The following is a 55,995-nucleotide window of genomic DNA, read 5'->3' as shown; positions in this document are numbered from 1 at the left end:
GGACGGCCGCCCCTCCTGGGAGGCCGACGGCAGCTGCCGGGTGCAGACCCTGCGCCGGATAGGCCTGGAGGTGCCCGAAGGCCCGTACGAGACCGTCGCGGGCCTCGTCGCCGACCTGCTCGGCCGGATCCCCGCCCCCGGGGACCGCGCCGACCTCCCCGGCTGGAAGCTGTCCGTCCGCCAGGTCGGCCGCAACCGCGCCGAGCGCGTGCGCCTGGTCCGGCTGACGGCGGTACCCGCGGCCGGAACGTACCGGCCCGCCTCCGCCGCCGACGGCGCCGCCCCGCTCGGCTCCGGCCGCCGCGGCGAGGGCGTCCCGCAACGGGCCGAGCTGGAAGGCGCCTCCCGATGAACGTGCTCCAGCTCCTCTTCGCCCTGCTGCTGGTCCTCGCCAACGGCTTCTTCGTCGGTGCCGAGTTCGCCCTCGTCTCCGTACGGCGCAGCCAGATCGAGCCCCTCGCGGCCGAGTCCAAGCGGGCCCGCCAGGTGCTCCACGGCCTGGAGAACCTGCCCCGCATGATGGCCGCCGCGCAGTTCGGCATCACCATCTGCTCCCTCACCCTCGGCGCGGTCGCCGAACCCACCGTGGCCCGGCTGCTGGAGCCCGTCTTCCATGCCGTCCACGTACCGCAGGGCCTGATCCACCCGCTCGGCTACGCCCTCGCGCTCGCCGCCGTGGTCTTCCTGCACCTGGTCATCGGCGAGATGGTCCCCAAGAACCTCGCCATGGCCGCCCCCGAGAAGACCGCCCTGTGGTTCAGCCCCGGCCTGGTCGCCTTCGCCCGTCTGTGCGGGCCGGTCACGACCGCGCTCGGAGCCTGCGCCAAGCTCGTCCTGAAGCTCTTCAAGGTCGAACCCAAGGACGAGGTGGAGGCCGTCTACACCTCCGCCCAGCTGGGCCGGCTCCTCAAGGACTCCCGGCAGGCCGGGCTCCTGGAGCCGGTCGAGCAGGAGCGGCTGGAGGACGCCCTGGAACTGGGCAGCCGCCCCGTCACCGACGTCCTGCTCGACCGGGACCGCCTGGTCACGGTCGGCCCCGACGTGACCCCGCGCCAGATCGAGCAGCTGACCGTGCGCACCGGCTACTCCCGTTTCCCCGTCCGCGCCGCCAGCGGCGCCTTCATGGGCTACCTGCACGTCAAGGACGTACTGGACCTGGAGGACCGGGAACGGGCCGTGCCCCAGCGGGTCTGGCGCCGGATGACCACGCTGTGCGCCACCGTCCCGCTCGACGACGCCCTCGGCGTCATGCGCCGCGACGCCACCCACCTGGCGCAGGTGGCCGACCCGGGCGGCCGGGTCCTCGGCCTGGTCGCCCTGGAGGACGTCCTGGAAATGCTGGTCGGCGAGGTCCGCGACCCGTCACACCGCGTCCTGCCGGGCCGTCCGGGTCCCCGCCAGGAGGGGGCACTGACCGGGTGACCCGTCGCCGAACCCGCCGTACCCGCCGTCCCTGCGGCGGGTTCGGCCGGTTGGGCGGCCCGGTGCCGGGGCAGTACTGACCGTACGCGGGAGGGGGCGGTCGGATGTCCGGGGAACACGGCGAGACGGCGGCCAGGATGGTGGCCCTGCTGAGCGAGGACCCGGACGTGGCCTCCCCGGTGGCGCGCCGGCTCCGCGCGCTGCTGCGCGACCGGCTGACGGAACAGGGCCTGGCCTTCCTGAACGCCTTCGAACGCGACCCCTCCGCACCCGACGCGGCCGACCGGCTCACGGCGGCGCTCCTGAACCTCGCCGAGGCGGACCCGGAGTTCGAGGCGGAGGCCGGCGCTCTCCTGCGGAACGGCCTCGCCACCGAGGCGGACGAGGTGTGGGCCACCGGCAGCAGCAAGGGCCCGGTGTACATCTTCTGGTTCGTCATCCCCCTGGCCATCCTCTGGCTGGTGATCAACGCCATAGCGGCGTTCTCCGGCGCACCGGTGGACCTGCCGTAGCGGCAGCCGCGCCCGGCGGACGGCATCAGCCGGATCCGGCCCCACCGGCGCGCGAGGCGCGCGGCCCGGGGCAGCGCCCCTGGAGCCCGCGCGGCGGCACCCGGCCCGCCCCCCTATAGCGGCGGCTCCGGCCGCTCCTGCGGCCCGCGGCCCGACAGGACCTCCCCGTACGCCTGCATCAGGTCCGGCAGCCGGAGCGTGGCGAGGTCGTCCCGCGACGGCTCGCCCGCGAAGCCCGCCAGCCGCAGATCCCGGTACGCGCAGCTCTTCTCGTACAGCGTGCGCAGGAACCGCCCGTTGCCGAGCTCGTCGATCCAGCCCTGCTCCACCACGTGCCCGCTGATGCTGCGCAGCTCCTCCAGCGCCTCCTCGTCCCAGTGGTCCCCGTTCGCGTCCGCCAGCACCCCGCCGATCGCGGTCAGCTCCAACGGCCGGTAGCTGGGGAAGTCCACCCGGGTCGTGAACCGCGAGGACAGCCCCGGATTGGCCGCCAGCAGCCGGTCCATCCCGGCCGGATAACCCGCCAGGATCACCACCAGGTGGTCCCGGTTGTCCTCGGCCCGCTTGAGCAGCACCTGCAGGGCCTCGTCGCCGTACGCGTCGCCCTTGCTGTAGCCCGAGTTGGACAGCGAGTACGCCTCGTCCACGAACAGCACCCCGCCGATCGCCGAATCGATCAGCTCGTTCGCCTTGACCGCGGTCTGGCCGAGGAACTCGCCCACCAGATCCGCCCGCTGGGCCTCCACCAGATGGTCGCCGCCCAGCAACCCCAGGGCGTAGAAGACCCGCCCCAGGATCCGCGCCACCGTCGTCTTGCCCGTTCCCGAGGGCCCCGAGAAGACGAAGTGACGCTTCGGCGGCTGCACCGGCAGCCCCTGCCCCGCCCTCAGCCGCGCCATGTGCAGCTGCGCCGACAGCGCCTTCACCTGCCGTTTGACGGGTTCCAGGCCGACCATCCGCTCCAGCTCCGCGAGCGCCTCGGCGAGCGCCACCGGGTCGGAGGGCCCGGCCGGCAGCCCCTCGGGCGCGCCCTGCGGCGGGACGGGCACCTTGCGCCGCGTGCCCTCCACCCGGCCCGCCGGGGGCGTCGGGGGGGCCGGCGGGTCGGGCTCGGCCTGGTTGTCGGCCGCGAGGTCCTGGACGGGCCCGCCGCCCAGCGCGACCGCCGCGAAGTCCCCGCCGACGGGGGAGGGGCCGTGCCCGGCGTAGGCCCCGTACCCGGCGTACCCCGCCAGGCCCGCCAGATCGGCCATGCCGTCGGTGTCGTCGCCGTCCTCGATGGCCGTCAGCCGGGCCGCGGTGTCCATGAACGAGGGGTCCACCCGGTGCACCGCCCGGTACAGCGGCAGCGCCGCCGCGCTGCGCCCCGTGCCCTCGTGCGCCCGCGCCAGCCAGTACCGCAGCTCCTTGCGCTGCGGCTGCTCGCTGCGACAGCGCATCAGCGCCGCCGACAGCATCGGCTCCGCCTGCCCGTACATCTCCAGCCGGACCCGGGCCATCCCGCCGAACAGGCCCGCCTCGATCCCCAGCAGCGGATCGTTCACCAGCGGCTCGGTGTGCCGCACCAACTGGTCCCAGTCCTTGACCAGGTAGGCCCGGCAGGCGTGCAGGAACCGCACCTGTGCGTCGGTGTCCACCGGCGGCAGCGCCGCGAGCGCCTGGTCCAGCTCGGGCACGTGGCGGCCGTCCAGCCAGTGCGAGGCGTGGGCGAGCAGCAGGTCGCGCCGGCTCTCCAGCACCGGCTGGACCCACCAGCCCAGCCAGTACCAGGAGTTCAGCGTTCTGCGGTGCCGGGCCCGCTGTTCGCCGAAGCGGTCCCGGTGCGCGTACATCCGGAGTAACGCGTTGCCGGTGTCGACCCGCAGCGCGTGCAGCCCCAGCCAGGCGTCGGCCATCGAGGGATCGAGTCGTACGGCCGCCCGGAACTCCTCCTCGGCCTGCGGATACGCCCCCATGGTGCAGGCGTCGACTCCGCGCAGCCAGGCGAGTTCGGCCGGGGCGTGCATGCTGCCCGGCGTGCCGAAATCCATCACGTCCCCCACAAGCCTGCCCCCGTGGTGCGCGGCAACCCCCGCTTCGAGCGCGCGAGTTCGCCATTGCGCCGATGAAATCAGGGCTGCATCGTACCTGCGGTTTCGCACCTTACGTAGGGCGCGACGGGCCGGGTTCGCGCGTGCGCCCCAGGAGCAGCCGGTGACGCAGGGTGAAGGACCGGGGCGGATTGGCCGGGCGTGACGCCTGCGGGGAGGGGGTGTGCGGGCAGAACGAAGCCCCCGATCACGGGGGAACAATCGGGGGCTTCGTGTCCGCGGCAGCCGGTAAAGGCGCGCATTGAGAACGTAAGGCCGGTGCGGGCCCCAGGTCAAGCAGGTCGGTGGAGGCCCAGCGGAGAGGATTTCCAGGCCCGCTCAGGCCCGGGGGAGTTCGTCACCCTCGGTCACGGAAGCGGCGGTTCCCACCGTCGCTCCGGCCCCGGAAGACCACTCGTATCCCGTACCACTCTGGCGTACCAGGGTGTCGGCGTAGGGGCGCGAAGGATCACTGGAGAAGTGCGCGCGCTCCGCGCGCTCCCATCCGTCCCAGAAGTCGGAAAGTTCACGCCCGTCCCGGTTTCGCCCCCGCATCCACGACTGGGCACGCGGCGTCTCCATCCACAGCAGCCGCGCCAGGTGCGGACGCAGTGCCCGCCGCCCGGCCCCGACCCCCTCGATCAGCAGCACCGGCGCCGGCTCCAGTACCCGCTCCGGCCCGAAGCGGCGCTCCACCCAGTCGTACGGAGCCCAGTGGGCGGGCCGCCCCGCGGCGAGCGGCTCCAGCACCTGCGCACGCAGCCGCGCGTCCCAGCCGAACAGCTCCTCGTGGCTGGCCACGTCGTCCAGGTGCAGCACGGGCGCGGCCTGCGGGGGGCACCCCAGCGCTTCGGCGAGCCGCGCCGCGAAGGTGCTCTTGCCCGATCCGGCGTGCCCGTCGATCCCGATCAGGCGCACCGGGCCGAGGGAGGGGGGCAACGCGGCGAGCTCCCGTGCGAGTGACTCGAGTGACTGCTGTGGCTCCACCCGACCAGCCTAGTGCTGTGGCCGGGAAGGTTTGCCGGGTTGCGGCGTCCGGTGCGGTGGATCGCAAGGCGGAGGGCCGCGGCTCGTACTGGACGTACTTGCGCGGTCCGACAACGCGGCGAGGTGCCGTGCCTGGGGGCACCTCCCAGCGGTAGCTGGGGGAGCGTCGCAACCCGGTGAACCTTTCCGGTCACAGCACTAGACAAGCCCGACACGGCTCCCGGCTTCGGCGTCCGGCCGCCGGGAACTGGAAGGGTGAAGCCACCGAAGCGCCGACCCAGCGCCGACCCACCCCCTGGGGGAACCTCGCGATGACAGCATCCACGCCACGCAGGGCCGTACTCGTCGCCGCACTCGCGGTCGCCACCGCGGCCACCGCCGCCGGCATCCCCGGCGGCAGCGCCTCGGCGGCCTCCCTGACGACCCCGCGGGCGACGGGCCGCACCGTCGACAACCGCTTCTGGTACTCGCTCGCCCACTGGCGGGCCGGCACCCATCGGGGCACCATCGCCGTCGGCGGCGTCCGACCCGGCCTGGAGATCGACACCGCCGCCGGCCGCACCGAGTACGCCGACCCGCACACGGGGCGGAAGAGCGTCTGGGAGTACGCCACCTGGACCTCCCCGGTGCACCGCTCCACCGTGCCCGCCACCGAGGCGATCGCCTCCTGGAACGCCCGTACCCCGGCCGGCACCTGGATCCAGATCGAACTGCGCGGCACCTACACCGACGGCACCGCCACCCCCTGGTACGTGATGGGGCGCTGGGCCTCCGGGGACCGGGACATCCGCCGCACCTCCGTGGACGGCCAGACCGACGCGAAGTCCACCGTCTGGACGGACACCCTCGCCGTCGACGCCCCGGCCGCGGCCGCCGGGCTGCGGATCAGGGACTGGCAGCTGCGGCTGACCCTGTACCGCAAGCCGGGCGCGGACCGCGGCCCCACCGTGTGGCTGGCCGGCGCCATGGCCTCCGACGTCCCGGACCGGTTCACCGTCCCCGCCTCCATCCCCTCCGGCCGCGCCCACGAGCTGAAGGTCCCGCGCTACTCGCAGGAGACCCACGCCGGGCAGTACCCCGAGTACGACAACGGGGGCGAGGCCTGGTGCAGCCCCACCTCCTCGCAGATGATCATCGAGTACTGGGGCGGCAAGGCCAGCGCCACCGCCCTGGCCTGGGTGAACCCGCGGTACTCCGACCCGCAGATCTGCCACGCGGCGCGCTCCACTTATGACGCCGCCTACAAGGGCTGCGGCAACTGGTCCTTCAACGCCGCCTACGCGGCCACCTACCGCGGGCTCGGCGGCGTCGTCACCCGGCTCACCTCCCTGACCGGCCTGGAGACCCTGGTCGCGGCCGGCATCCCGGCCATCACCTCGCAGTCGTTCCGCCCGGAGGAACTGACCGGGGCGGGCTACGGCACCGCGGGCCACCTCATGACCGCCATCGGCTTCACGGCCGCCGGGGACGTGATCGCCAACGACCCCAACTCGCCCGACAACCCGTCCGTCCGCCGCGTCTACAAGCGGGCCGAATGGGAGACGATCTGGCTCCGGACCAAGCGCCACGGCGCCTCCGGCAAGGTCGCCTCGGGCAGCGGAGGCATCTGCTACCTCTACGTGCCGGCGGCCCCCAGCGCGGCCCAGACGGCGGCGCTGACGGCGGTCGGGGTCCTCTGAACACGTTCTGGGTGAGTTCCGGCCGAGCTCCGGGCAGGTCTGGGCGACCTCCGGGCAGGTCTGGGCGAGCTCCGGCCAGATTTTGGACGAACTCGGCTGGTCCGGATGGCTTAACGGGCGGAATATGGGCATAAAAGGCACATAAAGCTTCTCGTAGGAGGCAGCCCGCCATGACCACTCATCCCAGCAGCATCGAGCACCACCCGGACCTCGTCGAGATGCGCACTCGGTTCGAGCGGGTGACCAGCACCCCTGCCGCGCAGGCCGTAGAGGCACTGGCCTTGATCACGGGCCTGTACCTGGCGGCCTCGCCGTGGATTGCCGGGTTCAGCGTCCTGACCCCGCTGGCCGTCAACAACCTGATCACCGGCCTGGCGTTCTGCCTGTGCATGGGTGGTCTGGGATCCGCTTACGAACGCACGCACGCGATGGCCTGGACGGCCGTCGCGCTCGGCGCGTGGACGATCATCGCCCCGTGGGTCATCGCCGGAGAGATGGACACGACCCGTACGGTGGTCAACAACGTGATCACCGGACTCGTCGCCCTCTGCCTGGGCCTCGCGATGGCGGCCATGGCGGGCCGCAAGCGCGACACCCGCATCTGACGACCCCGACCAGGCCGCCGGGCCCCCACCGCTCCCGCCTCCGGGGCGCGGTGGGGGCCCGGCGGTGTGACGGGCGCCACCGCGTGACCATCGTCATCTACCGCGAAGGCCGCGAACGCTGGCACATTGGACATCATGACTGCCGACAGCGCCACCCCGACCGCCCCCGCCCTGAACCTCGTCCGCACCGGAGGTCCCAGGGACGACTCCTCCTGGCTGGAGCACGTCCTCGGCTGGACCCTCGTGGTCGTCGTCGCCATGTTCGTCACCCAGGTCGGCTGGCTGTAACCGGTTCCGGTTCCGGTTTAGGTTCCGGTTTCCGGGGTCGGGCTGCGACTGCCTCCGCGTCCGTGCCGGGGAACGATGCCGAGGGCCATCCCGATCAGGAGCCCGCCCAGGTTGGTCGCCGCGAAGGACAGCACCGACAGCAGCAGGGCGTGCAGGGACACGTAGGCGCGGGCCTGCGACAGGAACCACAGGAACAGCCCCGCCGGGACCAGCACGACGCCGATTCCGATGGCCGCGATCCCGCCGATGCCCAGGCTGACCGGAACGGTCAGCGGGGAGAGCGGGACCAGCAGCGGTTCGGCCCCGCCCGGCATCTGGAGGCCGAACTTCCCCGGTTCCCCGGCCACCCGTCCACCTGGTCCAGGGGCGAGGCGTCCCGGCCGATCTGCGTCGTGCCGAAGATGGCGTCGCCGTCGAGGTCCTCGCCGGGCCCGGGGGTGCTCTTGCCGGTAGCCATGGTTCCGTTCCTCCCGTACGTCGTCCGGTGCGCAGGGAAGTGCTGCCATACTGCGGGCACGTTGGGGCAGTTCGAGGCTAGGGCTGGATTTGAATAGTGGGCAACAGCGCGGAATGACCGAGCGTTCGCAGGTTCGTCGGGCCGAACTCATGGCAACCGGACGCAAGTTGTTCGCCGACACCTCCTACGACGCACTCTCCATGGACGACATCGCCAAGCACGCGGGCGTCGCCAAGGGCTTGATCTACTACTACTTCAAGAGCAAGCGCGGCTACTACCTCGCCATCGTCGAGGAGTCGGTCGCCGAGCTCGTCGCCCGTGCCGGCGGTGAGACGGACCTGCCGAACGCGGAGCGCGTCCGCCGCACCGTCGACGGATACCTGCACTACGCCGAGCACCACCGCGCCGCCTACCGCACGATTGTCACCGGGGGCGTCGGCTCCGACGCCGAGGTGCTCGCCATCCGCGACGCCGTCCGGGAGGAGCTGGTCGCCACCATCGCCGAAGGCGCGTACGGGCACCGCTCACTCCCGCCGGTCGCCCGGCTCGCCCTCGTCGGCTGGCTCTCCGCCGTCGAGGGGATCACCTTGGAGTGGATCGGGGGGCTTGGGGGGTCCGGTGGGCCCGGTGGGTCCGGCGGGTCCGCTGCCGCGGAGCGGCCCGGTCGGGCCGAGCTCGGGGCCCTGCTGGTGCGCCAGCTGCGCGCGACGCTGACGGTGATCGAGGAGTTCGTCCCGGAGTGTCCGGCACCTCCCCTTACCGAAGGACCGTTCGGTCAGCGTGACGATCTTGCCCCGGTGACGGGAAGCTCCTGATCGGGCATACTCAAGCCGCCGCAGCCGCTGAACAGCCCATTCCGTGATCCGGGAGGGCACCATCGGCTGTGAGAGCACCGAGACCCGGCGTCGCGTCCCACACCTCACGCGTCGCCGCCGTGCCCGATCAGGGAGGAGAGCGCCGCCATGACAGACCGCGCCCCGCAGCCGGTGGACCGTCAGCTGCCCACCGAGGAGTCCCGCGACCTCCTCGCCCTCGTACGCGAGATCGCCCAGCGGGAGATCCGCCCCAGGGCCGCTGAGGAAGAGGACTCGGGGAGGTTCCCCCGTGAGGTCTTCACCCTGCTGTCCGAGGCGGGCCTGCTCGGCCTCCCGTACCCCGGCGAGTACGGCGGCGGCGAGCAGCCGTACGAGGTGTACCTCCAGGTCCTGGAGGAGCTGGCCGCGGCCCGCCTGACCGTGGGCCTCGGCGTCAGCGTGCACTCCCTGGCCTGCCACGGCCTCGCCGGCTACGGCACCAAGGAGCAGCAGGGCGCGCACCTGCCCGCGATGCTCGGCGGCGGCCTGCTGGGCGCCTACTGCCTCTCCGAGCCGGCCGCCGGCTCCGATGCCGCCTCGCTCACCACCAAGGCGGTGCGCGACGGCGATGAGTGGGTCATCACCGGTACCAAGGCCTGGATCACCCACGGTGGGGTCGCCGACTTCTACACCGTCCTGGCACGGACGGGCGCCGAGGGCCCCAAGGGCATCACCGCGTTCCTGGTCCCCGGGGACGCGGAGGGCCTCACGGCGGCCGTGCCCGAGAAGAAGATGGGCATGAAGGGCTCGCCCACCGCCCAGCTGCACTTCGACGGCGTACGGGTGCCGGACGCGCGCCGCATCGGCGAGGAGGGGCAGGGCTTCTCCATCGCCCTGGCCGCGCTCGACGCGGGACGGCTGGGCATCGCCGCCTGCGCCATCGGCGTCGCCCAGGCGGCGCTCGACGAGGCGGTCACGTACGCGCTGGACCGCAAGCAGTTCGGGCACCCGATCGCGGACTTCCAGGGGCTGCGCTTCATGCTGGCCGACATGGCCACCAAGATCGAGGCGGGCCGGGCGCTCTACCTCGCGGCGGCGCGGCTGCGGGACGCGGGCAAGCCGTTCTCGCGCCAGGCGGCGATGGCCAAGCTGTTCTGCACGGACGCGGCGATGGCCGTCACCACGGACGCGGTGCAGATCCTCGGTGGCTACGGGTACACCGCGGACTTCCCCGTGGAGCGCCTGATGCGCGAGGCGAAGGTGCTCCAGATCGTGGAGGGCACCAACCAGATCCAGCGCATGGTCATCGCCCGCCACCTGGCGGGGCCGGAGACCCGCTGACGGGAGCCCCGGGGGCCGTGGGCCGGGGTCGTGGGCCCGGGGCCGGGGGCCCGGACGGGGCAGGGTCTGGGCGCGGTGGGCTAGTACAGTCCGCTGCTGGTCGTGGGCCAGACCGGGGATGACGTGAGCCGGGACCACTCCGGGTCGCGCCGTCCGGGCAGCGTGCGGCCGGCATCGGCCCACCGGGCCAGCAGGTCGCGGTAGATCGGCGGGTCCGGCGTCTGCTGTGGTGGCTCGCGGTGGTCCCGCTGCTGCTGAACCGATTCTTCGAAACCCGGCGGCGTCGGCCGACGCCTTCGGCCGGTTGAGGCCTGAAGCATGGTCATGCACGGCCAACGCGGGAGCGGAGGGCCGGGTAATCGCCCCCGGGGTGCGGGTATCCGTTCGAGCCGTCCCCGGGGGCGGCGGGGCGGGGCGGGCGTCGGGGAAGCGGGCGGGGAGGCGGGCGGGGTTTCCCGTCGGTCTCATCGTCCTTCCGTGGCGGGTCGGTCCCTCAAGGGCGCTCCTCCGTCGCGTCGCTTCGCGATGGCCTGCGGCCACCCTTGACCGACCGACCCGCCACGGAAACACGAAGACAGCCGAGAAACCCCCAGAAGAACGGGCCGGGCGTCCGGAGCAGGGGCGGCCGTGTCGGCACCTCCGGGCGAGGGTCCCGGTGCGCAACCGATCGCTACGCGCTCCCGACGGCTCGGCGTCCGCCGGCCGTCCTGGGCTGGGCATAAGCCGCCAGTGATCGCTACGCGCTTCGCAGGGCTCAGCGTCTGGCATGGGCCGTCGCAAAATCCAGCCTCGCCGGCGTTTGAGGCGCGGGGGTCCGGGGGCGGCGCCCCCGGCAGCGGAGCCGCAGGTGTCCACCGTTCGGGCTGGGCTCGGGGCGCGGGCCCCCGCGGCGGGCGACGCTCGCGGCATGGTGTGTCGGTGTGTCAACGCGTGCCAGAAGGGTGGTCCCCGGCGGGGTTTCTGACGTACCGTCATATTCGCCTGCGCCGCCCCCCGAAGCCCGCCGTCCAGGAGGTCCGCCATGTCCGTCGACCGGCCCGTCGCGCTCGACGAGTACCCCATCCACCAGGCCCCCTTGTCGATGAAGCACCTCGTCAGCGGCGACCGCAACGCCTACGACCGCTGCATCTTCCACGTCTTCGACCACGCGGGCCGCGCCGTCCTCATCCTCGGGCTCGGCGTGTACCCCAACGCCGGGGTCATCGACGCCTACGCCACCCTCCGCATCGGCGACGAGCTCCTCGCCGTACGGGCCTCCGACGCCCTCACCGACGATCGGATGAACCTGTCCGTGGGGCCCCTGTCCATCACCGTCGACGTCCCGCTCAAGCGGCTCACGCTCCGCTGCGCGGCGGACCCGGAAGATCCGGACGGGCTCTCGTACGACGTCACCTGGACCGCGGAGTTCCCCGCCGTCTGGGAACCCCACCACATCCAGCGGCGCGGCGACCGCCTCATGCTGGAGGGGCGTCGCTTCGTCCAGGCCGGTGGTGTGAGCGGGGTCATCCGGGCGAAGGGGGAGGAGTTCGTCCTCACACCGGGGGAGTGGACCGGGACCCGGGACCGGAGTTGGGGGGTGCGGCCGATCCCCGGGGAGGACGGGGGGCGGGCGGCCGAGGAGTACCGGCCCGAGGGGTTCCACTGGCTCTGGATACCGGTCCGTTTCGAGGACCGGTTCGTGATGGTCATCGTCCAGGAGGACGCCGACGGGCACCGCACCCTCAACGAAGCCGTGCAGGTCTTCCCCGAGGGCAGCGGCCGGCATGACGTCCAGCTCGGCTGGCCGCACACCGAGATCGCGTACCGGCCGGGCACTCGGCATCCCGAGAGGGCGGTCGTGCACCTCGGCGATCCGTCCCGCAAGCCCCTCGAACTCGGTGTGGAGATCCTGTGCAGCTCGCCGCTGGCCGTCGGCGCCGGCTACCCGCCCGCCGACGACTGGCAGCACGGCACCTGGCAGGGCCGCGGCTGGACCGACCGTCGTACCTACGACCTTTCCGACCCCGCGGCCCACCCCATGGCCCCCTTCGGGGTCACGGACCACTCGGCCCGTTTCACCCTCGACGGGCAGACCGGGCACGGCATCTTCGAGCACGGCAGCTTCGGGCGCCACGACCCGAGCGGCTTCACCGACTACTCCTCCGTCGCCCAGTAGGAAGGGGACCGACCATGGCCACCGCACCGCGTCCGCGTACCTCCACCCGGCAGCCCGAGGAGCTGGGGCGGCGCCTCGCCGCCTGGCTGGACGCCAGGCTCCCCGGCGCGAAGGTCACCGGCGTCCGCGTCCCCGGGTCCAACGGGATGTCCAGCGAGACCCTGCTCTTCGACATAGAGCACCCCGACACCCCCCTCCGCGCCTGCGCGTTGAGGCTCGCCGCCGACCCGGACGCCTACACCGTCTTCCCGACGTACGACATGGCGCGCCAGCATCGGGTGATGCGTCTGGTCGCCGAGCACACCGACCTGCCCGTCCCACGGGTGCAGTGGCTGGAGGAGGACCCGGGGCCGCTGGGGGCGCCGTTCTTCGTGATGGCCCGCGCCGAGGGCCGGGTGCCGCCCGATGTGATGCCCTACACCTACGAGGGCAACTGGCTGCACGCCGCCACCGGTGCCGAGCGCGCCGTCCTGCAGGAGGCGAGCATCTCCCTGCTGGCCCGCTTGCACGACCAGTTCCCCGCCGAGCAGGCCGAGTTCCTTCTGCCGGATGGTGTGGGCACACCGCTGCGCCGGCACGTGGACGCCCAACGGGACTACTACGCCTGGGTGGTGGGCGGACTCGCGCCCTCCCCGCTCATCGAGCGGGCCTTCGCCCGCCTGGAGGAGCTGTGGCCGGCGGACGAGGGCCCCGCGGTCCTCAACTGGGGCGACGCCCGCATCGGCAACGTCATCTACGACGGCTTCACGCCGGTGGCCGTACTGGACTGGGAGATGGCCGCCTACGCCCCCCGCGAGGTGGACCTGGGCTGGAGCGTCTACCTCCACCGCTTCTTCCAGGACCTGACGGTGAGCTTCGGCCAGCCCGGCCTGCCGGACTTCCTGCGCCGCGAGGACCTGGAGCGCCGGTACGCCGAACTCACCGGGCACACCCCGCGGGACATGGAGTTCCACACCCTCTACGCCGCCCTGCGGCACGCCATCGTGATGCTGCGCATCGCCTACCGGCAGGCGCACTTCGGGGAGGTCGAGATCCCGGCGGATCCGGACAGCCTGATCCTGCACCACGCCAGCCTGGCCGCCATGGTGCAGGGAACGTACTGGTAGGGGCGCCGGGACGCCCGGGCGGTCGTCAGGCCGCCTGGGCGTGCTGCTGCCGCGTCTGCGCCTGCGGGCGGGGGAGCACCGGGCTCACCACGCGGACCGGACGCGAGCCCGGGCCGCCCACGTGCGAGAAGGGCTGCGTCCGCCAGTCCAGGCCCTGGGGCAGGGTCGTCGACAGGACGACGGCATCGGGGGCCTCCACCGGCTGGATCATGCCGACGGTGGGCAGCGCGTCCGTGGCCGGCCGCCCGGTGCCCGCGCACACCGTGAGTCCGAAGGGGTTCCACGGGGTCAGGCAGAGCGCGTGCTGCGGCAGGTACTCCTCGTCCGCGACGAGGGCGATCGACTGGCCGCAGTCGGGGCAGATCGCGTGGTGGATCTCGAATGCGTCGAGGTCGTCGGGGTATTCGCCGTACTCGGTGTCCACCGAGTAGGTGCCGTCCCCGGAATCGAGCGGTTCGAGGGGCTCCGGTTCGGTGCGACCGGCGCGCTTGGTGTTCAGCATGGATGTACTCCCCCTTGGGTGGGCCGGGCGGGCAGGTTCTGCGGCCTCGGCCACAGCAAGCACTTCCCGTCGAGCGTCACGAGTAACCACAACAGACCGGCCCGCGCCTGCATACCCCTGTGGCCTTGGTCACATGCCCGACGCAGATGCCTCCAGTGGGCGGACACCACTGGGCCTGGAGTGCCCTTGGGCCTTAAGTTGAGCGGCTATGAGCGCAATGGAGGAGCTGGACCGCCAGATCGTGGATCTGCTCGTGCGGGACGGGCGGATGAGCTACACGGATCTGGGCAAGGCCACGGGACTGTCCACGTCGGCAGTCCATCAGCGAGTACGCCGTCTGGAACAGCGAGGGGTCATCCGCGGGTACGCGGCGGTCGTCGACCCGGAGGCCGTCGGCCTGCCGCTGACCGCGTTCATCTCGGTCAAGCCCTTCGACCCGAGCGCCCCGGACGACATCGCGGACCGGCTGGCCGGTGTCCCCGAGATCGAGGCCTGCCACAGCGTCGCCGGCGACGAGAACTACATCCTGAAGGTGCGCGTCGCCACCCCTCTGGAGCTCGAGGACCTCCTGGGCCGCCTGCGCGCCCTCGCGCACGTCTCGACGCGTACGACGGTCGTCCTCTCCACCCCCTACGAGGCCCGCCCGCCCCGGGTGTAGCCCCTGCGGGGGACCCGGCGTTCGGACGGGGCGGGGCGACGCGGGACACTGGTCGGCATGACTGACCGCACCGCCCTCTCCGCCGACGCCGCCGGAGCACCGACCAGGACCGTCCTCCTCCGCGGGGGCGAGGTCCACAGCCCCGCCGACCCCTTCGCCACCGCGATGGTCGTCGAGCGCGGCCACATCGCCTGGGTCGGGTCCGAGGGGGCGGCCGACGCCTTCGCGCAGGGCGTGGACGAGGTCGTCGACCTCGGCGGCGCGCTCGTCACGCCCGCCTTCACCGACGCCCACGTCCACACCACCTCCGCGGGTCTGGCCCTCACCGGGCTGGACCTCAGCGGAGCGCGCTCGCTGACGGCCGCGCTGGACCTCGTACGCGCGTACGCCGCGAGCCGTCCGGCCGACCGGGTGCTCCTCGGCCACGGCTGGGACGCCGCCCGCTGGCCCGAGCGCCGGGCGCCGCGCCGGGCCGAGCTCGACGAGGCCGCGGGCGGCCGCCCGCTCTACCTGAGCCGCATCGACGTGCACTCGGCCGTGGTCACCACGGCCCTGCTCGACCTCGTCCCCGGTGTGCGGCCCGACGGTGACCAGCCGCTGACCGCCGACGACCACCACGCCGTACGGCGGGCGGCCCTGGCCGCCGTCACCCCCGCCCAGCGCGCCGAGGCCCAGCGGGCCGCCCTCGACAGGGCCGCGTCCCTCGGCATCGGCTCCCTGCACGAGTGCGGCGGGCCCGACATCTCCTCCGCCGAGGACTTCACCGGCCTGCTCGCCCTGGCCGCCGAGCGGCCCGGGCCGCGCGTCTTCGGGTACTGGGCCGACCGGGACCTGGAGGCGGCCAGGGCGCTCGGGGCCGTCGGGGCCGCCGGCGACCTCTTCGTCGACGGGGCCCTCGGCTCGCACACCGCCTGCCTGCACGCCCCGTACGCCGACGCCGCGCACACCGGTACGGAGTACCTGGACGCGGTCGCGGTCGCCGAACACGTGACGGCCTGCACCGAGGAGGGCCTCCAGGCCGGTTTCCACGCCATCGGGGACGCCGCGATCACCGCCGTGGTCGAGGGCGTCCGGGCGGCCGCCGAGAAGGTCGGCCTGGCCCGGGTGCGCGCCGCCCGGCACCGGGTGGAGCACGCCGAGATGATGACCCCCGCCGCCATCGCCGCCTTCGCGGAGCTGGGGCTCACCGCCTCCGTGCAGCCGGCCTTCGACGCGGCCTGGGGCGGTGAGGACGGCATGTACGCCGACCGGCTCGGAGCCGAGCGCGCCCGCACCCTCAACCCGTACGCGGCTATGCTCAAGGCAGGTGTCCCGCTGGCCTTCGGCTCGGACGCGCCGGTCACCCCGCTCGACCCGTGGGGCACGGTCCGTGCGGCCGCCTTCCACCGGACCCCCGGGCACCGCGTCTCCGTACGGGCCGCCTTCACCGCCCACACCAGGGGCGGCTGGCGGGCGCTGGGCCGCGACGACGCAGGCATCCTCGTCCCCGGCGCCCCGGCCGACTACGCGGTCTGGCAGACCGGCGACCTGGTGGTCCAGGCCCCCGACGACCGCGTCGCCCGCTGGTCCACCGACCCCCGATCCGGCACCCCCGGACTGCCCGATCTGACCCCCGGATCCGAACTGCCGGTATGCCTCGCCACCGTCGTCGGCGGGCGGGAGGTATTCGTACGCCCACAGGGGTGATCCGGTGAGCCTCGGTTCGGTACCGGCGGTCGGACCCGGATAGGTTCGGCCGGGTCCACCACAGGACGTCCGTGCCGGACGGATCCGTCTGCTCAGCGCGCCCGCGCCTCGGGGGCGAGGGAAGGTTTCGCCGGTGGGGGCACCCCCAGGGGAGCTGGGGGAGGGTGGCCCCGGGTCGGGGCCCGGCGGTCCAGTAGACAACGGTCACGGCGGCCCGCAGCCAGCGGGCGTCTGACCGGCCCGAAGGACCGCGGGCCCCGATCACTGTTCTAAAGTCATCCTCTGCGACCAGACGTACAGGACGTGCAAGAGCACAAAAGGGGACTCAGTGAGCGACGGCGGACAGCGGACCTACGGGCCGCTCGGTACGGCCTTGGTGATCATTCCGACCTACAACGAGGCGGAGAACATCGGGCTGATCGTCGGCCGCGTCCGCGCGGCGGTGCCCGAGGCCCACGTCCTGGTCGCCGACGACAACAGCCCCGACGGCACCGGCAAGCTCGCCGACGAGCTCGCGATCGGCGACGACCACGTGCACGTGCTGCACCGCAAGGGCAAGGAAGGGCTCGGCGCCGCCTACCTGGCGGGCTTTCTCTGGGCCCTGGACGCCGGCTACGGGGTGATCGTCGAGATGGACGCCGACGGTTCCCACCAGCCGGAGGAGCTGCCCCGCCTGCTCACCGCACTGGCCGGCGCCGACCTGGTCCTCGGCTCCCGCTGGGTACCGGGCGGCCGCGTCGTCAACTGGCCCAAGAGCCGGGAGATCCTCTCGCGCGGCGGTTCGACGTACTCCCGGCTGATGCTGAACGTCCCGATCCGTGACGTGACCGGCGGCTACCGCGCCTTCCGCCGCGAGACCCTGGAGGGCCTGGGCCTGGACGAGGTCGCCTCCGCGGGCTACTGCTTCCAGGTCGACCTGGCCCGCAGGGCGGTGCAGAAGGGCTTCCGCGTGGTGGAGGTGCCCATCACCTTCGTCGAGCGCGAGTTCGGCGACAGCAAGATGAGCAAGGACATCGTGGTCGAGGCCCTGTGGCGGGTCACCCAGTGGGGCCTGAAGGCCCAGGCGGCCAGACTGCTGGGCAAGGACGGCGACAAGCGGTGACCCCCTAAGGGATGTCCGGTACCTCCGGCTGAGGCCGCTTTTACGCGGCCCCAGGCACACTGGATGGCATGACGACCGGCATTTCCACGGCCCCCCGGCGGCGTTCGACCGCCCGAACCTTCCTCCCCCTGGCCGTCGCGGCCTGGCTGATCCTGGAGATCTGGCTGCTCACCGTGGTCGCGGACGTGGCCGGCGGGCTCACCGTGGCCGCGCTGCTGGCGGCCGGCATCGTCCTGGGCGCGGTGGTCATCAAGCGTGCCGGGCGGCGCGCCTTCCGGAACCTCTCGGACACCTTCCAGCAGGCCCAGCAGGGCCGGCAGCCCGCCGCGCAGGAGCCCGGCCGGGGCAACGGCCTCACCATGCTGGCGGGCCTGCTCCTGATGATGCCGGGGCTGCTCTCCGACGTGGCGGGCCTGTTCCTCCTGCTGCCGCCCGTCCGGGCCTGGATCGGCCGCCGCGCGACCCGCTCGCTGGAGCGCAAGATGGCCTCGGCCCCGGCCGGGAGCTTCGGCGACGCCTTCCGGCAGGCCCGCATCCACCACCCCGACGGCAAGGTCGTGCAGGGCGAGGTCGTCCGCGAGGACCGGCCCGCGGGGCCGGCCGGCCCGGACACGGGCCACCGCCCGCCCCTGGCGCCGTAGAGCGCGGAAGAAAGGGCAAGCAGGAGAAAGCCGAGGGGCCCCGCCACACAGTGTGGCGGGGCCCCTCGGCTTGTGTATCCGTCCGGCTGTCAGGCGGACTTGCGGCTGTCCCGCGGATGCACGGCAATGTTCATGGCGCCGGAACGCAGGACTGCAAGCCTTTCGGCCAGCACTTCCTCCAGCTCCTCGCGGGTGCGTCGCTCCATGAGCATGTCCCAGTGCGTTCGCGCAGGCTTGCCCTTCTTCTCTTCGGGCCCGTCCCCGTCCACCAGGAGTGCCATGGCGCCGCACGCCTTGCACTCCCACTCCGGCGGAATTTCTGCCTCAACCGAGAACGGCATCTCAAATCGATGTCCGTTCTGGCATGCGTACTCCACCGCCTGGCGCGGGGCCAGATCGATGCCGCGGTCCGTCTCGTAGCTGGTAACCACGAGGCGCGTACCGCGGAGAGCTCGCTCACTCATGAATCGTGCCTCCCGGGCTTTGTCGCCCACAGGACAGGTGTCGCTGTCGTCGTCATCCGGTCAACGTCCGGTCGGCGGTATAGATTCCCGCTCCGGGTCGTCCGTCGCCCGTCGTGCCGCCCCTTGTTGTACCCACCAATGCCCGTTTTGTCACATCTGGCAGCAGATGTCACCCAACGTCCACGCTTCTTGAGCGCGCAGTAACGGTCCGCCTGGCAGGCCAAAGGCGTACACTACCGGCCCTTTGCTTCAACGTCTAAATTCGTTCGGAATTCGTTCGCGGATCCGGGCCGTGCGCCCTCGCGGACCCGCTCTCAGATCCGCTCCGGTACAGGATTGCCTGCCGCCTCCACCGCGCGCCGCACCGGCACTCTGGCCAGGAGCACGAATCCCAGTGCGAAGAAGACCACCAGCGAGATGATCGCGTCCCGGTAGCTCCCCGTGAGCTGGTAGGTCAGGCCGAAGACGAGCGGTCCCACCCAGCTCAGCCCGCGGTCGCTCATCTCGTACGCCGAGAAGTACTCCGCCTCCTTGCCCGCCGGCACCAGGTGCGAGAAGAGCGAGCGCGACAGCGCCTGGCTGCCGCCCAGCACCAGCCCGATCATCGCGGCGAGCGCGAAGAACCACACGGGGGTCCGGGCCGGCAGGAAGTATCCGACGGCGAGCGTGACGCCCCACGCGGCCAGCGAGCCCAGGATCGTCCGCTTGGCGCCGTAGGTCCGCGCGAGGCGGCCCATCCCCAGCGCCCCGCCCACCGCCAGCACCTGCACCAGCAGCACCGCCCCGATGAGCGTGGACTGGTCCAGCTCCAGCTCCTCCGATCCGTAGATGGAGGCCTGGGAGATCACCGTCTGCACGCCGTCGTTGTAGATCAGGTACGCCAGCAGGAACGACAGCGTCAGCGGGTAGCGCCGCATGTCCTTCAGAGTGGCGACGAGCTGCTTCCAGCCGCTGACCGCCGGCCCGGCCCCCGGCTCCCGGACCACGGCCCGGTCGCGCAGCCGCCGCAGCGGGATCAGGGCGAAGGCGCCCCACCACAGGCCCGAGGAGGCCAGGCAGATCCGTACCGCCATGCCCTCGGTGAGCCCGAAGGAGTCGTGGCCCATGTAGAGCACCAGGTTCAGCACGAGCATCACGGAGCCCGCCGTATAGCCGAAGGCCCAGCCCCGGGAGGAGACGGTGTCGCGCTCGTCCGGCGTGGAGATCTGCGGCAGGTAGGCGTTGTAGAGCACCATCGAGACGGACAGCGAGGCGTTCGCCACGATGAGCAGCAGCCCGCCCAGCAGGTAGCGCTCACCGCCCAGGAAGAACATCCCCGTCGTCGCCGCGGCCCCCGTGTACGCGGCCACCGCCAGCAGCGGCTTCTTGCGCCCGGTCCGGTCCGCCGCGGCGCCCACCAGCGGCATGAGCAGCACGGCCAGGATCACCGAGGCCGACACCGAGTAGGCGAAGAAGGAACCGGCCCGCACCGGGATGCCCAGCGGGTGCACGAAGCCCTCGGCGTCCGCGGCGGCCTTCGCCACCGAGGTCAGGTACGGCCCGAGGAACACGGTGAGCACGCTCGCCGAGTACACCGACACGGCGAAGTCGTAGAAGTACCAGCCGCGCTGCTCGCGCTTGCGCGCGGCCGCCCCGGCCGCGACCGCCGTGGCCGATCTGCCGTCCTCGGCCCCCGGTTCCGCTGGTTCCGCTTTCTCGGTCGTCCTGCTGTCGTCCGCGCTCACCTGGTGTCCCCCTCGCTGGTCCCCGTACCGCAGCGGCCATCGACCGCGCGCGGCCGCCGAAGGGCGTGTCAGGCCCAGGCCCCGCGCCGGTCCAGCACCGTGCGCAAGATGTCGATCCGGTCGGTCATGATGCCATCGACTCCCAGGTCGAGGAGAGCCTCCATGCGTTCCGGTTCGTTCACGGTCCACACGTGGACCTGCAGACCCCGCTGGTGCGCGGTCCGCACGAAGCGCCGGTCGACCACGCGGATGCCCGCCTGGGTCTCCGGCACCTGCGCCGCCACCGCGCCCACGCGCAGCGCCGCCGGGATCGCGTACGAGCGCAGCCGCAGGCCCAGCACCCCGCGTACGCCGTACGAGGTCGCCAGCCGGGGGCCGGCGATCCGCTGGGCGCGGGCCACCCGGCTCTCGGAGAAGGAGCCCACGCAGACCCGGTCCCAGATACCGGTCCGCGCGATCAGGTTGACCAGCGGGTGCAGGGCCGACTCGGCCTTGATGTCGATGTTCCAGCGGGCGTCCGGGAACTCCTCCAGCAGCTCCTCGAAGAGCGGCAGGGGCTCGGTGCCCGCCACGCGCACCTCGCGGACCTGTTTCCAGGGCAGCTCGGCGATCCGGCCGCGGCCGTCGGTGACCCGGTCCAGCGTGGAGTCGTGGAAGGCGACGAGTTTCCCGTCGGCCGTGGCGTGCACATCGGTCTCGAAGTACCGGTAGCCCGCTTCGGCCGCCCGGCGGAAGGCGGCGGCGGTGTTCTCCAGCCCGTCCGCGGCACCTCCCCGGTGCGCGAAGGGGATCGGAGCCGGGTGGTCCAGATACGGATGGCGAAGGCGTACGTGCGTCACGGCGGCAGTATCCCCCGTGACGTGAGGGGACGGTGGTACGCGAGGTGAACGGCGGACACGGCGGAGGCCGCTCCGGCGCCCCTGCCGATGCCCCGGGTGCGGTGCCCCCTGGTGCGAGTGGACTGGCGCGTGACAGTCTGGGCCCGCAGACATCAATCCAATCCCGGCTTCCGACCCGCGGTGTCGAGGCCAATCCGACGAAGGTGGACCGGACGCAATGGCCGAATGGACCTCGGCGGTCGGCGCCGCCCAGCTCGCCCGCCTCATCACCTCGCAGCAGGAGCGCCCCGCGGTCCCCGGCGCCCGCAAACTGCCGGCGTACCGCGCCCTCGCCGACGGGATCCGCCTCCTCGTCCTCGAAGGCCGCGTCCCGGTCGCCGCCCGGCTCCCCGCCGAACGGGAGCTGGCCGTCTCCCTCTCCCTCAGCCGCACCACCGTCGCCGCCGCGTACGAGGCCCTGCGCGGGGAGGGGTTCCTGGAGTCCCGCCGGGGCGCGGGCAGCTGGACCGCCGTACCGGCCGGGAACCCGCTGCCCGCGCGCGGCCTGGAACCGCTGCCGCCCGAGTCGCTCGGCTCGATGATCGACCTGGGCTGCGCCGCCCTCCCGGCCCCCGAGCCCTGGCTCACCAAGGCCGTCCAGGGCGCGCTGGAGGAGCTGCCCCCGTACGCGCACACCCACGGCGACTACCCGGCCGGCCTGCCGGCGCTGCGCCGGATGCTCGCCGACCGCTACACCGAGCAGGGCATCCCCACCATGCCCGAGCAGATCATGGTCACCACCGGCGCGATGGGCGCGATCGACGCCATCTGCAGCCTCTTCGCCGGACGCGGGGAGCGGATCGCCGTCGAGTCGCCGTCCTACGCCAACATCCTCCAGCTGATGCGCGCCGCCGGGGTGCGCCTGGTCCCCGTCGCCATGGCGGACGGGCTGGCCGGCTGGGACATGGACGTCTGGCGGCAGGTGCTGCGCGACTCGGCCCCCCGCCTCGCCTACGTCGTGGCCGACTTCCACAACCCGACCGGAGCCCTCGCCTCCGACGAGCAGCGCCGCGCCATGGTGGCGGCCGCCCGTTCGGCCGGCACCGTCCTCGTCGCCGACGAGACCATGCTGGAACTCCAGCTGGACCCGGAGCTGGAGATGCCCCGCCCGGTCTGCTCCTTCGACCCCGCCGGCAGCACGGTCATCACCGTGGGCTCCGCCAGCAAGGCCTTCTGGGCGGGCATGCGGATCGGCTGGGTCCGCGCCGCCCCCGACGTGATCCGCAGCCTGGTCGCCGCCCGCGCCTACGCCGACCTGGGCACGCCCGTGCTGGAACAGCTCGCGGTGAACTGGCTGATGCGCACCGGGGGCTGGCGGGAGGCCGTCGGGATCCGCCGCGACCAGGCCCGGGAGAACCGCGACGCGCTGGTCGCGGCGGTCCGCCGGGAGCTGCCGGACTGGGAGTTCGAGGTTCCGCGGGGCGGGCTCACGCTGTGGGCCCGCGCCGGCGGCCTGTCCGGATCCCGGCTGGCCGAGGTGGGGGAGCGGGTCGGCGTACGGGTCCCCTCGGGACCGCGGTTCGGCGTGGACGGGGCCTTCGAGGGCTATGTCCGGCTGCCGTTCACCGTGGGCGGCCCGGTGGCCGAGGAGGCCGCCTCCCGCCTCGCGGCCGCGGCCCGGCTGGTCACCACGGGCGCCGGCAGCAGCGGCGCGGAACCGCCGCGCACGTTCGTGGCCTGACCCGCCGGCCCCGTCGGCGACCGGCCTAGGCCGGGATCTCCGGGGCGCCCAGAGCCGAGCCCTGCGCCGGCGGGTGCCCCTGGAGCGGCTTGTCCAGCGTGCCGGGGTCCCGCCCACCGCCCCCGCCAGGCGCGAGCCGACCCGGCAGGAGTTCCAGCACGGCCTGGCGGAACGCCGGGTGGGTGGCCTCGTCGTAGGGGTCCGGGGTGGCGGGCACCTGCAGCCGGTGCACGGGGCCCGTGCCGAGCCGGGCGTACCCGCGGCCGGGCGGCACATGGGCCGTCGGGGTGGTGTGCGGGGGCAGCCCCAGCACGTCGGCGATCTGCTGGATCCCGGCGGGCCCGAGGACGATCCGGGCGCGGGTGTGCTGCCACACGGAGTCGTGGAGCAGTTCCAGGTGGTCGAAGTGCTCGGCGACCACCACCGTGACGTGCGCGGCCCGCCCGTGCCGCAGCGGCACCTGCAGCTGGGCCAGCAGGTCGGGGCCCCCTTCGGCGACCGCGAGGTGGGCCAGCACGCTCGGCTGGTCCAGCAGGATCCACAGCGGGCGCCGGGTGTCCTCGGGCGCCGGCCGGCCGGACTCCCGGGCCCGGTGGGTGGCGATGAGCCGCCGCTCGGTCTCCTGCGCGGCCCACTCCAGGGTGGCCAGCGCCCCGGTCGGCCCGCATTCCACGGCGAGGACGCCGACGCGGCCCGAGAGGCAGGCGTACTCGCCGCTGCCGCCGCCGTCGACGATCAGCACGTCGCCGCCGTGCCGCAGGGCCTGCAGGGCGACGGAGCGGATCAGGGTGGAGGTGCCGCTGCCGGGCTGGCCGACGGCCAGCAGGTGGGGCTCGGTGGAGCGGGGCCCGGTGCGCCAGATCACCGGCGGCACGTCGCGGGGCTCGTCGCCTTCCAGGACGGGCAGGGTGCGCTGCACGCCGCCCGCGTCGGTGAAGCCGAGCACGGTCTCGCCGGGCGAGGTGACGAACGGCTGGGCGGCGATGCCCGTCGGCAGCGCCGCCAGCACGCTCAGGTCGAGCTGGTTGCCCTCCTCGTCCCAGTCGAAGAGATACTCCCGACCGCGCCCGGACTTGGCGTGCAGCAGTGCCTCGATCCGGGCCCGTGAGGCGGCCTCGCCATCGGTGAAGTAGGCCGGGTAGCGGATGTGGAGCCGGGTGACGCGGCCCGCCTCGTCGAACTCGTAGCCGCTGAAGGCCTTGTCCCAGTCCCCGCCGTGGGCGAAGAGGGGGTTCGGGTCCTCCGGGATGGAGAAGTACGGCACGAGGGCTTCGTAGAGGGAACCGAGCCGTTCGGTCTCGGCATCGCTGGGCCCGGTCTTCACCGGGGTGCGGTCGCGTCCCTGCCAGGCCGCGGCCGCCATGAGGGTGATCAGGGCGAGGAGCGGACCGTAGGGGACGAGCGCGACCACGAGGACGCAGGCGGCTCCCAGGAACAGCGCGGGACCACGCTTGTCCTTGGGAGTCTCGGACCATCTGCGCCGCCCGGCCGAGGCCAGGACGCGCAGGCCGCGTCCGATGGTGAGGAGCGGATGGAGGACGTCCGTGGCGGTGTCGGCGGCCGTGCGAGCGAAGTCGCGGCCCCGGGACAGCGACGCGGTGCCGCTGCTGAGGATGCGGGGAAGTGGGCGCCGGGCCACGGGCGTCTCCTGGAGTTGTGGCTGTGTCGGGTGCTTCGGGTGTTGCTGGTGGCGCTGCGCGACGGCCGGGCTAGAGCTTGATCCCGCCGAGCAGGCTCGCGAGGCTCGCCGTACTCGCCGTGATGCTCGGGGCGATGGCGGAGCCGGCGAGGAAGAAGCCGAAGAGCGAACACACGAACGCGTGCGTCAGCTTCATCCCGTCCTTCTTGAAGAAGAGGAAGCAGATGATGCCGAGCAGGACCACGCCTGAGATGGACAGGACCATGAGGAGTTCTCCTGGTTGGTGGGGACAGTCACCATCAGTTGTTCCAGGCTCACAGGAAGTATCAATGCGACAAAAGGTGCATACGGGTGAATCCGCGAGTTTTTCACTTGACCGGCTCAGCCCGGCTGGCGCGCCCGGCGCACCGGGGGTCGAGGGTGATCCTTGCCTCGGTCCGACCCGGACATGTGCAGGCCAGGGCGCTACTCTGGCGATTCACCCGTACGGACGCAGTGCCGTGCACCCCCCTGCCCGCCCGTCCTGGGGACGGGGCTGCGGGGCGGACCATGTCAGCAACGAGTGAAAGGCGGTAACGAACGATGAGCGAGCACGCCGCGGAGGGCGCCGGTTCCCAGGACGTCCCCGACGAGGACGTCATCGAGCTGGCCACCAAGATCTTCGACCTCGCCCGTCAGGGTGAGACCGAGACGCTCACCGCCTACCTCGACGCCGGGGTCCCGGCGAACCTCACCAACGACCGCGGTGACACCCTCGTCATGCTCGCCGCCTACCACGGCCACGCCGACGCCGTGTCGGCCCTGCTGGCCCGCGGCGCCGAGGCCGACCGCGCCAACGACCGCGGCCAGACCCCGCTCGCGGGGGCCGTCTTCAAGGGCGAGGAGGCCGTCATCCGCGCCCTGCTGGCCGGCGGAGCCGATCCGACCGCCGGAACCCCGTCCGCCGTGGACACGGCGCGCATGTTCGCCAAGGCCGACCTGCTGGAACTTTTCGGAGCCCAGTAGTCCGCTTTTGGCTCGGATCTGGCCGGGCCTGGCCGGTTCCCGACCTCACGGAATGGTCACGGCGGCCGTAAATGTGGTCGCGGTGCACAAACCGGCTGGGTCATCATGGCGTCGGATTCGATTCGCGAGCACGGGGGGCGGGCCGGAGCGGGTAGGACACGAAGGGTGTCCCTGCCCGGCCCGGCCACCATGGTCACGAAGAACTGACGAGAGTGAGAAGGCAATGGTCTACATCGAGCGGAACATGACGGCGGACGTCCTCACATGCTGTTACGCGGCCCTGTGAATCCCGATTCCCGGTTGCGTCCCCAGCTTGATTTGAGGCCATTCCCATGTTCGAACCAGTCATAGCACCGAGCGGTACCCTGCTCGGGCTCCTCCAGCGCGGCCGCGGCGACGGCACGCTGCACGCACTCGCGGCACCCAGGGCGGAGGCCCTCGAGGCCCTCAACCAGTGCGTGCTCCGCGACCCGCGCCAGGACTGGCAGGTCGAGAACCGCTCCTTGTACTACGCCCGGCTCTACCTGGACCTCAACGGTCCCCTGGGCGAGATCGAGCACCACCTCTTCAGCGCCGACGACCTCGTCGACGAAGAGGACCACCGGACCGGCCTCGCCCTGTCCGTCCTGGGCCACCTGGCCTCGTACGGCCGCGACGACGCGCTCATGCTGCTGCGCCGGTACGCCGCCTCCGGGGCGAACTGGGCCTGGGCCCTCGACGAACTCGCCCTGCGCGACGACGACGAAGGCCTGCGGTCCCTGGCCGCCCCCGTCCTCGCCCGATTCCCCGCCACGGCCGAGGGCGAGGCGCGGCTGGCCGCCGCCGTCCGCGACGCCTACGAGCCCCGGCCCTGGTTCCTGTGGGAGGAGACCCCGCAGCACGGCGAGCGCCTGCGCGCCGCCCGCCGGCAGGGCTCCTTCGACCGCTGGCAGCGCCAGCTGACCCCCAGCGGCCCCCGGCCCGGCTGGGGCGTCCAGGCCGTCTTCGACTGGGCCGCGGACGGCCTGCGCCGCGGTACGCCGCTGCACGTGCCCGCCGCGCGCTGCCTGGCCGCGGTCGCCGCACCCGAGGACCGCTCCGCGATCCTCGCGGCCGCCGCCGGCGCCTCCGGCGAGGCCGCCCGCGCCACGGCCCTGCACCACCTGGTCCTCGCCGAGCCGGAGAACCCCGCCGTGCTGGACCTCATCGAGGCCGCCGCCGACGAACCCGCCGTGGCGGCCTACGAGCGCATGTGCGGCCCCGAGGCCGTCGAACGGGCCCGGCGCTGGATCCACCGCCCCGACGCCCTGGGCGCGGCCGCCGCGGCCACCCTGGCCGCCCGCGGCGGAGCCGAGGACGCGGAACTGGTCCTCGGCGCGCTGCGCTCCACGGTCCGCGGCTCGGGCCCCGACACCCGGCGCCTCTACCCCCTGGTGGACGGCGCCGGCCGCCTCGCCATCGGCTGCGCCGCCCCCGTGCTGCGCCACATCTACCGCGAGACGGCCTCGTCCCACCTGCGCGGCCGGGCCGCGCGGGCCCTCGCCAGCACCGACCCCTCCTTCGCGGCGGGCTTCGCCGTCGAATGCCTCTGGGACTGCGAGGAGACCACCCGCGAGGTGGCGGCCCACCACGCCGAAACCGCCGACGCCCGGGTCGCACCCCGGCTGCGCCGCCTGGCGAGCGACCCGGCCGAGGAGGAGGACGTCCAGTCGGCCGTCCGCAGCCGCATCGCCCCGGAGTCGGCCGTGTAGCGGGTCGCGGACGCGCGGACGCCCCGGCCTGAGGAAGGCCGGGGCGTCCGGGGTTCACCGCCGGGAGGCCGTCACCCGCGGCGGGGGCCGGTCGCCCCCCTCACCCCGTGCTGGGCCGCAGTCCCCGAAAACGTTTCAGCGGGACCGGAGGAACCGCACCGCGGTCCCCGGCCGGGCCTGCGCCGCCGCGTCCAGGGCCGGGCCCGCCGGCACCACGCCGACCACCGGGTAGCCGCCCGTCACCGGGTGGTCGGCCAGGAACACCACCGGCAGGCCGTCCGGCGGGACCTGGACCGCGCCCAGCACCATGCCCTCGCTCGGCAGCTCCCCGGGCCGGGCGCGGACCAGCGGCGGGCCCGCCTCCGTGCGCAGGCCGATGCGGTTGGACCTCGCCGACACCCGGAACTCCGCCCGCCACAGCCCGGCCAGCGAATCCGGCGCGAACCAGTCCGCGCGCGGCCCCGGGCGCAGCGGCAGCAGCAGTTCCGTGGGCGGCCCGGGCAGGGCGCAGACGTCCGCCCCGGCCACCGGATCCGGCCCGGCCGGACCCACCGGCAGCCGCATCCCGGCCGACAGGACGGCCGGCCCCAGCCCCGACAGCAGGTCCGCCGAGCGACTGCCGAGGACCGGCGGGACGGCCAGGCCTCCCCGGACCGCGACGTAGCTGCGCAGCCCCGCCTCCGCCGGGCCCACCTCCAGCTCCGCCCCGGCCGGCAGCCGGACCGCCGCCCCCCAGGCCGCCGGGCGACCTGAGATCCGTACGGAACAGGGCGCGCCCGTGACCGCCACGACCGTCGGGGCGAGCGCCCGCAGCCCCGTCCCGTCCAGGGTCGTCTCCAGCGCCGCCGCGTCCGGCGGGTTTCCCAGCAGCCGGTTGGCCAGCGCGTACGCCGCCGTGTCGAGGGCGCCCGAGCGGGGCACGCCCAGGTGCGCGTACCCGGGGCGCCCCCGGTCCTGGACCGTGGTCAGCGCGCCCGGCCGCACCACCAGCAGCTCAGTCACGGTCCGCCTCCGTGAACCGCACCCGGACGCCCGGTGCGAACAGCGCCGCGGGTTCCCGCTCCGGGTCCCACAGCACCGCGTCCGTGGAGCCGATCAGCTGCCATCCGCCGGGGGAGGAGCGCGGGTACACCCCCGCGTACTCGCCGGCCAGCGCCAGCGAGCCCGCCGGGACGGCCGTGCGGGGCGTGTCCCGGCGGGGCAGGTGGAAGCGCTCCGGGAGCCCCGTCAGGTAACCGAAGCCGGGCGCGAACCCGCAGAAGGCCACCCGGAAGCCGGTGCCGCCCACGATCCCCGGCACCTCCCGCGCCGACACCCCCCACCGCCTGGCCACCTCCGCCAGGTCCGGGCCGTCGTACCGCACCGGAACGGTGACCAGTGGCCCCTCCGCCTCCGCGAGCGCCGGCACCTCCCACCGGGCGATCCGGGCACCCAGCGCGGCCGGATCCCGCACCCCGTCCAGCAGGACCGTCCGCGCCGCCGGCACGAGGTCCCGTACGGGCCCCAGCTCGCCGGCGTCCCGGCGGCGCAGCAGCTCGGCGTGGAGCGCGGCCACCTCCGCCGCCGAGTCCAGTTCGATCAGCAGCGCCCCGCCGCCCACCACGAGGGGCCTCACGCGAAGGCCTCCACGCGGACCCCGGCCGCGCCCAGCGCCTCCCGGACCCGCCGCGCGAGCACGGCCGCCCCCGGCGTGTCCCCGTGCAGGCACAGCGAACGCGCGGCCACCCGGACCGGCGAGCCGTCGGCGGCCACCACCGTCCGCTCGGCGGCCATCCGCACGGCCCGCGCCACGACCGCGTCCGGGTCGTGCACCACCGCTCCCGGCTCGGTCCGCGGCAGCAGCGTCCCGGCGGGCGTGTAGGCGCGGTCGGCGAAGGCCTCCGGTACGGCGGCCAGCCCGGCCTCCCCGGCGGCGGCGAGCAGGAGCGAGCCGGGCAGTCCCAGGACGGGCAGGCCGCCGGTGGCACCGGACCCGGCGGCCAGCCGGACGCCCGCGACCACGGCCGCGGCCTGGTCCGCGTCGTGCACGGTCCGGTTGTAGAGCGCGCCGTGCGGTTTCACGTACGACACCCGGGAGCCGGCCGCCCGCGCGAACACCTCCAGCGCGCCGATCTGGTAGGCCACCTCGTCCGCCAGCTCGGCGGCCGGGACGTCCATCGCGCGCCGTCCGAAGCCGGCCAGGTCGCGGTAGGAGACCTGCGCGCCGATCCGTACGCCCCGCGCGGCGGCCAGTTCACAGACCCGGCGCATGATGGACGGGTCGCCGGCGTGGAAACCGCAGGCCACGTTGGCGCTCGTGACGACGGCCAGCAGGGCCTCGTCGTCGGTGAGCGTCCAGCGTCCGAATCCCTCGCCGAGGTCGGCGTTGAGGTCGACCACCGCAGAAGATGCGATCATGGAATCCATGCGCTGAGCGTAGAGCAGGCGGCCCGTGGTCCGGCCGGGGACGATCCGGCCGAACCATGCCGTTTGGGATGTTGTCAGCAACAGCGCCTAGTCTTTGTCCGTGACTCTCCCAGCCCCGGCGAAGACCCTCCCGTCCCCGGCGCCGGGCCCGGCCGCCGACGAGGGCCTGGCCCGGCGGCTGCGCGCCCTCGCCTGCACCGCTCCGCTGCACGACCTCGACGTACGCAAGGCCAATCTGGCGGGCGAGTACGGCATCTACGCGATGGCGGAGGTCGCGCTGGCCGCGATCGACCTCGTCACGCTCAACATGGACTTCGACACGGGCGCCGACCACGAGCAGATAGTGGCCAGGCTGCTGCCGCGCGTCGCGGCGCAGGCCCCCTCCCGCCCGGCGGCCGAGCACGAGCGGGTCGCCCGCTGGGTGCTGGAGAACCTGATCAACGTCGGCAGCGTCGACCGCGGCTTCCGCGCGATCTACGGCACCTTCGGCCCCGACGGGGTCTACGTCCGCCGCGACTACGACTTCAAACTGATCGAAGAGGTCCCGGGCTACGGCGGCGCCGTCTACCTGCGCACCACCGACGAGGCCGTCAACGTCCTCGTCGGAGCCCTCGACACCGACGTCACCAGCGCCCAGATCGCCGCCGAGGTCAAGCTGGAGGTGCTGATCAGCCGCGGGCGGCTGGCGGACGCCCAGCTCGCCGCCGAGCAGGCCCGCTACCGGACCGTCCAGTACGCCGAGACCCTGCGCCGCACCCTGGACGCGACCCGGCGCAACGTACGGGCGGTGGACTGGCTGCAGGCCGTGCCCGACATGATCGCCGAGGCCCTCGACCACGTCGCCGACCGCTACCGCCACGAGAACGCGATCCTCACCAACATCCGCAAGGCGCGCGACGAGGCCGAGGAGCCGGAGAGCAAGCGCCGCGCCGCCGAGCTCGTCGACATCGTCAAGGACTGCATCCGCCGCCACACCCAGCTCCAGTCCCGGCTGCTGGACGCGGGCCCGCTCTTCCGCGCCGAACAGGACCGCCAGGCCTTCGCCGCTCCGGCGCCGCGCTCCGGCATCGACCTGTACGGCCAGCTCGTGGCCCCGATCCTGCCGCTGCCCCTGGAGCAGGCGAGCCGGGTGACCACCGCCTTCTTCGCCTCCGGCGCCGGGCTGCGCACGCCCGTCTCGGTACGGGTGACCGACCTGGTCGAGATCCTGCTCACCCCGCCCGTGGAGCGCGAGCACCTCGGCGCGGAGATGCCGGAGCCGGACCTCATCGCCACCCCGGACGACAGCCGCTTCAGCGAGGAGCAGCTCGCCGCCGCCAAGGAGCTCCTGGACCTCCCGCACGACGCGCCGCGACGGCTGTCCGGGCTCCTCGCGCAGGCCCGCCGCAGCGATCCGGACCTGCCGTACCTGGTGGCCCTGCTGGCCGTCCACGCGGCGAGCCCGGCCGTCGGCACGGCGTACCGGCAAGGGGAGGAGCGCCTGCTCTTCGCGGTGGACGACGGCACGCAGCTGGACGACCCCGAGTTCGGCGGCGCCGACCTCATCGTCGGCACCGCCCTCCTCGACGCCGCCGGCATGGCGGCGGACCGCGCGGAGGCGTCATGACCGGCGTCGCGCATGCAGCCCCTCCCGCGCTCGAGGAGCGGGGTCTGGGGCGTAGCCCCGGGAAACCCGGCTCCGCCGGGCACCGGGCTCTGCCCGGCCCCTCGCCTCAAGCGCCCGCGAGGCCGAACCCGGCGGGCCCAGCCCGACCCGGGGCGCGGGAGCCCGCCCCCGCCGGACCGCACCCGGCCCCGGCCGGGCCGCACCCGGCCGCCGCCGGGCCGCACCCGGCCCCGGCCGGGCCGCACCTGGCCGCCGCCGGGCCGCACCTGGCCGCCGCCGGGCCGCACCCGGCCCCGGCCGGGCCGCACCTGGCCGCCGCCGGGCCGCACCCGGCCGCCGCCGAACCCGCCCGCACCGCCCGTCGTACCCGCACCGCCGAGGAGACCCACCCGTGAGCGACCACCACGCCGAGCACCCCGCGTGGAGCGAGCCCGCGGCTCCCGCGACCCCCGTCGCGGCCGCGGGCCCGGCGGTGACCCCCGCCGACGCCGCCGACGCGGCCCGGCTCGTCGCCTTCGGGCTGCAGCCCAAGCTGCTCCCCGCCCGTGACGCCGAGTACGCCGAGCTGCTGCGCCGCTACCGCGAGGAGCCCGCCTTCGGCCGCCTCGCCGACGCCGTCGCCACCGGCCTCGGCCTCGTCGTCCTGGAGGTGTCCCCGCGCGCCGGCATGGCCGTGGCCGCCGGCGAGGACTCCGTCTTCGCCGTCCGGATGGGCGACTACGCCCGCCGCACCGCCGCCGACTCCGCCGACCGGTTCCTGCACGGCCTGGCCCACCTCGCCGTCGCCGCCCTCGCCTTCCCCCGCCCGGAGGACCTCGCCGACGACGGCTACATCGGCCGCATCACCGTCAACGGCGTCGACTCCTTCGTCCGGCAGACCTGCCGCCGCCTGGAGGAGCGTGCCGAGGAGACCGGCGAGAACACCGACCCGGCCTCCGACGCCCCCGGCCTGGAGGCCGCCTGGCGCGTCTACTCCCGCCGCAGCGCCACCGGCGCCACCAAGGACGCGCGCCGTCTCGCCGGCTCCACCACCGGCATCGTCGGCAAGGCCGCCGCCTTCCTGACCGACTCCGGTTTCCTCCAGCGCACCGGCGACGAGTCCGGCGGCACCTACCGCACCACCCCCCGCTACCAGCTCCAGGTCCGCGACATGGCGGGCAGCGCGGCCATGGCCGAACTCCTGGAACTCGGCGTGGTGCCCGTCAGCGACGGCTCCGCCACCCTCCTGCCGCCGCCCGAGGGCGACGACCTGGACCTGGCCGCCGATGCCGGGCTCCCCTTCCACGCCTGAGCCACCCGTCCTCCGTACGCCCTGAGCCACCAGACACCACGAGAGTCCGCCGCCATGTACGAGCTGTCCCGGATCCGCCTCTACTCCATCGGGCCCGCCGGTGCGCGCTACGCCGACACCGTGCTCGACCTGCGCGGAGTCGGCGAGCCGGTGCCCCACCCGGCCCCGGCCCAGGCGGAGTTCTTCGAGGACGAGCCCACCGGCCCGCCGCGCCGCCCCGCGCCCGCCGGCGTGCTCTTCCTGGAGAACGGCGGCGGCAAGTCCGTCCTCCTCAAGCTGATCTTCTCGGTGATGCTGCCCGGTCACCGCAACACCCTCGGCGGCGCGAGCTCCGGCGTCCTGCGCAAGTTCCTGCTCGCCGACGACTGCGGCCACGTCGCCCTGGAGTGGCAGCACACCCAGACCGGCGAGTGCGTGGTCGTGGGCAAGGTCAGCGAATGGCGCGGCCGCCAGGTCTCCAACGACCCGCGCAAGTTCGCCGAGGCCTGGTACTCCTTCCGCCCCGGCCCCGGTCTGAGCCTCGACAACCTGCCCGTCGCCGAGGCCACCGCCGTGCGCCCGCCCGTCGAAGGCGTCTCCGGCGCCCAGGGCCGCCGCCGCACGATGAAGGGCTTCCGCGACGCCCTCACCGACGCGGGCAAGGCGTACCCGCACCTCGAGGTCTACTTCGAGGAGATCCACGACCGCTGGAACGAACACCTCACCGAGCTCGGCCTCGACCCCGAACTCTTCCGCTACCAGCGCGAGATGAACGCCGACGAGGGCGAGGCGGCCGGCCTCTTCGCGGTCAAGAAGGACTCCGACTTCACCGACCTGCTGCTGCGCGCCGTCACCGACACCCGCGACACCGACGGCCTCGCCGACCTCGTCCACGGCTTCGGCAACAAGCTCGGCCGCCGCGCCGAGCTCATGGCCGAACGCGACTTCACCGCGGGCTCGGTGGACCTGCTCACCAAGATCGTCGAGGCCGCGGGGGCCCGCTCCCGGCTGCGCGACGTCCACGCGGGCGCGGAACGCCGTACGCGCACCCTCGCCCGGCGGCTGTCCGCCCGCGCCGCCGAGGAACGCGGCCGCGCCGCCGACCTCGCCCAGCGGGTCACCGCGGCCGCCCACCAGGTCACCGCCGCCGAATCCGCCCGCGCCCGCAGCGCCGCCGTCTCCGCCGAACTCGCCTACCGGCACGCCTCGCTGGCGCTGACCGTCGCCGACAAGGCCGCCGCCGCCCAGCGCCGGGAGCTCCTCGAAGCCCGCACGCTGCACTCCGCGTGGCAGGCCGCCGAGATCGTCCTGCGCCACCGCGCCGCCGCCGACCGCTCCGCCCGCGTCGCGGCCGCGATCCTCGAGGCCGAACGGGACGCCGCCCCCGCGCTCGCGGCACGCGCAACGGCCGCCGCCGACCTCGTACGGGCCCTGCACACGGCCGCCGAACAGGGCGAGCGGGCGGCCGACGAGGAGGAGGAGCGTTCCGCCGAGCTGCATTCCGTCGGCGAGAGCGCCCACCGCGATGCCACCGCCGCCGCCACGGCCGCCCAGCGGGCCCGCAGCGAGGCCGAACACCTCCGCTCGCGCCTCGCCGAGGTCCAGCAGGAGACCGCCGAGGCGGTCCGGGCCGGCTGGCTCGACGACTCCGCCCCCGACGCCGACCCGGCGCGCGCGGCCCTCGCCGCCACCGACGCCGAGAAGACCGCCGTGGCCGCCTGGGACGAGGCCCGCGACGCCGCCCGCGTCGCCGCCGAAGCCGCCCGCGAGGCCGCCGCCGCGGAATCCCGCGCCGAACTCACCGCCGCCCGCGCCGCGGACGCCGCCGAGGCCGCCGAGGCCGCGCACGACGCCGAGTACCGGGCGGCGGCCTCCCTCGCCGCCTCCCCCCGCCTGGCCGAACTCCTCGGCCTGCCCGCGCTGCCCGCGTCCTTCCTTCCCCACCCGCGCACGCAGAGCGGCGCCTCCGGCCCGTACGCGGAATCCGCCGCGCAGGCCGCGCAGGCCGCGCAGGCCGCGCAGGCCGCCTCGGCCGGGACGGCGCACGGCTCCGCCGGACACGGTCCGGCCCAGTCGGGGCCCGCCGGCCGCCCCGAAGCCGCCGCAGGCGGCCTCACCGTCGCCGACCTCGACCGGAACGCCGACGACCTGCGCACCCTGCTCACCGACGGGGTCGCCGCGGCCGAACGCCAGCTGTTCGAGCTGCGCACCGCCGCCGCCGACGACTCCCGCATCCTCGGCGCCCTCGGCGACGGCGGCCTGCTGCCGCCCGGCCCCGACGTCCTCGCCACCGTCGAGTACCTCGGCGAACACGGCATCCCGGCCCTCCCCGGCTGGCGCTACCTCGCCCAGTCCGTGGACCCCGCCGACCACGCCGCCGTCCTCGCCGCCCGCCCCGAACTCGTCGACGGCGTCGTCATCACCGACCCCGACACCCACAGCCGGGCCCGCGAGGTCCTCTCCGGCGCCGCCCTGCTGCCCCGCTCCACCGTCGCCGTCGGCACCGCGGCCGCCCTGCTGGCGCCCGTACCGCCCGCGGCCGACTCCGACACCGCGGTGTTTCTCGTCCCGCCCAACCCGGCCATGCACGACGAGCACGCCGCCGACGAGGAGCGCCAGGCGCTGCGCACCCGGGCCGGCGCCCGCGACAGCGAGATCCGCGAGCTCGCCGCCCGCCTCTCCGGCGACCGCGAACTCGCCGCCCGCCTCGCCTCCTGGCGCACCGGCTGCCCGCCCGGCCGCCTCACCGAACTCGCGGAACAGGCCGCGGCCGCCCGCGCGTTCGCCGAGGAGACCGACGCCGAGCTCGCGGAGGCCCGTACCGCACGCGCCGAGGCCGACGAGGCCGCCGCCGACGCGGCCCGCGTCCGCGAGGAGCGCCAGGACACCGCCCAGCGCGCCCGCCGCGTCGCCGACGCCCTCGCGGGCCTCGCCTACCGCCTGCGCGAGCGGGCCGGCTGGCAGGCCAGGCTCCGCGAACTCGCCGACGAGACCGCCGAGGCCGAGGCCCGCGCCGAGGCCTGCCTGGACCGCGCCCGCGCCGCCGACGAGGACCGCCGCGCCGCCCAGCGCGCCGCCGACGACGCCCGCCGCACCGCCCGCGCCCTGCGCGCCGAGCGCGCCGAGATCGCCGGTGCCCCCGACCAACTGCCCGACGCGGACGGCGACGGCCCGCGCGCGCCCCTCCCGGACCTCCGCGAGGCCTACCGCGCCGCCTCCCAGCTCTACGAGAAGGTGGGTGTCGGCGCCGACCTGCGCGCCGAACAGGCCCGCGCCGAGAGCGACGAGAGCGCCGCCCTCGCCGAACTCGACCGCCTCACCAACAAGGTCCGCACCCGCGCCGCCCAGCTCCTCGAAGGCACCGACGGCGCCGACGGCCCCTCCCGGCAGGCCGCCGCCGCCCGCGCCGAGTCCCTGGTGCAGATGCTGGAGACCCGCGCGTCCACGGCCAGCGAACAGCTCGGCCGGCTGCGCGGCGAGGCCGAGCGGCACGCCCCCGCCGAGGGCGAGTCGCACACCGAACTGCCCGAGGAACTGGTCCCCGGGAACGTCGAACAGGCCCAGGCCCTGCTCCGTACGGCCACCGCCCAGCTCGCCGCCCACACCGCGGCCGTCGAAGCCGCCCGCGCCGCCCACGCGGACCTGCTGCGCGACCACCGCACCGCCGAGGACGGCGCCGGCGGCTTCGACGAGACCGCCGCCCTGCTGCGCGACCTCCTGCGCGACCACACGCACGCCGAGGACGAGCAGGAGCCGGTGCCCCACCCGGGCACCCTGGAGGAGGCCCGCCAGTCGGCCACCGAGGCCCGCCGCTCCCTGCGCGGCTGCGCGGCCGACCTCTCGGCCGCCGAGGCCGCGGTGCGCGAGGCGAGCGACATCCTCGTCCGGCACGCCAACTCCACCCGCTACGAGCAGGTACGCACCCCCGCCCGCCAGCAGATCCGGGAGCTGCCCGCCGCCGCCCTGCCCGAGCACGCGGCGGCCTGGGCGGCGGCCTTCGCCCCCCGGCTGCGCGTCCTCACCGACGAGCTGGCGCAGCTGGAGCGCAACCGCGACAGCATCGTCGACCGCCTGCGCGGCCTCGTCGAGTCCGCCCTGGCCACGCTCCGCTCCGCGCAGCGCCTCTCCCAGCTCCCCGAGGGCCTGGGCGAATGGTCGGGCCAGGAGTTCCTGCGGATCCGCTTCGAGGAGCCGGACCAGGCCACGCTCACGGAACGGCTCGGCGAGGTCATCGACGAGGCCACCCGCGCGGCCGTGAAGAAGAACAGCACGGCCTCCTTCGGCGAGGGCCGCCGCGACGGCATGTCCCTGCTGCTGCGGGGCGTCCAGGCGGCGCTCGAACCCAAGGGCATCTCCGTGGAGATCCTCAAGCCGGACGCGGTGCTGCGCGCCGAACGCGTTCCCGTCGGCCAGATGGGAGACGTCTTCTCCGGCGGCCAGCTGCTGACCGCCGCGATCGCCCTCTACTGCACGATGGCGGCGCTGCGCAGCAACGACCGCGGCCGCGACAAGCACCGGCACGCGGGCACGCTGTTCCTCGACAACCCGATCGGCCGGGCGAACGCCACGTACCTGCTGGAGCTCCAGCGGGCCGTCTCCGACGCGCTCGGCGTCCAACTGCTCTACACGACGGGACTGTTCGACACCACGGCGCTCGCGGAGTTCCCGCTGGTGATCCGGCTGCGCAACGACGCGGACCTGCGGGCGGGTCTGAAGTACATCAGCGTCGAGGAACACCTGCGCCCCGGCCTGCCGCAGCAGTCCCCGGAGGAGGAGACCATCCACGGCGAGATCACGGCCACCCGGATGTTCCGCCGCAGCGGCGCCCCATCCTGACGCACGGCTCCCCTTCCTGACGCACGGCTCCCCGCCCGCCGCGGGTGGGCGTCGGCGGGTCGCGTCGGCCGTCGGCGGGTCGCTTCGGCCCTCAGCGGTCGCGTCGGCCGTCAGCGCGTGGTGTACGGGCCGGACGCGGTCAGGGGGCCGTCCTCGCGGGGTATTCGACCCGGGGCGGCCTCACGCGCGCCGCGGGCCGCCCTGCGGGCCTCGCGGCGGCGCCGGCGCGCCGTGCTGCTCGGCTCCGAGAGGACGCCGTACCGCTGGTTCCACGTCTGCCGGGTGATCCACACGTCCAGCACGCCCCACGTGGCCACGACCGTCCCCGCGATCGCGCAGAGTGCCATCGGCAGGGCCAGCCAGGACCCGGTCAGGGTCAGGAAGAACGTGATCGTCGCCTGGGTCAGGGTCACCGCCACGATCACCACCGCCCGCACCGCGGAGGTGCGTACCGGATCGGGCATCCGGAGCCGGCGGGCCGGCTCCTCCACCCACAGCCCCCGCCCCGCCACCCCGGCGTACGCGCCCGAACCCGACCCGCCCGCCTCGTCATTCCTCATGGTCCGCTCACTCCCCACGCCGCGGTCCGCCATGTCCACCCACCACGTCTACCCCGGACGCGGCCCTCGAACTGACAGACGTCCGACGGCGCCGGGAGATTCCCGGATCGCGGAAACCGCCCCAGCCCGCGATGATCGCGGAACGAACAATTCCAGCCATCCATCAGGTTGCGGGAACTGACGCCCCACCAAGTGTCATCTGCCACATATCGGGGCGCTGTTGACCGGAAGTGTCGGACAACAGGCGATCTTCCTCCAGGGGTCAGGCCGAAAACGTCCGGACACGCCTTCGAACCTGCTCCAGAGCAGTAGTAGGCTCACGCCGTTTAAATGACGGAACACCGACCCCCGGTAACGGGGTTGACCTGGGGGAGGCTGGGGAGGCCATGCGCTTTCGCGGGAAGTCCATCCGCCGGAAGATCGTGGCGTTGCTCCTTGTGCCGCTCGTCTCCCTGACCGCGCTCTGGGGCTTCGCCACGGTCATCACCGGCCGTGAAGCGATCCAACTGTTCGACGTGGCCTACGTCATCGACAAGGTCGGCTACCCGATCGAGGACGTGGCGCGCGTCATCCAGAAGGAACGGCGCCAGACCCTCGTCGTCCTCGGCGACCCCCGGGCCGCCACCGCCACGGCCGAACTCACCAAGCGCCGCGCCGAGACCGACGAGGCCGTCGAGGCGATCAGCGTCAGCGCCCGCGACCCCAAGGTCATCGACGAGCTGAGCTCGCAGAGCGCCCAGCGCCTGCGCTCGATCGTCTCGGCCTTCCAGGGCATCGGCTCCATGCGCCGCTCCGTCGACCAGAACGCCCTGGACCCCACCCAGGCCCTGGAGCTGTACAACCGGCTCGTCGACCCCTGCTACGACTTCCTCATGAACCTCCACGGCCTCGACAACGTGGAGGTCGACAAGGAAGGCCGCGCCCTCGTCGGCATCAGCCGCGCCCGCGAACTGCTCTCCCGCGAGGACGCCGTCGTCGCCTCCGCCCTCGCCGCGCGCAACGTCACCGCACCCGACGTGCGCCACGTCTCCGACTTCGCCGCCAACCGCGCGCTGCTCTACGAGTTCAACCTAGTGACCCTCCCCGCCGAGGACCGGGAGCGGTTCGAGCGGTACTGGAACGACCCCGAGACCAAGCCCCTGCGCGACGCCGAGGAGCGCTTCATAGCCGGCGGCGCGGTCAACAAGCCGCGCAGCGTCACCACCGCCCAGTGGGACGAGGCCTCGGCCAAGGTCCTGGACGACCTGGCCGCCATGAACACCGCCGCCGGTGATCGCTACCAGGAGCGCATCGAGCCCGTCGCCAGGGACGTCATGATCCAGGCCGCCGCCGCCGGCATCCTCGGCTTCCTCGCCCTGATCGTGTCCCTGATCCTCTCCGTACGCATCGGCCGCGACCTGGTCCGCGACCTGTCCCGGCTGCGCAAGGAGGCCCACGAGGCCTCCGGCGTCCGGCTGCCCAGCGTGATGCGCCGCCTCGCCGCCGGCGAGCCCGTGGACGTGGAGACCGAGGCACCCCACCTCGAATACGAGAAGGACGAGGTCGGCCAGGTCGGCCAGGCCCTCAACACCCTCCAGCGCGCCGCCGTCGAGGCCGCCGTCAAGCAGGCCGACCTGCGCCGCGGCGTCTCCGAGGTGTTCGTCAACCTGGCCCGCCGCAACCAGGTGCTGCTCCACCGCCAGCTGACGCTCCTCGACACCATGGAGCGCCGCACCGAGGACACCGAGGAGCTCGCCGACCTCTTCCGCCTCGACCACATGACCACCCGCATGCGCCGCCACGCCGAGGGCCTGGTGATCCTCTCCGGCGCCGCTCCCTCCCGCCAGTGGCGCAAGCCCGTCCAGCTCATGGACGTCGTACGGGCCGCCGTCGCCGAGGTCGAGGACTACGAGCGCATCGAGGTGCGCCGGCTCACCCGCCTGGGCATCGTCGGCCCCGCCGTCGCCGACATCACCCACCTCATCGCCGAACTCCTGGAGAACGCCACGGTGTTCTCACCGCCGCACACCGCGGTCCAGGTGCACGGCGAGCGCGTGGCGAACGGCTTCACGCTGGAGATCCACGACCGCGGCCTCGGCATGACCCCGGAGGCGCTGCTCGACGCCAACCTCCGGCTCGCCGAGACCCCCGAGTTCGAACTCTCCGACACCGACCGCCTCGGCCTGTTCGTCGTCAGCCGCCTCGCCCAGCGCCACAGCGTCAAGATCGTCCTCCAGCCCAGCCCGTACGGGGGCACCACCGCGGTGGTCTTCCTCCCCGTGGCGCTGCTCACCGAGGCCCCCGAGACCAACGGCAACGGCGTGCGCCTCGACGGCCCCCGAGCGGCCGCCAAGTCCGTACGGGCCGGCGGGCCCGCGCCGGCCGGTCGGACCCCCTCCGAGCGGCCCTCGCCGGCCGCGGTGGAGCGCGCCGCTTCCGGCCGCCCGCTGCCCGTCGCCGAACTGCGCGGCCCGGTCGAGCTGGAGGCCCCGCTCGTGGGCCGCGGCCTGGGCGGCCTGGACCCGCTGGACGGCCTCGACGACCCCGCGGCCCTGGACGACCCCGCGGCCGGGATCGTGGCCCGCCCCGCCGCCGGCCGCCCCGTCATGGCCACCCTCGACGACGAGACCCCGCCGAACGGCACCCCCCGCAGTGCCCTGCTGGGCCTGCGTCCGGCCGACCGGCCGCACACGGACCGGCACACCGAACGCAGCGGCGCCCGCAAGGGCGACCGCGACCGCGATTCGCTCGCTCCCACCGGTCCCGTCCGGCTGGAGACCCAGCGCGTGGAGGCCTCGCGATCCGACGGCCCCCGCCCCGCGGGAGCCGTACCGCTGCCGCGCCGCCGCCCCGCGCCGACCCTGGTGGCCGAGCACGGCCGCCGGGTGGAACGTCCGGTGTCGGTGGTCCCGCGGCCCACTCCCGCCTCCGCGGCCGGATCCGGTGACACGGACCCCGCACCCGGCCCGGGCACCGGCGGGCTTCCCCGCCGGGTCCGCCAGGCCAGCCTGGCACCCCAGCTCAAGAAGTCCCCGTCCGCCGCACCCGCCGAAGCCGCCACTGACCAGGGGGCCGACCGCGACGCGGAGGACGTACGTACGCGCATGTCCGCACTCCAGCGCGGCTGGACGGCGGGCCGCAACCAGCACGCACCGCAGCAGTCCGAGACCGAGGCAGGCACCTCCGCCGCCGGCGGTCCCGGATACGAGAACGAAGGGGACGGTCGATGACCGCACCGCAGACCGGCAACGACACCAGGGGCCGCGGCTCCGGCCCGCTCAACTGGCTCCTCGACGAGCTGGTCGACCGGGTCGGCTCCATCCGCAAGGCGGTGGTCCTCTCCGGCGACGGCCTGCCCACCGGCAGCTCCAAGGACCTGACACGTGAGGACAGCGAGCACCTGGCGGCCGTGGCCTCCGGTTTCCACAGCCTGGCCAAGGGCGTGGGCCGGCACTTCGACTCCGGCCGGGTCCGCCAGACCGTGGTCGAACTCGACGAGGCCTTCCTCTTCGTCATGGCCGCGGGCGACGGCAGCTGCCTGGCCGTGCTGGCCGACGCCGACTCCGACGTCGGGCAGGTCGCGTACGAGATGACGCTGATGGTCAAGCGAGTCGGCGACCACCTGGCGACCGCCCCGCGCACCGGGCTGCCAGCCGGAGGGTGAGTCGTACGGCATGAGCGATTCAGGCCAGGACCACTCCACCGACACCGACATCGCCGCCGGCTTCGGCTTCCCCGTCGATCCGTCGGCCGACGGCCCCGACCACGCGCACTGGTTCGACGACGACGCGGGTCCCGTCGTACGCCCGTACGCCATGACCCGCGGCCGGACCAGCCACGCGGGTCAGCACCGCCTCGACCTGATCGCGCTCGTCGTCGCCGAAGCGGCGGCCGACGATCCGGTCTGGGACATGACCCTCTCCCCGGAACACGCCCACATCCTCGGGCTGTGCCGGGACCGACCTCAGTCGGTCGCCGAACTCGCGGCCGACCTCGACCTCGCGGTCGGGGTCGTACGCGTCCTGATCGGCGACCTGGTCGACGAGGAACTGGTCCACGTGACCAGGCCGGTACCACCGGCAGAACTGCCCGATGAATCCATTCTGCGTGAGGTGATCGATGGCCTTCGGGCGCTTTAGCCGCACCGGTGCCATGCACGCGGTGTCGCCGGTCGAACCGCTGACCTTGAAGATCCTGGTCGCGGGCGGCTTCGGGGTGGGCAAGACCACCCTGGTCAGTGCGGTCAGCGAGATCAGACCGCTGCGCACCGAGGAACGGCTCTCCGAGCCGGGCGTCGGTGTCGACGACACCGGGGGAGTGGAGGGCAAGAGCACCACCACCGTGGCCATGGACTTCGGACGCATCACGCTCCGCGAGGACCTGGTGCTGTACCTGTTCGGCACGCCCGGGCAGGACCGCTTCTGGTTCCTGTGGGACGAGCTGGCCCAGGGCGCGCTCGGCGCCGTGGTCCTCGCCGACACCCGCCGTCTCGCGGACTGCTTCGCGGCCGTCGACTACTTCGAGCGACGCGGGATCCCGTTCGTCGTCGCGGTCAACTGCTTCGACGGCGCCGACCGGCACCCCGTGGTGACCGTACGGACGGCACTCGACCTCGACCCCGGGGTACCGGTGCTGCTGTGCGACGCACGCGACCGCGAGTCCGTGAAGGACGTGCTGGTGGGGGTCGTGGAACACGCGATGTCCCTGGCCCGCGAGCGGCGCCGGAGCCTGTCGGCGGGGGCCTGACGGGAGGCCCGTACGAGGGCCCCGGAGCGGTGCCCGCCCGGCGGGCCCGACATGGAGGCGACCCGTACCCCCGCCGACTGGGGTACGGGCCGCAGCTCTCACGGGGGGTTCGGGTTCCCGGTCGCGGCGCGGGACCGTGGAGCGAGTGTGAACCTGCCGCCGGGGGCCGTCAAGCGTTCGGACGACACGAGCTGTTCAGCGCACGGCGACGACGGCCGACCCGTGCCCGAACAGCCCCTGATTTGCCGTGATCCCGGCCCGCGCCCCCGGCACCTGCCGGTCCCCGGCCGCCCCGCGCAACTGCCACGTCAGCTCGCACACCTGCGCGATGGCCTGAGCCGGCACCGCCTCCCCGAAGGAGGCCAGCCCGCCACTGGTGTTGACCGGGATCCGGCCGCCCAGCGCGGTCGCCCCCTCCCGGACGAGCTTCGCGCCCTCGCCCTCCGCGCACAGTCCGATGTCCTCGTACCACTCCAGTTCGAGGGCGGTGGACAGGTCGTACACCTCGGCGAGCGACAGCTCGTCCGGCCCGAGCCCCGCCTCCTCGTACGCGGCACGCGCGATCGAGGACCGGAAGGAACCGGCCGCCGGATCCACGGCCACCACCGAGTCGGTGGCGATGTCCGGCAGGTCCAGCACCGTCCGCGGATAGGTGGGCGTCACCGTGGACACCGCCCGGATCCGCACCGGATCGGCCACCCCGCGCGAGCGCGCGAACTCCATGCTGCTCAGCACCAGCGCCGCACCACCGTCGGAGGTGGCGCAGATGTCGAGCAGCCGGAGCGGATCGGCGACCACCGCCGAGGCCGCGACCTCCTCGACGCTCACGCTCGTGCGGTAGCGGGCGTACGGGTTGAGCGCCCCGGCCGCCGCGTTCTTCACCTTGACCAGGGCGAAGTCCTCCGGGGTGTCCCCGTGCACGGCCATCCTGCGCCGGGCGTACAGCGCGAAGTACGCCGGGTTGGTGGCGCCCAGCACCCGGAATCGCAGCCAGTCCGGATCGTCCGGCCGGTCCCCGCCCGCCGGCGCGAAGAACCCCTTGGGCGCCGCGTCCGCACCCACCACGAGGACCACGTCGGCCAGGCCCGCCAGGATCTGTGCGCGGGCCGCGCCGATCGCCTGCGCCCCGGAGGCGCAGGCCGCGTACACGCTGGTCACCCGGGCGCCCTGCCAGCCCAGCGCCTGCGCGAAGGTGGCACCGGCCACGTAGCCCGGATACCCGGAGCGCACGGTGTCGGCCCCGACGATCGACTGCACGTCCGTCCAGTCCAGTCCGGCGTCCGCGAGCGCCGCACGTGCGGCGGTCCGGCCGTACTCCACGAAGCTGCGGCCCCATTTGCCCCAGGGGTGCATGCCGGCCCCGAGGACGGCTATGTCGGCGACGCTCATGCCGCCCCTCCCACCGGCTTGAACCGCCAGGTGGTCCAGACGGTGCCGGCGTCCTCGTTCAGTACGCCGCCGACCACCTCGACCTCCGCACCGACCGCCAGATCGGCGACCCCCACCCCGGGCGCCGCCTGCCCCAGCACGACCATCCCCTCGGCCTCCAGTTCCACCGCGACCAGCGTGTACGGCTCCCAGGGCGCGTCCGGGTCGGACACGTAGGGCGCCGGCGGCCGGTAGCGCCCGTCGGTGTAGGACCAGACCCGGCCCCGCGGGGACAGCGGCACCTCGGCGAGCTCGCCGCCGCCCGGACAGTGCGGATTGCGGCAGTAGGCGTCCTCGCGCGGGAAGAACACCGCGGTGCAGGCCGAGCACCGGGTGCCGAGCAGCCGGAAGCCGCCGTCCGGACCGTCCTCGGTGAACCACCCGTTCACGACGGGTGTGCGTGTGCGTGCCAAGACCCCTCCCCAGCAGATGTCTGACGGATCGTCAGAAGTCTGTCACGGGCGGGCGACCCTGGCACGGGTTCTCGACGAGCCACTTCCGGGCGATCTCGCCCAGCTCCGCGTCCCGCCCGGCCAGCATCATCCGGATCATCTGCGCGTCCCCGCGCAGCGACCACCCCGGATGGCCGAAGGTGGCCGGGTTGTTCCCCTCGATCAGGAAGTGCGCCGGCCAGGCGGTCCCGTACCCGATCAGGGGAAGCGCGGCGAGATAGCGCTTGCGGCCGCGGGCCAGCCCGTAGGCGGTCACGGCCAGACCGGTGAGCGTGCCGGTGAGGTGGATCCAGCGGGTGGCGGCCCGGGAGTGCATCGCGACGTAGTACGGCCAGAATTCCTCGTACGAGCTGAAAGTCATGCGGGCACGGTACTCAGGGCCGCACGGCGGCGACAGAGACGGGGAAATCGAAATACGTGTCCGGATACGCCTCCGGCTTGTACGTGAAGTGCCACCACTCCTCGGGAAGGTTCACGAACCCCTGCTCGGCCAGCGCCCCCTTCAGCAACCGCCGGTTGGCGCGGGCGGCGCCCGTGACCCGCGGGTCGTCGGTGTGCGAGAGCGGATCGAAGAAGTCGAAGGCCGTCCCCATGTCGACCTCCCGGTCGGGGAGTGCCTCCAGGGTCACGTCGAGGGTGCTCCCGCGGCTGTGCCCGGACCGCTCCGCGATGTACCCCTCCGGAATCAGCCGGCTCCGCTCCACGCGCGGATAGAACTCCGCCTTCCGCGCCCGGTCCTCCGGGCCGTCCGCCTCCCGCGCCCACCGCACGAACCGGTCCACCGCCCGCTGCGGCCGGTAGCAGTCGTACACCCGCAGCGCGTAGCCGCGCCGCAGCAGCCCCCGCTGCGCGCGCCGCAGCGCCTCGGCGGCGGGCCGGGCCAGCAGGCACACCGGCTCCTCGTACCCGTCCACCACCCCGCCGGTGAAGTTCCGCGCACCGGCGTACCGCATGTCCTGCCGGACACTCGGATCCACCTCGCGCAGCGCCACGAACCCGGGCCCGAAACCGGTCTCGGGTCCGGAGGGCGCCGCCGCCCCGCCGGCCAGCACCGCGAGCGCACCCACAACAGCCGTCATCCGCATACCCCTTGGCATACCATCGCCGGATGCCGGCACAGCTGAAGGACTCGCACTGCTCCACCTGCGGAGCGCCCTACGCCACCCCCGCGTGGCCCCGCACCTGCACCGCCTGCGGGGCGACCGCCTACCGCAACCCCCTCCCGGTGGCGGTCACCCTCCTGCCCGTCGAGGATGTTGACGGCACTGGCCTCGTGGTCATCACCCGCACCATCGAGCCGGCCCTCGGCGGCGTCGCCCTGCCCGGCGGCTTCATCGACTTCGGCGAGGACTGGCGCGACGCCGTCGTCCGCGAACTCCGCGAGGAGACCGGCATCACGGCCCCCGCCTCCGAGGTCACCCTGGCCGACGCCCTGAGCTCCCCGGCGGGCCACCTCCTCCTCTTCGGCCTCCTCCCGCCCCGCCCCGCCGCCGAGCTCCCCGCCTCGATGCCGACGAACGAGACCACGGGGTGGCACATCCTCCGCGCCCCGTCCGCCCTGGCCTTCCCCCTCCACACCGAGGCGGCGAACGCCTGGTTCGCGGGCAAGTACGCCTGAGCCCCGCGGCGGTGGCGTCAGTGCCAGTTGCCGATCTGCACGTCGCGCGGATGCGGCGCGCCGGAGCCCGTCTCCAGCAGGGACTTCAGGCTCATCAGGAAGGTCGCCCACTTGGTGCTGCAGTGGCTCATGAACTCGACGGGTTCGCGCCAGCCCGCGTGCGTGAACATGAGGATCGTCCACTCGCCGTCCCGGGTCAGCTCGAAGCCGACCGTGGTCCCGATCCACTCGGCCGGACCGTCGACCACCTCCCACAGCACCCGTGCGTTCGGCCGCAGGCCGAGCACCTTCATGTCGAAGCCGCCGAGGTCGCCGAACCGGAACTCCAGGACGCCGTCGCCGGTCCCGCTCGTGTCGGTCGTCCACCACGCGGCCAGACCCTCGACCGTGGTGAGCGCCTCGTAGACCTTCTCCGGGGTGGCGGTGATGCCTACCCGGTGCAGGATGTCCACCATCTCGATCTCCTCACTTCTCCGTGGTCACTTCTCCGTGTCACTTCTCCGAGTCCTTGGCCCGCTGGATCGCCTCGGCGAGGCTCTTGACGCGCCGCAGGCGGGCGTCCCAGATCTCGCCGACCGAGTTCAGCTGCGCCACGGCCCGGGCCAGCTGGGCCTCGTCCACCTGGTAGCGCTTCTCCCGTCCCGCCGGCGCGGACCGTACGAGACCCACCCGGTCGAGCACGGCCAGGTGCTTGGTCACGGCCTGCCGGGTCACCGGCAGGTGCGCGCTGAGCGTCGTCGCGGTCCCCTGGCCGTCGGCCAGCAGGAGGTCGATCATGCGGCGCCGGGTCGGGTCGCCTATCGCGGACCAGAGGTCGTCGTCGACGGCGGCGCTCATCGCGTCGCCGCCAGCCGATCGGCGGTCGCGACCAGGCGCGGCAGGTAGAAGTCCCAGCCCTGCCGGTGGTCGTTGTAGTGGGCCTCGAGCACGGCCGCCTCCCAGCCCCGCTCGCGGAAGCCGCTCTCGCGGAAGCGGACCGTGGTTCCCGTCCCCGCGGGGACGAGCTCAAAGGTCACCAGCAGCGAGTTGCCGGGACCCGCCGCCTCCGTCTCCGTCTCGTCGTAGGTCCACCGGAACGAGAACATCCGTGGCGGGTCGGCCTCGACGACCGTGAACGGCGCGGACTGGCGCCGGCCGGTGTCCTGGTCCGTCCACGTGAGACGGGCCGTCGCGCCTGCGGCCGGCTCGAACGCGGTGGTCTCGGCGCTCCACCAGTCCCGGATGTGCTCGGGGCTGCTGAGCACCTCGAACACCACCTCGGGCGAGGCGTCGACGTACAGCTCGCGCTCGATGCTCCCGTGCTCCATGGCCGTCTCCCTCTTTTGCAACCTTCGGTTGCATATAAAGCTAGTCCACCTCCGACAGACATGCAACCGATGGTTGCGTATCCGTGGAAGGTGACACCACGCGCCGGGCCGTACGGCCACCGGTCCCGCGCGCCTACAGGCCCCGTACGGTGACCCCCTCCACCCGGTTCCCCGCCTCGTCCTCCACCACCACCGCGTCCCCCGCCCACCGCACGGTGTACCGCTCGACCACGCCCGCCTCGAAGCCCGGCCCCGGGTCCCGGATCACCACCCCGCCACCCGTACGCCCCCGCGCCGGCGCCCAGGCCTCCAGGGCCACCCCGTCACCGTCCCCCCGCGCGGAGCGGACCGGCAGCAGGGACCCCGCCCGGGCCAGTACCGGGATCCGCCCCTGCGGGGCGTCCAGCAGGATCTGCCCCGGGCCCTCGTACGCCGCCCCGGTGGCGGTGTCGTACCACCGGCCCCGTGGCAGCCGTACCGCCCGCCGGTCCGCCCCGCACTCCAGCACCGGGGCGACCAGCAGCGCGTCGCCCAGCAGGAACGCGTCCTCGCAGTCCCGCAGCCGCCGGTCCTCCGTCGCCCCCCACCACAGCGGCCGCACGTACGGGGCGCCCGTCCGCCGCGCCAGGTGCGCCAGCGTCACGAAGTACGGCCGCAGCCGCTCCCGCTCCGCCATCACCTCGGCCGCCTGCCGCTCCACCTCGGGCCCGAACGCCCACGGCTCCCGCCGCCCCGCCCAGATCGCCGAGTGGGTGCGGAACAGCGGCAGGTAGGCGCCCAGTTGCAGCCACCGCACGTACAACTCCGGCGACGGCGACCCGCCGAAGCCGCCCACGTCCGGGCCCGAGTACGGCACCCCGCACAGCCCGAGCCCCAACACCAGCGCCAGCGAGGACCGCAACCCCTCCCAGCTGGATTCCACGTCCCCCGACCAGGTGCCCCCGTACCGCTGCATCCCCGCCCAGCCCGACCGCGAGAACAGGAAGGGCCGCTCGGCCGGCCGCAGCCGCACCAGCCCCTCCCACCCCGCCCGCGCCATCCCCAGCGCGTACACGTTGTGCGCCGCGCGATGGTCCCCGCCGGCCCCGTCCATCACGTGCCGCGCCGACCGCGGGAGCGTGGCGTCGCCGAACGGCGCGAACGACACCGGCTCGTTCATGTCGTGCCAGAAACCGGCGAAGCCCCGCGCGAGGCGCTCCTCGTACAGGCCGCCCCACCACTCCCGTACCGCCGGATCCGTGAAGTCCGGGTACGCGCACTCGCCCGGCCACACCTCACCGCGCACCTCCGTGCCCCGCGCGTCCCGCACGAAGGCGCCCTCCGCCCCCACCGCCAGCCCCGACGCGTGCACCGCGTCCCCCGCTTTCACCGCCGGATCCACGATGGAGACCAGCCGCACCCCCTGATCCCGCAACTCCCGCGCCAGCCCGGGCAGATCGGGGAAGGCCTCCTCGTCCACCGTGAACACCCGGTGCCCGTCGTAGTGGTCGATGTCCAGGTGTACGGCCGACAGCGCCAGCCCGCGCGACGCGTACCCCCCGACCACCCGCCGTACCTCGGCTCCGCTCCCGAAGCCCCACCGCGCGTGCTGGTACCCCAGCGCCCACTCCGGCGGCACCGCGGCCGCGCCCGTCAGCCCCGACCAGCCCTGCAGCACCCGCGCCGGCGTCCCCACCAGCACCCAGCACCGCAGCGGCCCGCCCTCCATGCGCAGTTCGCTCGCCCCGGGGCGGTCCGCGCCCGAGCCCGCGCCCTCCTCGCCCTCCCGCAGCACCACCCGCCCGTCCCAGGAGTTGTCGTGGAACACCAGGTGCGTGCCCGCGTCCGCGACCACCATCTGCACCGGCATCGTGAGGTACAGCGGATCGGTGCCCGGCCCGAAGCCACCCTTCGGGTCCGTGTTCCACAGCCGGTACGCCCCGTCCCGCAGCCGCGGGCCCGCGGCCCGCCCGCCCAGTCCGAAGAACCGCGCGTCGGCCGCCACCTCACTGCGCTGCACCCACCGCCCCCCACCGGCACCCACCCCACCGGCACCCGCCCCGCCGACCCGGGCCCCGCCCTCCCCGGATCCCGCCCCGCCGCCCCCGGCCCCGCCGGCCCCGACCCCGGCCCCGCCGAGCCCGGCCCCGGCCGCGTCCCCCGCCGGGTCCGCCCCGCCCGAGCCGGATCCGGCCCCCGCCGCGGCCTCCCCGGCCAGGGGAACCGGCTCCCACCACCGCGGCGGCGCCTCCCGCCGCAGCACCGTCCCGCCCGGGGTGCGCACCTCCACCGCCCCGTGCCGGGACACCGCCACCGTCACCCGCTCCGACACCACCCGCCAGCCGCCCCCGGTGTCCGGCTCCAGCACCGCCCGCGGATCCGGCTCCGGCCCGTCGCCCACCACCGCGTACGAGGGCGTCGGCCCGGCCCCGTCCCAGCCCCAGAACACCGCGCCGCCCGCCGTGACCCGTACCAGCAGCTCCGAGCGCGCGAACCGCAGCACACCCCCGCCCGGGCGGGGCTCCGTACCGCTCAGCAGCCCCGGCACGCGCGCCCGCTCCGCGCCCCGGCGCGGGAGCCCCACCGCGTCCGCGCGCCGGTGGCGCCACGCCGCGCGCCAGGCGCGCCGCCCGCGCTCCGAACCGATGTCCTTCACCGCACGCACCAGATCACGACCGTCCATGGAGATCACCCTGCCACCGGCCCCCGGCCGAAGGGGCTGCGTTCAACTGCCGTTCACCCGCGGGGCGACCGGCCGCGACCAGCGACGGCCCACATACCGCCGACCCCGTGAGCGGCGATGACGACTCTGGTGCGGATGTCGATCACGTGGCATCGTCCCTGTGAGCCGTCGCGCGGACACCCACCTGGCGATGGCACCGTACGCACACGAAGCGCGAGCCGCAGACTTGACCGGGAGCCGACCCATGACCTCAGCCACGCAGCCGGAACCCCTCTGGGCGCCGGGCCCCGACCGGATCGCCGCGGCCCGCATCACCGCCTTCCAGGCCTGGGCCGCGATCCGCTTCGGAGCCCCCGCCGAAGGTGGTTACCCCGCCCTGCACCGCTGGTCCGTCGACGAGCTCGACACCTTCTGGCAGGCCGTCGCCGAGTGGTTCGAGGTCCGCTTCACCACCCCGTACGAGTCCGTCCTGGCCGACCGCTCCATGCCCGGCGCCCGCTGGTTCACCGGGGCCACCCTCAACTACGCCGAGCACGCCCTGCGCGCCGCCGAGGACCCGGCCCGCGCCGACGATCCGGCCCTGCTGTACGTGGACGAGACCCACGAGGTCACCCCGGTCACCTGGGCCGCACTCCGCCGCCAGGTCGGCTCGCTCGCCGCCGAGCTGCGTGCCCTCGGCGTACGCCCCGGCGACCGCGTCAGCGGCTACCTCCCCAACATCCCCGAGGCCACCGTCGCCCTCCTCGCCACCGCCGCCGTCGGCGGCGTCTGGACCTCCTGCGCCCCCGACTTCGGCGCCCGCAGCGTCCTCGACCGCTTCCAGCAGGTCGAGCCGGTCGTCCTGTTCACCGTCGACGGCTACCGCTACGGCGGCAAGGAGCACGACCGCCGCGAGACCGTCGCCGAACTCCGCGCCGAGCTCCCCTCCCTGCGCGCCGTCGTCCACATCCCGCTCCTCGGCACGCCCGCCCCCGACGGCGCCCTCGACTGGTCCGGGCTCACCGCCGCGGACACGGAGCCCGTCTTCGAGGCGGTCCCCTTCGACCACCCCCTCTGGGTCCTCTACTCCTCCGGTACGACGGGCCTGCCCAAGGCCATCGTCCAGTCCCAGGGCGGCATCCTCCTGGAACACCTCAAGCAGCTCGGCCTGCACTGCGACCTCGGGCCCGAGGACCGGTTCTTCTGGTACACCTCCACCGGCTGGATGATGTGGAACTTCCTCGTCTCCGGACTGCTCACCGGTACGACGGTCGTCCTCTACGACGGCAGCCCCGGCTACCCCGACACGGGCGCCCAGTGGCGCATCGCCGAGCGGACGAAGGCCACCCTCTACGGCACCTCCGCCGCCTACGTCATGGCCTGCCGCAAGGCCGAGGTCCACCCGGCGCGCGACTTCGACCTCTCCGCCGTGAAGTGCGTGGCCACCACCGGCTCCCCGCTCCCGCCCGACGGCTTCCGATGGCTCCACGACGAGGTCGCCGAAGACCTCTGGATCGCCTCCGTCAGCGGGGGCACGGACGTCTGCAGCTGCTTCGCCGGCGCGGTGCCCACCCTCCCCGTGCACATCGGCGAGCTCCAGGCGGCCTGCCTCGGCACGGACCTGCAGTCCTGGGACCCCTCGGGCAAGCCGGTCGTCGGCGAGGTCGGCGAGCTCGTCGTCACCAACCCCATGCCGTCCATGCCGATCCACTTCTGGAACGACCCCGACGGCAGCCGCTACCGCGACAGCTACTTCGAGATGTTCCCCGGGGTCTGGCGTCACGGGGACTGGATCACGATCACCGACCACGGCTCGGTGATCATCCACGGCCGCTCCGACTCCACGCTCAACCGCCAGGGCGTCCGGATGGGCTCCGCCGACATCTACGAGGCCGTCGAGCGGCTCCCCGAGATCAAGGAGTCGCTGGTCATCGGCCTGGAGGAGCCGAACGGCGGCTACTGGATGCCGCTCTTCGTCCACCTCGCCCCCGGCGCCACCCTCGATGACGACCTGCGCGCCCGGATCAAGGCGACGATCCGCGAGGAACTCTCCCCGCGCCACGTCCCCGACGAGGTCATCGAGGTCCCGGGCATCCCGCACACCCTCACGGGCAAGCGCATCGAGGTGCCGGTCAAGCGCCTCCTGCAAGGCGCACCCCTGGCCAAGGCGGTCAACCCGGGCTCCGTGGACAACCTCGACCTCCTCCACTTCTACGAGGAGCTGGCCCGCACCCGCGGCTGAGGCAACCGTCACTGTCAGTGGCGATGACTACTCTGAGTGAGCAGGAGATCGCATCACTCAGGGGGAGCCATGCCACCGCGCAAGAACGACCACGACACCGACCGGCGCCGCACGCTGCGCCGCGAGGTCCCCAGCACCCTCGGCCTGCTGGCCGACGCCGGGGACTTCGCGGCCATGTGCGGCTACCGCAGCTTCACGTTCGACCACCCCGCCGACTACGCCGAGTACCTCCGCCACGTCGACGGCCTGCTCCGGTCCCTCGCGGCCCGGGGCATCCACACCACCGTCGCCCTCTTCGACCCCGACGCCTACGCCGAGTACTGCGGGGAACACGACCTCGATCCCGACACGGCCGAGACCCGTACCCGCTTCACCGCGGAACTGGCCGGCGGCAGCGCCGTCCTGCCCTACACCGGTCAGCCCGTCGACGAGATCGTCCCGCTCCTCGTCGACGAGGCGGTCCGCCAGGCCACCTGGGAGTACGCCACCACCCTCCTCGCCGGAATCGGCCGCTGCGCGGACTGCGGCGAGGACATCGGCCACGCCTCCTTCGACCGCGCCACCGACGCGCTCAAACGCCTCCTGGCCGGCGCCGGACCCGGCCACCACCACTTCGTCTGCAGCATCCCGACCGAGGCGGAACAACTCGTCGCCGTCCTCCACGCCGACACCACCGGGGACCCGGGCACCCCGCCGCGCGTCGAAGCCCGCGAAAGCCTCGACTTCGTGACGGTCCTCGCGGCCGGGCTCGCCCAGGGCGGACCCGGGGGACTCGTCGTGCGGAGCACCACCGAAGGCCACCGCGACCGGGTCCACGGCTGGCGCCTGGACCGCGGCCGCCTCACCGCCCTCTCGGCCGCGGCCGTCTTCAACGCCTACTGCACCGACGCCGACACGGGGGAGCCCGTCGCCCCGGAATCCGGGGTCGAATACTGCCCGGGCTACGAGGTCGACGGCCCCGGCCCGCACCACTGAACGACCGAGGCCACTGCACGACCGTGGGGCCCTCGCCACCGGCGAAGGCCCCACGATCCACACCACACCCCGTCCGGCTACTCGCCGGAGAGCACCGCCTGTGCGGCCACGCGCGCCTCCTCGGCGCTGTCGGCCGCCCGGGCCGCCGCCGCGGCACGCTCGCACTGGGCGAGCGTGTACTTGGCGAGCGTCGCCCGCACATAGGGAATCGACGCGGCACCCATCGACAGGGAGGTGACGCCCAGACCCGTCAGCACGCAGGCCAGCAGCGGATCCGCGGCGGCCTCACCACAGACACCGCAGCTCTTGCCCTCGGCCCTGGCCGCCTCGGCCGACATGGAGATGAGGTCGAGCAGCGCCGGCTGCCACGGGTCCTGCAGCCGCGACACCGCTCCGACCTGACGGTCGGCGGCGAAGGCGTACTGCGCGAGGTCGTTCGTTCCCAGCGACAGGAACTCGACCTCCTGCAGGATCGAGCGCGCCCGGAGCGCGGCGGAGGGGATTTCCACCATCGCGCCGAACTTCGCCTTGAGGCCCGCCTCGCGGCAGGCGTCCGCGAAGGCCCTGGCGTCGGTGCGGTCGGCGACCATCGGGGCCATGACCTCGAGGTAGACCGGCAGCCCCTCGGCCGCCTTCGCCAGCGCGGTGAGCTGCGTGCGCAGCACGTCCGGGTGGTCCAGCAGCGAGCGCAGCCCGCGCACACCCAGCGCCGGGTTCGGCTCGTCGGCCGGCGTCAGGAACTCCAGCGGCTTGTCGGCGCCGGCGTCCAGCACCCGCACGACGACACGGCCCTCGGGGAACGCCTCGAGCACCTTGCGGTAGGACTCGACCTGCTTCTCCTCGGAGGGCGCCTTCTTGCTGTCGTCCAGGAAGAGGAACTCGGTGCGGAACAGACCCACACCCTCCGCGCCCGCCTCGACCGCGGCCGGCACGTCGGCGGGACCGCCGACATTGGCCAGCAGCGGCACCTTGTGACCGTCGGACGTCGCACCCGGACCCGACGAGGCGGCGAGAGCCGCCTTGCGCTCGGCGGCAGCGGCCGCCAGCTCCGCCTTCTTCGCGGAGGTGGGCTCGACGAACAGGTCACCGGTACTGCCGTCGACGGCGATCACCGTGCCTTCGGCGATCTCACCGGCACCCGGCAGCGCCACGATCGCCGGCACACCCAGCGCCCGCGCGAGGATCGCGCTGTGACTGGTCGGCCCGCCCTCCTCGGTCACGAAACCCAGGACGAGCGCCGGGTCCAGCAGCGCCGTGTCGGCGGGAGCCAGGTCCCGCGCGATCAGCACGTACGGCTCGTCGCTGTCGGGCACACCCGGCATCGGCACACCGAGCAGCCGCGCCACGATGCGGTTCCGTACGTCGTCCAGGTCGGCCACCCGGCCGGCCATGTACTCGCCGGCCCCCGCGAGCAGATCGCGGTAGGAGGCGAAGGCGTCGTAAACGCCCCGCTCGGCGGTGCTGCCGACGGCGATCCGCCGGTCGACGTCCGCCATCAGCTCGGGGTCCTCGGCGATCATCGCCTGGGCCTCGAGCACGTGCTGGGCCTCGCCACCGGCCAGCTGGCCACGCGCGATCAGATCGGCCGCCACGGCACTCACGGCCTGACGGGCGCGCCCCTGCTCGCGCTCCGCCTCGTCCGCGGTGATCTGCTTCGCCGGCGGCTCGAGAACCGCCGTGCCCATGTGCCGCACCTCGCCGATCGCCACACCGTGGCTCACGCCGACGCCTCGCAGCGTTGTCTCCATTTCACCCGTCTCCGATTGAGCGGCGGGCCGAGCCGCCGCGGTGGATGTCCGACTCGTTCGCCCATGCCGGGCGGAAGGTCACCGCCAGCTGAAGAGGGCGTCGTCGGCCTTCACGTCGCCGGACTCGACGACGTCGCCGAGGGAGTCAGGCGTCGCCTCGAGCGCCACGACGGGACAGATGGGCGACTTGCCGGCGGCCTCGACAGCGGCGGGGTTCCAGCGGATGACGGCCTGGCCGCGGGTCACGGTGTCGCCCTTGTTCACGAGCAGCTCGAAGCCCTCGCCGTTGAGCTGAACCGTGTCGATCCCGAGGTGCGTGAGCACACCGTGGCCCTCGCCGTCGACCACCACGTACGCGTGCGGGTGCAGGGAGACGACCACACCGTCGACGGGGGCCACCGCCTCCGAGGGCTCGCGCACGGGATCAATGGCGGTGCCCGGTCCCACCATCGCGCCGGAGAACACCGGATCCGGCACTGCCGCGAGTCCGATGGCGATCCCGGCGAGTGGGGACGTCACGCTGGTCATGGGGGCCTCCCAGGGGTGGGGCTCATCGTGTCGCCGTCACTGCCTGTTGCGAACGGCGTACTCTTCTGAAGGATATGTCACTTGATGTTCGGGTTCGCCCGATCTTCGTCCTGCTCCGGGCTGGTCCGTCGGCACGGAGACTAGTGGACTAGACCGGTGGACTAGACCATACGCCTGAATCGATTTGCTTGGGCACCCCCGGGGCTGTACTGTCGTGACTCCCGCCAGGACGCCTCGTGTGAACTTCTCGCGAACGGCAGATGGACGGGACTCCTCCTCTTCAACGCGATCTCGATCTTCTCCTGTCTTTTCGTATGCCTATTCGGTAATACGACGAGTGGTCAAGGGGTCGGGAAATCGCTGATAGAGTCGGAATCGCCGGAAAGGGAAAGCGCGAAAGCGGCTGGAACTGGAAAGCACCGAGGAAGTCGGACCCGAAAGAGTCTGATAGAGTCGGAAACGCAAGAACACAGAACGAAAGCCCGGAGGAAAGCCCGCGAGGGTGAGTACGAAGGAAGCGTCCGTTCC

Annotated in this window: 50 protein-coding genes (1 of these 50 only partly in view); 27 read left to right on the top strand and 23 right to left on the bottom strand. The window is 73.8% G+C overall.

Translation table 11 applies throughout. The features are described from left to right. The 3 genes from ACZ6JT_RS26195 to ACZ6JT_RS26185 form a co-directional block, all read left to right on the top strand. Positions 1–352 carry the final stretch of a hemolysin family protein gene (locus ACZ6JT_RS26195; protein ID WP_469213387.1) on the top strand. Its footprint begins 1,079 nt before the window's first position, so 352 of the gene's 1,431 nt are visible here — the last part of the coding sequence; the start codon falls outside the window, past its left edge; its stop codon occupies positions 350–352. Then, positions 349–1,422 carry a hemolysin family protein gene (locus ACZ6JT_RS26190; RefSeq protein WP_469213376.1) on the top strand — a complete coding sequence of 358 codons (1,074 nt, stop codon included), beginning with the start codon at positions 349–351 and terminating at the stop codon, positions 1,420–1,422. Before ACZ6JT_RS26195 ends, ACZ6JT_RS26190 begins: the two co-directional genes overlap by 4 nt. 104 nt (positions 1,423–1,526) lie before the next feature. After that, positions 1,527–1,934, top strand: coding sequence for a hypothetical protein (locus ACZ6JT_RS26185; protein ID WP_469213374.1), 408 nt, complete (start codon positions 1,527–1,529; stop codon positions 1,932–1,934). A 113-nt stretch (positions 1,935–2,047) separates the two neighbouring features. On the opposite strand, the gene ACZ6JT_RS26180 is transcribed toward ACZ6JT_RS26185, so the two are convergent. Both ACZ6JT_RS26180 and ACZ6JT_RS26175 read right to left on the bottom strand, forming a co-directional pair. Continuing rightward, positions 2,048–3,964, bottom strand: a complete 1,917-nt coding sequence (locus ACZ6JT_RS26180; RefSeq protein ID WP_469213372.1) for an AAA family ATPase — start codon at positions 3,962–3,964, stop codon at positions 2,048–2,050. Positions 3,965–4,342: 378 nt separating this feature from the next. Beyond that, positions 4,343–4,990 (bottom strand): uridine kinase family protein, encoded by a 648-nt coding sequence (locus ACZ6JT_RS26175; protein ID WP_469213370.1) that lies wholly within the window; start codon positions 4,988–4,990, stop codon positions 4,343–4,345. A 311-nt stretch (positions 4,991–5,301) separates the two neighbouring features. Between ACZ6JT_RS26175 and ACZ6JT_RS26170 the strand changes: the two genes are divergently transcribed. The 3 genes from ACZ6JT_RS26170 to ACZ6JT_RS26160 all read left to right on the top strand — a co-directional run bounded on the left by ACZ6JT_RS26170 (position 5,302) and on the right by ACZ6JT_RS26160 (position 7,562). Further along, the gene (locus ACZ6JT_RS26170) at positions 5,302–6,669 is read left to right on the top strand and encodes a peptidase C39 family protein (RefSeq protein WP_469213368.1); all 1,368 of its coding nucleotides are present in this window, start codon (positions 5,302–5,304) and stop codon (positions 6,667–6,669) included. A 170-nt stretch (positions 6,670–6,839) separates the two neighbouring features. Further along, positions 6,840–7,274, top strand: coding sequence for an SPW repeat protein (locus ACZ6JT_RS26165; protein ID WP_469213366.1), 435 nt, complete (start codon positions 6,840–6,842; stop codon positions 7,272–7,274). 135 nt (positions 7,275–7,409) lie between these two features. Then, positions 7,410–7,562 carry an SCO1431 family membrane protein gene (locus ACZ6JT_RS26160; RefSeq protein ID WP_469213365.1) on the top strand — a complete coding sequence of 51 codons (153 nt, stop codon included), beginning with the start codon at positions 7,410–7,412 and terminating at the stop codon, positions 7,560–7,562. Positions 7,563–7,579: 17 nt separating this feature from the next. Here the strand turns inward: ACZ6JT_RS26160 and ACZ6JT_RS26155 are convergent, their stop codons facing one another. Beyond that, the gene (locus ACZ6JT_RS26155) at positions 7,580–7,909 is read right to left on the bottom strand and encodes a DUF6114 domain-containing protein (RefSeq protein WP_469213363.1); all 330 of its coding nucleotides are present in this window, start codon (positions 7,907–7,909) and stop codon (positions 7,580–7,582) included. 259 nt (positions 7,910–8,168) lie between these two features. On the opposite strand from ACZ6JT_RS26155, the gene ACZ6JT_RS26150 reads away from it, so the two are divergent. The 4 genes from ACZ6JT_RS26150 to ACZ6JT_RS26135 all read left to right on the top strand — a co-directional run bounded on the left by ACZ6JT_RS26150 (position 8,169) and on the right by ACZ6JT_RS26135 (position 13,415). Then, complete coding sequence (locus ACZ6JT_RS26150) at positions 8,169–8,834, top strand: TetR/AcrR family transcriptional regulator (RefSeq protein WP_469213362.1); 666 nt, start codon at positions 8,169–8,171, stop codon at positions 8,832–8,834. A gap of 147 nt (positions 8,835–8,981) precedes the next feature. Next, entirely contained in the window at positions 8,982–10,154 is a 1,173-nt protein-coding gene (locus tag ACZ6JT_RS26145; RefSeq protein ID WP_469213360.1) for an acyl-CoA dehydrogenase, read from the top strand. Between the two features lie 1,021 nt (positions 10,155–11,175). Then, positions 11,176–12,309, top strand: coding sequence for an Rv3169 family protein (locus tag ACZ6JT_RS26140; protein WP_469213358.1), 1,134 nt, complete (start codon positions 11,176–11,178; stop codon positions 12,307–12,309). A gap of 14 nt (positions 12,310–12,323) precedes the next feature. Then, a complete protein-coding gene (locus ACZ6JT_RS26135; protein WP_469213356.1) occupies positions 12,324–13,415 on the top strand; it encodes a phosphotransferase family protein in 1,092 nt (363 codons plus the stop codon). Positions 13,416–13,440: 25 nt separating this feature from the next. Here the strand turns inward: ACZ6JT_RS26135 and ACZ6JT_RS26130 are convergent, their stop codons facing one another. Further along, complete coding sequence (locus ACZ6JT_RS26130) at positions 13,441–13,917, bottom strand: hypothetical protein (protein WP_469213355.1); 477 nt, start codon at positions 13,915–13,917, stop codon at positions 13,441–13,443. 217 nt (positions 13,918–14,134) lie between these two features. Here ACZ6JT_RS26130 and ACZ6JT_RS26125 point away from each other — a divergent pair, with 217 nt between their 5' ends. The 4 genes from ACZ6JT_RS26125 to fxsA all read left to right on the top strand — a co-directional run bounded on the left by ACZ6JT_RS26125 (position 14,135) and on the right by fxsA (position 18,004). Continuing rightward, positions 14,135–14,575: an Lrp/AsnC family transcriptional regulator gene (locus ACZ6JT_RS26125; protein WP_030011705.1), complete on the top strand. Its 441-nt coding sequence runs from the start codon at positions 14,135–14,137 to the stop codon at positions 14,573–14,575. Between the two features lie 57 nt (positions 14,576–14,632). After that, the gene (locus tag ACZ6JT_RS26120) at positions 14,633–16,261 is read left to right on the top strand and encodes an amidohydrolase (RefSeq protein ID WP_469213353.1); all 1,629 of its coding nucleotides are present in this window, start codon (positions 14,633–14,635) and stop codon (positions 16,259–16,261) included. A gap of 328 nt (positions 16,262–16,589) precedes the next feature. Next, positions 16,590–17,363 (top strand): polyprenol monophosphomannose synthase, encoded by a 774-nt coding sequence (locus ACZ6JT_RS26115; protein WP_469213351.1) that lies wholly within the window; start codon positions 16,590–16,592, stop codon positions 17,361–17,363. A 68-nt stretch (positions 17,364–17,431) separates the two neighbouring features. Then, positions 17,432–18,004 (top strand): FxsA family membrane protein, encoded by a 573-nt coding sequence (gene fxsA / locus ACZ6JT_RS26110; RefSeq protein ID WP_469213350.1) that lies wholly within the window; start codon positions 17,432–17,434, stop codon positions 18,002–18,004. A gap of 89 nt (positions 18,005–18,093) precedes the next feature. On the opposite strand, the gene ACZ6JT_RS26105 is transcribed toward fxsA, so the two are convergent. From ACZ6JT_RS26105 to ACZ6JT_RS26095, 3 genes are all read right to left on the bottom strand, one after another. Further along, positions 18,094–18,468, bottom strand: a complete 375-nt coding sequence (locus ACZ6JT_RS26105) for an RNA polymerase-binding protein RbpA (protein WP_007262928.1) — start codon at positions 18,466–18,468, stop codon at positions 18,094–18,096. A 314-nt stretch (positions 18,469–18,782) separates the two neighbouring features. Then, positions 18,783–20,192 (bottom strand): MFS transporter, encoded by a 1,410-nt coding sequence (locus tag ACZ6JT_RS26100; protein WP_469213348.1) that lies wholly within the window; start codon positions 20,190–20,192, stop codon positions 18,783–18,785. A 68-nt stretch (positions 20,193–20,260) separates the two neighbouring features. Further along, positions 20,261–21,031, bottom strand: a complete 771-nt coding sequence (locus ACZ6JT_RS26095; protein WP_469213346.1) for a glycerophosphodiester phosphodiesterase family protein — start codon at positions 21,029–21,031, stop codon at positions 20,261–20,263. Between the two features lie 217 nt (positions 21,032–21,248). On the opposite strand from ACZ6JT_RS26095, the gene ACZ6JT_RS26090 reads away from it, so the two are divergent. Beyond that, positions 21,249–22,751: an SCO1417 family PLP biosynthesis transcription factor gene (locus tag ACZ6JT_RS26090; RefSeq protein ID WP_469213344.1), complete on the top strand. Its 1,503-nt coding sequence runs from the start codon at positions 21,249–21,251 to the stop codon at positions 22,749–22,751. Positions 22,752–22,776: 25 nt separating this feature from the next. On the opposite strand, the gene ACZ6JT_RS26085 is transcribed toward ACZ6JT_RS26090, so the two are convergent. Further along, positions 22,777–24,390, bottom strand: a complete 1,614-nt coding sequence (locus ACZ6JT_RS26085; protein WP_469213343.1) for a P-loop NTPase family protein — start codon at positions 24,388–24,390, stop codon at positions 22,777–22,779. 70 nt (positions 24,391–24,460) lie between these two features. After that, positions 24,461–24,655, bottom strand: coding sequence for a hypothetical protein (locus ACZ6JT_RS26080; protein ID WP_030031218.1), 195 nt, complete (start codon positions 24,653–24,655; stop codon positions 24,461–24,463). 317 nt (positions 24,656–24,972) lie between these two features. Here ACZ6JT_RS26080 and ACZ6JT_RS26075 point away from each other — a divergent pair, with 317 nt between their 5' ends. Together ACZ6JT_RS26075 and ACZ6JT_RS26070 are read left to right on the top strand one after the other, a co-directional pair. Then, complete coding sequence (locus ACZ6JT_RS26075; RefSeq protein ID WP_469213341.1) at positions 24,973–25,395, top strand: ankyrin repeat domain-containing protein; 423 nt, start codon at positions 24,973–24,975, stop codon at positions 25,393–25,395. 332 nt (positions 25,396–25,727) lie between these two features. Further along, a complete protein-coding gene (locus tag ACZ6JT_RS26070) occupies positions 25,728–27,125 on the top strand; it encodes a HEAT repeat domain-containing protein (protein ID WP_469213338.1) in 1,398 nt (465 codons plus the stop codon). Positions 27,126–27,260: 135 nt separating this feature from the next. On the opposite strand, the gene ACZ6JT_RS26065 is transcribed toward ACZ6JT_RS26070, so the two are convergent. The 3 genes from ACZ6JT_RS26065 to ACZ6JT_RS26055 are packed head-to-tail and all read right to left on the bottom strand — an operon-like array spanning position 27,261 to position 29,504. Beyond that, the gene (locus ACZ6JT_RS26065; RefSeq protein ID WP_469213337.1) at positions 27,261–28,127 is read right to left on the bottom strand and encodes a 5-oxoprolinase subunit C family protein; all 867 of its coding nucleotides are present in this window, start codon (positions 28,125–28,127) and stop codon (positions 27,261–27,263) included. Continuing rightward, the gene (locus ACZ6JT_RS26060) at positions 28,120–28,740 is read right to left on the bottom strand and encodes a 5-oxoprolinase subunit B family protein (protein ID WP_469213335.1); all 621 of its coding nucleotides are present in this window, start codon (positions 28,738–28,740) and stop codon (positions 28,120–28,122) included. Before ACZ6JT_RS26060 ends, ACZ6JT_RS26065 begins: the two co-directional genes overlap by 8 nt. Continuing rightward, a complete protein-coding gene (locus tag ACZ6JT_RS26055; RefSeq protein ID WP_469213895.1) occupies positions 28,737–29,504 on the bottom strand; it encodes a LamB/YcsF family protein in 768 nt (255 codons plus the stop codon). Before ACZ6JT_RS26055 ends, ACZ6JT_RS26060 begins: the two co-directional genes overlap by 4 nt. Positions 29,505–29,631: 127 nt before the next feature. Here ACZ6JT_RS26055 and ACZ6JT_RS26050 point away from each other — a divergent pair, with 127 nt between their 5' ends. The 3 genes from ACZ6JT_RS26050 (at position 29,632) to ACZ6JT_RS26040 (ending at position 37,243) form a co-directional block, all read left to right on the top strand. After that, the gene (locus ACZ6JT_RS26050; RefSeq protein ID WP_469213334.1) at positions 29,632–31,137 is read left to right on the top strand and encodes a hypothetical protein; all 1,506 of its coding nucleotides are present in this window, start codon (positions 29,632–29,634) and stop codon (positions 31,135–31,137) included. 391 nt (positions 31,138–31,528) lie between these two features. Beyond that, a complete protein-coding gene (locus ACZ6JT_RS26045; protein ID WP_365480516.1) occupies positions 31,529–32,428 on the top strand; it encodes a hypothetical protein in 900 nt (299 codons plus the stop codon). Between the two features lie 54 nt (positions 32,429–32,482). Further along, positions 32,483–37,243 (top strand): hypothetical protein, encoded by a 4,761-nt coding sequence (locus tag ACZ6JT_RS26040; protein ID WP_469213332.1) that lies wholly within the window; start codon positions 32,483–32,485, stop codon positions 37,241–37,243. A gap of 110 nt (positions 37,244–37,353) precedes the next feature. On the opposite strand, the gene ACZ6JT_RS26035 is transcribed toward ACZ6JT_RS26040, so the two are convergent. Beyond that, a complete protein-coding gene (locus tag ACZ6JT_RS26035; RefSeq protein WP_469213330.1) occupies positions 37,354–37,803 on the bottom strand; it encodes a hypothetical protein in 450 nt (149 codons plus the stop codon). 386 nt (positions 37,804–38,189) lie between these two features. Here ACZ6JT_RS26035 and ACZ6JT_RS26030 point away from each other — a divergent pair, with 386 nt between their 5' ends. Genes ACZ6JT_RS26030 through ACZ6JT_RS26015 form a run of 4 tightly spaced genes read left to right on the top strand, consistent with a single transcriptional unit; the run spans position 38,190 to position 42,528 of the window. Further along, a complete protein-coding gene (locus tag ACZ6JT_RS26030; protein ID WP_469213328.1) occupies positions 38,190–41,012 on the top strand; it encodes a sensor histidine kinase in 2,823 nt (940 codons plus the stop codon). Continuing rightward, the gene (locus ACZ6JT_RS26025; protein WP_030016314.1) at positions 41,009–41,446 is read left to right on the top strand and encodes a roadblock/LC7 domain-containing protein; all 438 of its coding nucleotides are present in this window, start codon (positions 41,009–41,011) and stop codon (positions 41,444–41,446) included. The genes ACZ6JT_RS26030 and ACZ6JT_RS26025 overlap by 4 nt, the downstream gene beginning before the upstream one ends. Before the next feature lie 10 nt (positions 41,447–41,456). After that, a complete protein-coding gene (locus ACZ6JT_RS26020; RefSeq protein WP_469213326.1) occupies positions 41,457–41,921 on the top strand; it encodes a DUF742 domain-containing protein in 465 nt (154 codons plus the stop codon). Then, entirely contained in the window at positions 41,902–42,528 is a 627-nt protein-coding gene (locus ACZ6JT_RS26015) for a GTP-binding protein (protein WP_030706636.1), read from the top strand. Before ACZ6JT_RS26020 ends, ACZ6JT_RS26015 begins: the two co-directional genes overlap by 20 nt. A 195-nt stretch (positions 42,529–42,723) precedes the next feature. On the opposite strand, the gene ACZ6JT_RS26010 is transcribed toward ACZ6JT_RS26015, so the two are convergent. The 4 genes from ACZ6JT_RS26010 to ACZ6JT_RS25995 are packed head-to-tail and all read right to left on the bottom strand — an operon-like array spanning position 42,724 to position 45,505. Next, entirely contained in the window at positions 42,724–43,917 is a 1,194-nt protein-coding gene (locus tag ACZ6JT_RS26010; RefSeq protein ID WP_469213325.1) for a lipid-transfer protein, read from the bottom strand. Continuing rightward, positions 43,914–44,369, bottom strand: a complete 456-nt coding sequence (locus ACZ6JT_RS26005; protein ID WP_469213323.1) for a Zn-ribbon domain-containing OB-fold protein — start codon at positions 44,367–44,369, stop codon at positions 43,914–43,916. The genes ACZ6JT_RS26010 and ACZ6JT_RS26005 overlap by 4 nt, the downstream gene beginning before the upstream one ends. Positions 44,370–44,400: 31 nt before the next feature. After that, entirely contained in the window at positions 44,401–44,769 is a 369-nt protein-coding gene (locus ACZ6JT_RS26000) for an Mpo1-like protein (RefSeq protein ID WP_469213321.1), read from the bottom strand. Positions 44,770–44,782: 13 nt separating this feature from the next. Then, positions 44,783–45,505 (bottom strand): M15 family metallopeptidase, encoded by a 723-nt coding sequence (locus ACZ6JT_RS25995; protein ID WP_469213320.1) that lies wholly within the window; start codon positions 45,503–45,505, stop codon positions 44,783–44,785. An 11-nt stretch (positions 45,506–45,516) separates the two neighbouring features. On the opposite strand from ACZ6JT_RS25995, the gene ACZ6JT_RS25990 reads away from it, so the two are divergent. Beyond that, the gene (locus tag ACZ6JT_RS25990; RefSeq protein WP_469213319.1) at positions 45,517–46,026 is read left to right on the top strand and encodes an NUDIX domain-containing protein; all 510 of its coding nucleotides are present in this window, start codon (positions 45,517–45,519) and stop codon (positions 46,024–46,026) included. A gap of 17 nt (positions 46,027–46,043) precedes the next feature. Here the strand turns inward: ACZ6JT_RS25990 and ACZ6JT_RS25985 are convergent, their stop codons facing one another. From ACZ6JT_RS25985 to ACZ6JT_RS25970, 4 genes are all read right to left on the bottom strand, one after another. After that, entirely contained in the window at positions 46,044–46,481 is a 438-nt protein-coding gene (locus ACZ6JT_RS25985) for an SRPBCC family protein (protein WP_469213317.1), read from the bottom strand. Positions 46,482–46,518: 37 nt separating this feature from the next. Continuing rightward, entirely contained in the window at positions 46,519–46,863 is a 345-nt protein-coding gene (locus ACZ6JT_RS25980; protein ID WP_469213316.1) for an ArsR/SmtB family transcription factor, read from the bottom strand. Beyond that, on the bottom strand, positions 46,860–47,333 hold the full coding sequence (locus tag ACZ6JT_RS25975; RefSeq protein ID WP_469213314.1) for an SRPBCC domain-containing protein: 474 nt from the start codon (positions 47,331–47,333) through the stop codon (positions 46,860–46,862). Before ACZ6JT_RS25975 ends, ACZ6JT_RS25980 begins: the two co-directional genes overlap by 4 nt. Positions 47,334–47,466: 133 nt before the next feature. After that, positions 47,467–49,995, bottom strand: a complete 2,529-nt coding sequence (locus ACZ6JT_RS25970; RefSeq protein WP_469213313.1) for a glycoside hydrolase family 31 protein — start codon at positions 49,993–49,995, stop codon at positions 47,467–47,469. A 244-nt stretch (positions 49,996–50,239) separates the two neighbouring features. On the opposite strand from ACZ6JT_RS25970, the gene ACZ6JT_RS25965 reads away from it, so the two are divergent. Both ACZ6JT_RS25965 and ACZ6JT_RS25960 read left to right on the top strand, forming a co-directional pair. After that, complete coding sequence (locus ACZ6JT_RS25965) at positions 50,240–52,216, top strand: acetoacetate--CoA ligase (protein WP_469213311.1); 1,977 nt, start codon at positions 50,240–50,242, stop codon at positions 52,214–52,216. Positions 52,217–52,285: 69 nt separating this feature from the next. Next, a complete protein-coding gene (locus ACZ6JT_RS25960) occupies positions 52,286–53,191 on the top strand; it encodes a hypothetical protein (protein WP_469213310.1) in 906 nt (301 codons plus the stop codon). A 77-nt stretch (positions 53,192–53,268) separates the two neighbouring features. On the opposite strand, the gene ptsP is transcribed toward ACZ6JT_RS25960, so the two are convergent. Together ptsP and ACZ6JT_RS25950 are read right to left on the bottom strand one after the other, a co-directional pair. Continuing rightward, a complete protein-coding gene (ptsP, locus tag ACZ6JT_RS25955) occupies positions 53,269–54,939 on the bottom strand; it encodes a phosphoenolpyruvate--protein phosphotransferase (protein ID WP_376619607.1) in 1,671 nt (556 codons plus the stop codon). Between the two features lie 78 nt (positions 54,940–55,017). Further along, positions 55,018–55,467, bottom strand: coding sequence for a PTS sugar transporter subunit IIA (locus ACZ6JT_RS25950; protein ID WP_365480563.1), 450 nt, complete (start codon positions 55,465–55,467; stop codon positions 55,018–55,020). Positions 55,468–55,995 lie beyond the last annotated feature (528 nt).

It is taken from the genome of Streptomyces sp. NPDC046308 (assembly GCF_055588065.1).
Note: the sequence above shows the minus strand (reverse complement) of the source record. Positions and strands in the feature narration are given on the sequence as shown.

What these genes read in the sequence shown, in the direction of transcription:
- ACZ6JT_RS26190 (WP_469213376.1), top strand. Translation starts at nt 349, where the DNA reads ATGAACGTGCTCCAGCTCCTCTTCGCCCTGCTGCTGGTCCTCGCCAAC.
- ACZ6JT_RS25975 (WP_469213314.1), bottom strand. Translation starts at nt 47,333, where the DNA reads ATGGAGCACGGGAGCATCGAGCGCGAGCTGTACGTCGACGCCTCGCCC.
- ACZ6JT_RS26130 (WP_469213355.1), bottom strand. Translation starts at nt 13,917, where the DNA reads ATGCTGAACACCAAGCGCGCCGGTCGCACCGAACCGGAGCCCCTCGAA.
- ACZ6JT_RS26015 (WP_030706636.1), top strand. Translation starts at nt 41,902, where the DNA reads ATGGCCTTCGGGCGCTTTAGCCGCACCGGTGCCATGCACGCGGTGTCG.
- ACZ6JT_RS26165 (WP_469213366.1), top strand. Translation starts at nt 6,840, where the DNA reads ATGACCACTCATCCCAGCAGCATCGAGCACCACCCGGACCTCGTCGAG.
- ACZ6JT_RS26075 (WP_469213341.1), top strand. Translation starts at nt 24,973, where the DNA reads ATGAGCGAGCACGCCGCGGAGGGCGCCGGTTCCCAGGACGTCCCCGAC.
- ACZ6JT_RS25985 (WP_469213317.1), bottom strand. Translation starts at nt 46,481, where the DNA reads ATGGTGGACATCCTGCACCGGGTAGGCATCACCGCCACCCCGGAGAAG.
- ACZ6JT_RS26105 (WP_007262928.1), bottom strand. Translation starts at nt 18,468, where the DNA reads ATGAGTGAGCGAGCTCTCCGCGGTACGCGCCTCGTGGTTACCAGCTAC.
- ACZ6JT_RS25990 (WP_469213319.1), top strand. Translation starts at nt 45,517, where the DNA reads ATGCCGGCACAGCTGAAGGACTCGCACTGCTCCACCTGCGGAGCGCCC.
- ptsP (WP_376619607.1), bottom strand. Translation starts at nt 54,939, where the DNA reads ATGGAGACAACGCTGCGAGGCGTCGGCGTGAGCCACGGTGTGGCGATC.
- ACZ6JT_RS26030 (WP_469213328.1), top strand. Translation starts at nt 38,190, where the DNA reads ATGCGCTTTCGCGGGAAGTCCATCCGCCGGAAGATCGTGGCGTTGCTC.
- ACZ6JT_RS26170 (WP_469213368.1), top strand. Translation starts at nt 5,302, where the DNA reads ATGACAGCATCCACGCCACGCAGGGCCGTACTCGTCGCCGCACTCGCG.
- ACZ6JT_RS26125 (WP_030011705.1), top strand. Translation starts at nt 14,135, where the DNA reads ATGGAGGAGCTGGACCGCCAGATCGTGGATCTGCTCGTGCGGGACGGG.
- ACZ6JT_RS25995 (WP_469213320.1), bottom strand. Translation starts at nt 45,505, where the DNA reads ATGCCAAGGGGTATGCGGATGACGGCTGTTGTGGGTGCGCTCGCGGTG.
- ACZ6JT_RS26090 (WP_469213344.1), top strand. Translation starts at nt 21,249, where the DNA reads ATGGCCGAATGGACCTCGGCGGTCGGCGCCGCCCAGCTCGCCCGCCTC.
- ACZ6JT_RS26150 (WP_469213362.1), top strand. Translation starts at nt 8,169, where the DNA reads ATGGCAACCGGACGCAAGTTGTTCGCCGACACCTCCTACGACGCACTC.
- ACZ6JT_RS25970 (WP_469213313.1), bottom strand. Translation starts at nt 49,995, where the DNA reads ATGGACGGTCGTGATCTGGTGCGTGCGGTGAAGGACATCGGTTCGGAG.
- ACZ6JT_RS26180 (WP_469213372.1), bottom strand. Translation starts at nt 3,964, where the DNA reads ATGGATTTCGGCACGCCGGGCAGCATGCACGCCCCGGCCGAACTCGCC.
- ACZ6JT_RS26145 (WP_469213360.1), top strand. Translation starts at nt 8,982, where the DNA reads ATGACAGACCGCGCCCCGCAGCCGGTGGACCGTCAGCTGCCCACCGAG.
- ACZ6JT_RS26020 (WP_469213326.1), top strand. Translation starts at nt 41,457, where the DNA reads ATGAGCGATTCAGGCCAGGACCACTCCACCGACACCGACATCGCCGCC.
- ACZ6JT_RS25950 (WP_365480563.1), bottom strand. Translation starts at nt 55,467, where the DNA reads ATGACCAGCGTGACGTCCCCACTCGCCGGGATCGCCATCGGACTCGCG.
- ACZ6JT_RS26040 (WP_469213332.1), top strand. Translation starts at nt 32,483, where the DNA reads ATGTACGAGCTGTCCCGGATCCGCCTCTACTCCATCGGGCCCGCCGGT.
- ACZ6JT_RS26070 (WP_469213338.1), top strand. Translation starts at nt 25,728, where the DNA reads ATGTTCGAACCAGTCATAGCACCGAGCGGTACCCTGCTCGGGCTCCTC.
- ACZ6JT_RS26135 (WP_469213356.1), top strand. Translation starts at nt 12,324, where the DNA reads ATGGCCACCGCACCGCGTCCGCGTACCTCCACCCGGCAGCCCGAGGAG.
- ACZ6JT_RS26000 (WP_469213321.1), bottom strand. Translation starts at nt 44,769, where the DNA reads ATGACTTTCAGCTCGTACGAGGAATTCTGGCCGTACTACGTCGCGATG.
- ACZ6JT_RS25965 (WP_469213311.1), top strand. Translation starts at nt 50,240, where the DNA reads ATGACCTCAGCCACGCAGCCGGAACCCCTCTGGGCGCCGGGCCCCGAC.
- ACZ6JT_RS25980 (WP_469213316.1), bottom strand. Translation starts at nt 46,863, where the DNA reads ATGAGCGCCGCCGTCGACGACGACCTCTGGTCCGCGATAGGCGACCCG.
- fxsA (WP_469213350.1), top strand. Translation starts at nt 17,432, where the DNA reads ATGACGACCGGCATTTCCACGGCCCCCCGGCGGCGTTCGACCGCCCGA.
- ACZ6JT_RS26080 (WP_030031218.1), bottom strand. Translation starts at nt 24,655, where the DNA reads ATGGTCCTGTCCATCTCAGGCGTGGTCCTGCTCGGCATCATCTGCTTC.
- ACZ6JT_RS26120 (WP_469213353.1), top strand. Translation starts at nt 14,633, where the DNA reads ATGACTGACCGCACCGCCCTCTCCGCCGACGCCGCCGGAGCACCGACC.
- ACZ6JT_RS26160 (WP_469213365.1), top strand. Translation starts at nt 7,410, where the DNA reads ATGACTGCCGACAGCGCCACCCCGACCGCCCCCGCCCTGAACCTCGTC.
- ACZ6JT_RS25960 (WP_469213310.1), top strand. Translation starts at nt 52,286, where the DNA reads ATGCCACCGCGCAAGAACGACCACGACACCGACCGGCGCCGCACGCTG.
- ACZ6JT_RS26140 (WP_469213358.1), top strand. Translation starts at nt 11,176, where the DNA reads ATGTCCGTCGACCGGCCCGTCGCGCTCGACGAGTACCCCATCCACCAG.
- ACZ6JT_RS26010 (WP_469213325.1), bottom strand. Translation starts at nt 43,917, where the DNA reads ATGAGCGTCGCCGACATAGCCGTCCTCGGGGCCGGCATGCACCCCTGG.
- ACZ6JT_RS26185 (WP_469213374.1), top strand. Translation starts at nt 1,527, where the DNA reads ATGTCCGGGGAACACGGCGAGACGGCGGCCAGGATGGTGGCCCTGCTG.
- ACZ6JT_RS26035 (WP_469213330.1), bottom strand. Translation starts at nt 37,803, where the DNA reads ATGAGGAATGACGAGGCGGGCGGGTCGGGTTCGGGCGCGTACGCCGGG.
- ACZ6JT_RS26025 (WP_030016314.1), top strand. Translation starts at nt 41,009, where the DNA reads ATGACCGCACCGCAGACCGGCAACGACACCAGGGGCCGCGGCTCCGGC.